At 62.7% G+C, this 57,671-nt stretch carries 43 protein-coding genes (2 of these 43 only partly in view); 25 read left to right on the forward strand and 18 right to left on the reverse strand.

Features of this window, described 5'->3' with window-relative positions; translation table 11 throughout:
• Positions 1 to 11,255, forward strand: the 3' portion of a protein-coding gene (locus tag HV675_RS02440; RefSeq protein WP_246270075.1) for a filamentous haemagglutinin family protein. The gene continues 1,315 nt to the left of window position 1, outside the view; only the last 11,255 of its 12,570 coding nucleotides appear in the window; the start codon falls outside the window, past its left edge; the stop codon is at positions 11,253 to 11,255.
• Between the two features lie 146 nt (positions 11,256 to 11,401).
• Here HV675_RS02440 and HV675_RS02445 read toward each other — a convergent pair whose 3' ends face one another.
• Positions 11,402 to 12,691, reverse strand: coding sequence for a substrate-binding domain-containing protein (locus HV675_RS02445; RefSeq protein ID WP_175109156.1), 1,290 nt, complete (start codon positions 12,689 to 12,691; stop codon positions 11,402 to 11,404).
• Between the two features lie 137 nt (positions 12,692 to 12,828).
• Positions 12,829 to 14,109, reverse strand: coding sequence for a substrate-binding domain-containing protein (locus HV675_RS02450; RefSeq protein ID WP_175109157.1), 1,281 nt, complete (start codon positions 14,107 to 14,109; stop codon positions 12,829 to 12,831).
• A 745-nt stretch (positions 14,110 to 14,854) separates the two neighbouring features.
• Here HV675_RS02450 and gspD point away from each other — a divergent pair.
• The 3 genes from gspD (at position 14,855) to gspF (ending at position 20,101) form a co-directional block, all read left to right on the forward strand.
• Positions 14,855 to 17,383, forward strand: coding sequence for a type II secretion system secretin GspD (gene gspD, locus HV675_RS02455; protein ID WP_175109158.1), 2,529 nt, complete (start codon positions 14,855 to 14,857; stop codon positions 17,381 to 17,383).
• Positions 17,384 to 17,445: 62 nt separating this feature from the next.
• Complete coding sequence (gene gspE / locus HV675_RS02460; protein WP_175109220.1) at positions 17,446 to 18,882, forward strand: type II secretion system ATPase GspE; 1,437 nt, start codon at positions 17,446 to 17,448, stop codon at positions 18,880 to 18,882.
• 1 nt (position 18,883) lies between these two features.
• Positions 18,884 to 20,101, forward strand: coding sequence for a type II secretion system inner membrane protein GspF (gspF, locus tag HV675_RS02465; RefSeq protein ID WP_175109159.1), 1,218 nt, complete (start codon positions 18,884 to 18,886; stop codon positions 20,099 to 20,101).
• A 47-nt stretch (positions 20,102 to 20,148) separates the two neighbouring features.
• Here the strand turns inward: gspF and HV675_RS02470 are convergent, their stop codons facing one another.
• On the reverse strand, positions 20,149 to 20,586 hold the full coding sequence (locus tag HV675_RS02470) for a general secretion pathway protein GspC (protein ID WP_175109160.1): 438 nt from the start codon (positions 20,584 to 20,586) through the stop codon (positions 20,149 to 20,151).
• Positions 20,587 to 20,730: 144 nt separating this feature from the next.
• Between HV675_RS02470 and gspG the strand changes: the two genes are divergently transcribed.
• The 7 genes from gspG (at position 20,731) to HV675_RS02505 (ending at position 26,435) form a co-directional block, all read left to right on the forward strand.
• Positions 20,731 to 21,201: a type II secretion system major pseudopilin GspG gene (gspG, locus tag HV675_RS02475; RefSeq protein ID WP_175109221.1), complete on the forward strand. Its 471-nt coding sequence runs from the start codon at positions 20,731 to 20,733 to the stop codon at positions 21,199 to 21,201.
• 76 nt (positions 21,202 to 21,277) lie between these two features.
• Entirely contained in the window at positions 21,278 to 21,784 is a 507-nt protein-coding gene (locus tag HV675_RS02480) for a GspH/FimT family pseudopilin (protein WP_175109161.1), read from the forward strand.
• A 160-nt stretch (positions 21,785 to 21,944) separates the two neighbouring features.
• On the forward strand, positions 21,945 to 23,423 hold the full coding sequence (gene gspL, locus HV675_RS02485) for a type II secretion system protein GspL (protein WP_175109162.1): 1,479 nt from the start codon (positions 21,945 to 21,947) through the stop codon (positions 23,421 to 23,423).
• Complete coding sequence (gspM, locus tag HV675_RS02490; protein ID WP_175109163.1) at positions 23,396 to 23,908, forward strand: type II secretion system protein GspM; 513 nt, start codon at positions 23,396 to 23,398, stop codon at positions 23,906 to 23,908. The genes gspL and gspM overlap by 28 nt, the downstream gene beginning before the upstream one ends.
• A gap of 199 nt (positions 23,909 to 24,107) precedes the next feature.
• Positions 24,108 to 24,860, forward strand: coding sequence for a secretin and TonB N-terminal domain-containing protein (locus HV675_RS02495; RefSeq protein WP_175109164.1), 753 nt, complete (start codon positions 24,108 to 24,110; stop codon positions 24,858 to 24,860).
• Positions 24,861 to 24,867: 7 nt separating this feature from the next.
• Positions 24,868 to 25,419 (forward strand): RNA polymerase sigma factor, encoded by a 552-nt coding sequence (locus tag HV675_RS02500; RefSeq protein WP_175109165.1) that lies wholly within the window; start codon positions 24,868 to 24,870, stop codon positions 25,417 to 25,419.
• An 11-nt stretch (positions 25,420 to 25,430) separates the two neighbouring features.
• Positions 25,431 to 26,435 carry a FecR family protein gene (locus HV675_RS02505; protein ID WP_175109166.1) on the forward strand — a complete coding sequence of 335 codons (1,005 nt, stop codon included), beginning with the start codon at positions 25,431 to 25,433 and terminating at the stop codon, positions 26,433 to 26,435.
• A 273-nt stretch (positions 26,436 to 26,708) separates the two neighbouring features.
• On the opposite strand, the gene HV675_RS02510 is transcribed toward HV675_RS02505, so the two are convergent.
• Complete coding sequence (locus HV675_RS02510) at positions 26,709 to 27,590, reverse strand: hypothetical protein (protein ID WP_246270065.1); 882 nt, start codon at positions 27,588 to 27,590, stop codon at positions 26,709 to 26,711.
• A gap of 231 nt (positions 27,591 to 27,821) precedes the next feature.
• On the opposite strand from HV675_RS02510, the gene HV675_RS02515 reads away from it, so the two are divergent.
• On the forward strand, positions 27,822 to 29,441 hold the full coding sequence (locus HV675_RS02515) for a type II toxin-antitoxin system Phd/YefM family antitoxin (RefSeq protein WP_175109167.1): 1,620 nt from the start codon (positions 27,822 to 27,824) through the stop codon (positions 29,439 to 29,441).
• A gap of 28 nt (positions 29,442 to 29,469) precedes the next feature.
• Here HV675_RS02515 and gspK read toward each other — a convergent pair whose 3' ends face one another.
• Complete coding sequence (gene gspK, locus HV675_RS02520) at positions 29,470 to 30,468, reverse strand: type II secretion system minor pseudopilin GspK (RefSeq protein ID WP_246270066.1); 999 nt, start codon at positions 30,466 to 30,468, stop codon at positions 29,470 to 29,472.
• Positions 30,469 to 30,730: 262 nt separating this feature from the next.
• Here gspK and HV675_RS02525 point away from each other — a divergent pair, with 262 nt between their 5' ends.
• A complete protein-coding gene (locus tag HV675_RS02525) occupies positions 30,731 to 31,489 on the forward strand; it encodes a hypothetical protein (protein WP_175109168.1) in 759 nt (252 codons plus the stop codon).
• A gap of 33 nt (positions 31,490 to 31,522) precedes the next feature.
• On the opposite strand, the gene HV675_RS02530 is transcribed toward HV675_RS02525, so the two are convergent.
• Positions 31,523 to 32,722: an L-dopachrome tautomerase-related protein gene (locus HV675_RS02530; protein ID WP_175109169.1), complete on the reverse strand. Its 1,200-nt coding sequence runs from the start codon at positions 32,720 to 32,722 to the stop codon at positions 31,523 to 31,525.
• 414 nt (positions 32,723 to 33,136) lie between these two features.
• On the opposite strand from HV675_RS02530, the gene HV675_RS02535 reads away from it, so the two are divergent.
• The 5 genes from HV675_RS02535 to HV675_RS02555 all read left to right on the forward strand — a co-directional run bounded on the left by HV675_RS02535 (position 33,137) and on the right by HV675_RS02555 (position 39,061).
• Entirely contained in the window at positions 33,137 to 33,454 is a 318-nt protein-coding gene (locus HV675_RS02535; RefSeq protein WP_175109170.1) for a hypothetical protein, read from the forward strand.
• 248 nt (positions 33,455 to 33,702) lie between these two features.
• Positions 33,703 to 34,695, forward strand: coding sequence for a Gfo/Idh/MocA family protein (locus HV675_RS02540; RefSeq protein WP_175109171.1), 993 nt, complete (start codon positions 33,703 to 33,705; stop codon positions 34,693 to 34,695).
• A 68-nt stretch (positions 34,696 to 34,763) separates the two neighbouring features.
• Positions 34,764 to 35,636, forward strand: coding sequence for a c-type cytochrome (locus tag HV675_RS02545; protein WP_175109172.1), 873 nt, complete (start codon positions 34,764 to 34,766; stop codon positions 35,634 to 35,636).
• A 532-nt stretch (positions 35,637 to 36,168) separates the two neighbouring features.
• Entirely contained in the window at positions 36,169 to 37,410 is a 1,242-nt protein-coding gene (locus HV675_RS02550; protein WP_175109173.1) for an MFS transporter, read from the forward strand.
• Positions 37,403 to 39,061: a thiamine pyrophosphate-binding protein gene (locus HV675_RS02555; protein ID WP_175109174.1), complete on the forward strand. Its 1,659-nt coding sequence runs from the start codon at positions 37,403 to 37,405 to the stop codon at positions 39,059 to 39,061. Before HV675_RS02550 ends, HV675_RS02555 begins: the two co-directional genes overlap by 8 nt.
• Here HV675_RS02555 and HV675_RS02560 read toward each other — a convergent pair.
• The 3 genes from HV675_RS02560 to HV675_RS02570 all read right to left on the reverse strand — a co-directional run bounded on the left by HV675_RS02560 (position 39,042) and on the right by HV675_RS02570 (position 42,309).
• On the reverse strand, positions 39,042 to 40,001 hold the full coding sequence (locus HV675_RS02560; RefSeq protein ID WP_175109175.1) for a LysR family transcriptional regulator: 960 nt from the start codon (positions 39,999 to 40,001) through the stop codon (positions 39,042 to 39,044). The two genes, HV675_RS02555 and HV675_RS02560, sit on opposite strands and share 20 nt — an antisense overlap.
• 162 nt (positions 40,002 to 40,163) lie before the next feature.
• Complete coding sequence (locus HV675_RS02565; protein WP_175109176.1) at positions 40,164 to 41,372, reverse strand: pyridoxal-phosphate-dependent aminotransferase family protein; 1,209 nt, start codon at positions 41,370 to 41,372, stop codon at positions 40,164 to 40,166.
• A gap of 139 nt (positions 41,373 to 41,511) precedes the next feature.
• Positions 41,512 to 42,309 carry an HpcH/HpaI aldolase family protein gene (locus HV675_RS02570; protein WP_175109177.1) on the reverse strand — a complete coding sequence of 266 codons (798 nt, stop codon included), beginning with the start codon at positions 42,307 to 42,309 and terminating at the stop codon, positions 41,512 to 41,514.
• 359 nt (positions 42,310 to 42,668) lie between these two features.
• Here HV675_RS02570 and HV675_RS02575 point away from each other — a divergent pair, with 359 nt between their 5' ends.
• On the forward strand, positions 42,669 to 43,379 hold the full coding sequence (locus tag HV675_RS02575) for an alpha/beta fold hydrolase (RefSeq protein ID WP_175109178.1): 711 nt from the start codon (positions 42,669 to 42,671) through the stop codon (positions 43,377 to 43,379).
• Between the two features lie 4 nt (positions 43,380 to 43,383).
• On the opposite strand, the gene HV675_RS02580 is transcribed toward HV675_RS02575, so the two are convergent.
• The 3 genes from HV675_RS02580 to HV675_RS02590 form a co-directional block, all read right to left on the reverse strand.
• On the reverse strand, positions 43,384 to 44,271 hold the full coding sequence (locus tag HV675_RS02580; protein WP_175109179.1) for an alpha/beta hydrolase: 888 nt from the start codon (positions 44,269 to 44,271) through the stop codon (positions 43,384 to 43,386).
• Between the two features lie 62 nt (positions 44,272 to 44,333).
• The gene (locus tag HV675_RS02585) at positions 44,334 to 45,248 is read right to left on the reverse strand and encodes a LysR family transcriptional regulator (RefSeq protein WP_175109180.1); all 915 of its coding nucleotides are present in this window, start codon (positions 45,246 to 45,248) and stop codon (positions 44,334 to 44,336) included.
• A 71-nt stretch (positions 45,249 to 45,319) separates the two neighbouring features.
• Positions 45,320 to 46,543 carry a tetratricopeptide repeat protein gene (locus tag HV675_RS02590; RefSeq protein WP_175109181.1) on the reverse strand — a complete coding sequence of 408 codons (1,224 nt, stop codon included), beginning with the start codon at positions 46,541 to 46,543 and terminating at the stop codon, positions 45,320 to 45,322.
• Between the two features lie 194 nt (positions 46,544 to 46,737).
• Here HV675_RS02590 and HV675_RS02595 point away from each other — a divergent pair, with 194 nt between their 5' ends.
• From HV675_RS02595 to HV675_RS02605, 3 genes are all read left to right on the forward strand, one after another.
• Positions 46,738 to 47,556 carry an AraC family transcriptional regulator gene (locus HV675_RS02595; RefSeq protein WP_175109182.1) on the forward strand — a complete coding sequence of 273 codons (819 nt, stop codon included), beginning with the start codon at positions 46,738 to 46,740 and terminating at the stop codon, positions 47,554 to 47,556.
• A gap of 129 nt (positions 47,557 to 47,685) precedes the next feature.
• Positions 47,686 to 48,648 (forward strand): quinone oxidoreductase family protein, encoded by a 963-nt coding sequence (locus HV675_RS02600; RefSeq protein ID WP_175109183.1) that lies wholly within the window; start codon positions 47,686 to 47,688, stop codon positions 48,646 to 48,648.
• Between the two features lie 38 nt (positions 48,649 to 48,686).
• Positions 48,687 to 48,863, forward strand: a complete 177-nt coding sequence (locus HV675_RS02605; RefSeq protein ID WP_175109184.1) for a DUF1427 family protein — start codon at positions 48,687 to 48,689, stop codon at positions 48,861 to 48,863.
• Between the two features lie 84 nt (positions 48,864 to 48,947).
• Here HV675_RS02605 and HV675_RS02610 read toward each other — a convergent pair whose 3' ends face one another.
• Both HV675_RS02610 and HV675_RS02615 read right to left on the reverse strand, forming a co-directional pair.
• Complete coding sequence (locus HV675_RS02610) at positions 48,948 to 49,778, reverse strand: alpha/beta fold hydrolase (protein ID WP_175109185.1); 831 nt, start codon at positions 49,776 to 49,778, stop codon at positions 48,948 to 48,950.
• A 42-nt stretch (positions 49,779 to 49,820) separates the two neighbouring features.
• Positions 49,821 to 50,156, reverse strand: coding sequence for a hypothetical protein (locus HV675_RS02615; protein WP_175109186.1), 336 nt, complete (start codon positions 50,154 to 50,156; stop codon positions 49,821 to 49,823).
• Positions 50,157 to 50,372: 216 nt separating this feature from the next.
• Here HV675_RS02615 and HV675_RS02620 point away from each other — a divergent pair, with 216 nt between their 5' ends.
• Both HV675_RS02620 and HV675_RS02625 read left to right on the forward strand, forming a co-directional pair.
• Positions 50,373 to 51,356: a YncE family protein gene (locus HV675_RS02620; protein WP_175109187.1), complete on the forward strand. Its 984-nt coding sequence runs from the start codon at positions 50,373 to 50,375 to the stop codon at positions 51,354 to 51,356.
• 46 nt (positions 51,357 to 51,402) lie between these two features.
• Positions 51,403 to 52,413: a sterol desaturase family protein gene (locus HV675_RS02625; RefSeq protein ID WP_175109188.1), complete on the forward strand. Its 1,011-nt coding sequence runs from the start codon at positions 51,403 to 51,405 to the stop codon at positions 52,411 to 52,413.
• A 210-nt stretch (positions 52,414 to 52,623) separates the two neighbouring features.
• Here the strand turns inward: HV675_RS02625 and HV675_RS02630 are convergent, their stop codons facing one another.
• The 4 genes from HV675_RS02630 to HV675_RS02645 all read right to left on the reverse strand — a co-directional run bounded on the left by HV675_RS02630 (position 52,624) and on the right by HV675_RS02645 (position 57,206).
• Positions 52,624 to 53,409: an alpha/beta hydrolase gene (locus HV675_RS02630; RefSeq protein ID WP_175109189.1), complete on the reverse strand. Its 786-nt coding sequence runs from the start codon at positions 53,407 to 53,409 to the stop codon at positions 52,624 to 52,626.
• A gap of 206 nt (positions 53,410 to 53,615) precedes the next feature.
• Positions 53,616 to 54,797: a porin gene (locus HV675_RS02635; protein ID WP_246270067.1), complete on the reverse strand. Its 1,182-nt coding sequence runs from the start codon at positions 54,795 to 54,797 to the stop codon at positions 53,616 to 53,618.
• A gap of 538 nt (positions 54,798 to 55,335) precedes the next feature.
• Positions 55,336 to 56,007 (reverse strand): hypothetical protein, encoded by a 672-nt coding sequence (locus tag HV675_RS02640; RefSeq protein WP_246270068.1) that lies wholly within the window; start codon positions 56,005 to 56,007, stop codon positions 55,336 to 55,338.
• 335 nt (positions 56,008 to 56,342) lie between these two features.
• Positions 56,343 to 57,206, reverse strand: coding sequence for a cytochrome c oxidase assembly protein (locus tag HV675_RS02645; RefSeq protein ID WP_175109190.1), 864 nt, complete (start codon positions 57,204 to 57,206; stop codon positions 56,343 to 56,345).
• A 422-nt stretch (positions 57,207 to 57,628) separates the two neighbouring features.
• Between HV675_RS02645 and HV675_RS02650 the strand changes: the two genes are divergently transcribed.
• Positions 57,629 to 57,671, forward strand: the 5' end (the start) of a protein-coding gene (locus tag HV675_RS02650) for a lysozyme inhibitor LprI family protein (protein WP_175109191.1). 437 nt of this gene lie beyond the right edge of the window; the window shows 43 of its 480 coding nt (coding positions 1-43); its start codon is at positions 57,629 to 57,631; the stop codon falls past the right edge of the window.

The raw sequence follows: 57,671 nt of genomic DNA on the forward strand, positions 1-57,671 counted from the left end.
ATACGCCGACAGGGACTTCATATAATGGTGGAACGGCGATCGGCGGACAAACCGACCCGGTGGCGATCGCCACACACCGCGCCGGTCTGCTCACCTTCGGTCCGGATTCCGTAACGACAGTCATGCCGGATACGGATGGCGTGACGGCCACTTCCGCGCCGGGCACGGTCTTCACGCCGGGCAGCATCACCGTGACCGCAGGGTCGGTGTGGTTCCAGTCAGGCTCGCTGATCGAGGCACCGGGTTCGACGGTGCAGGTGGCGGCGCTGACGCCGTCGGCGGCGCTGGACGCGACTCCGCCCGGCGACACAGCCGTACCCGGCCGCATTCTTCTCGACAACGGCGCGACGATCGACGTGTCGGGGCTGTCGAACGTCGAATTGCCGGTTGCCGATACGCTCGTGACGGTGCCGCTCATTGGCGGTAACGAACTGGCCGACTCGCCGCTGTTGCGCGACGGCTTTCTGTTCGGTCTGAAGGACGTGGTAGTTGACAGCACGTTGTCAGGCACGCGTAGCGACGGCGTCGAGTGGGTCGGCAGTCCGGTCCTGAACATTGCCGGTCTTGTCAGCCTGATTCCGCGCACGGTCGACCAGTTGCTGATGAATGGCGGCACGGTGATCCTGGCGGGCAATGAGGTGATGACGGCTTCCGGGTCGCTGATCAACCTGAACGGCGGGTATGTCCATTACCTCGGCGGCATGGTCAACACGACGCGTCTGATCGACGCGAGCGGTGCGGTTGTGCCGATCGGCCAGGCCGATCCGAACGACACCTACATCGCAGTGGCCGGCGAGTTCGTCGACAGTCATCCGCGCTGGGGCATCAACAATACGTACACGAACCCGCTGCTGTCGGGCAGTGCGTACGAAGGCGATTTCATTGTTGGCGGCAATGCCGGCACGCTGGATATTTTCGCGACCTCGTCGATGGTGCTGGACGGCAACATCACCGCCCAGGCGCTCAGCGGCTCCAAGCAGGTGCAGGACAACGATCAGGCGGTGGGCGGCACGTTCAATTTCGGCGCTGACCCAACGTTGAGCGCACATGCCGTCCCTGGCAACATTGCGGGTCTGACGCTGGGTACACTGACTTCGACCACTGGCGAAACCGGCACGGTGATCCTGCAGAACACTCCACCGCAACTGAGCAGTATCGCGCCGGATTTTTCAATCGGTACGCCGATCGATACGGCGGCAAACAATGCGTTACCTGCGACGGACCCGAACAACATTACCGCCAACATGGTGGTGCCCACCGCGATGCTCTCCGACGGCGGTTTCGCGAACGTGAACGTAACGGAAGACAAGGTTAACGGCAAGGGTTTTGTCGTGCCTGATGGAACTGTGTTGAGTTTGCAGCCTGGCGGTTCGTTGACGCTGAATGCTCCGAATACCGCAAATGCGCAGATAGACGGCCACTTGATCGTCCCGTCCGGTACGATTTCGATTTCGCTCTCGATCAATTCCGGTGTGACGGCTAGCCCGACGTCGGGCAACATCGTCGTGGGACCTGATGCGCTCCTGAGCACGGCCGGCGAGTGGGTGAACAACGATACGCAACTGGCGGCCGGAACGACGCCGGGCGATAGCGAGTTCATCAACGGCGGCTCCGTGACGCTGGCCGCAGGTTACGGCGTCGATTTGCAGCCGGGCAGCTCGATCGATGTGTCCAGCGGCGGCGAGATGCAGGCCAACGGTCAGATGCTGATGAATAACGGTATTGCCGAGGGCAAGGGCGGCAATGTTACGTTGCAGACGTTGGTCGATCAGGCCGGCTACCCCGCAGTGCTGCCCACGGACCCGCTGTTGCATATGGACGGCACGATTCGCGGCTTCGGCTTCTCGGGTGGCGGCACACTGACACTGGAGGTGCTGGATATCCAGGTTGGTGGCGATCCGACGTCGGCGCCTGCTTACACGACGGTGTTGCCGACCGACTTTTTCTTGCAGCAAGGCTTTGGCAACTATGTGCTGAATGCGTATCTCGACGCAACTGTCGCGCCCGGTGCGACGGTAGATGTGACCCAGCAGAACCTGATTCCCGACTTCTCCTCGCTGCAGCATGTGGCCAGCGGCGCCGACCTTTCGACGAGCGGTCTGACGACGCTCGGGACGACCGACGCGTTCGACCGGCAGCCGACGGATCTGGTGCTGACGGCCGGTGGTTATGCAGCGTGGCATGTCACGAACAACACGACAGGAACTGCACCGCCGGTCGTTCCCGACTACCCGGGCGTCACCGGCGCGGTGACAATCGGCGAGGGCGCGTCCGTTGTCGCAGACGCGGGTGCGAGTATTGGTTTGGGCTCGCCCGCACAGGTCACTGTGCTGGGTTCTCTGATTGCTCCGGGCGGTTCGATCACGTTGAGTGCCGATAGCGGTAGCAGCTCAACATTCGATGTGACCGGGCAATACAACGGCGCTGAGGGTGTTTTCACGGGCGCTGGTAAGTCGGTGTGGCTCGGACCCAATGCGTTGCTCGACGTCGCCGGCGTGGCACTGACCGATCCGTTTGCTGAGCCGGTCCGTAATGGTCTGAGCACGTTTATTCCGACCACGGGCACGGTACTGCCCGGTGGGTCGGTGACCATTTCCGACGACTCCGGCTACATCGTTGCACAGGCGGGTTCACGCATTGACGTGTCGGGCACCTCGGCAAACCTCGACCAGCCGCAAGCGAACGGTCGGTTTGCGTCGCAACCGGTGTGGAGCGATGCTGGCTCGATCACGCTGGCGGCGTCGAGCGGCCTGTTTTTCGACGGCACGCTCGACGCGCACGGCGGTGCGCCGCTGGCGCAAGGCGGTACGCTCTCTATCTTGCCGATTCCAATTGGCACGCCGACGACGCCTTTCGGGGTGCTTGGCAACCAGAATCCGTTGCCCGGCGCAACCGCGCTGGTCATCCAGCAGAGTGGAGACTTCGTGCCCGCGGGCCTCGAGCCCGGGGAAAGCTTTGCCTCGGCAATTGGCGCACCGACGGGCGTGCTGCAGTTTGCAGCAGATCGCCTTGATGGATCGGGTATCTCGACGCTCGTACTCGGCGCACCGGCTGGTACGCCGATGGCCACCCAAGGCGCTGTGCCGATTGTGTTTAGCGGCAACGTCAACCTGAATCTGGCGCAAGCGGTCATCATCAATGCGGAGACGATAGCGGCGCTGGACAGTAACGCCGTCAGCCAGCTGACGTCGACGACGACGCTCGCTTCGCTATTGAAGAACCAGGGAAGTGACGTTGCATCGACAGACACCACCGTCTCAATAACCGCGCCCTACGTTGCTCTCGTGGGGCCGACGTTCGGCAGTTTTGTCACTCAGGTCGATCCGGTTTTTGCCGCAGGCGACGGCACGCTGAACGTCAATGCGTCGTTCATCGATCTGGAAAACCAGTTCCAGCTGAATAACTTCGGGCAGGCAAATTTCACGAGCAGCGGGGATATCCGGCTGAGTTCGACAAACGCGAATCTCAACAGTACAAACGCGCTCGATCCCGGCGTGCTCTTCACACCCGGCAACCTGACCTTCAAGGCCGCGGACCTGTATCCGTCCACCGGCTCGACCTTCATCATCGACGCGGTTGGTCCGACCGGTTCGAGCGGCGCTCCTGCGCCGACCACGGTGACGTTCGAATCGAACGGCGCGTCGAGCGTGCCGCTGTCCGCCGGCGGCACGTTGCTGGTGGATGCGACCAATATCGTGCAGGGCGGCACCGTGCGCGCGCCTGCGGGCAGCCTGATCTTCGGTGTCGGCGATCCTAACGACACCGCGACGCAGGCCCAGTTCAACTGGGGCGCTAGCACGACACCGTTGGTCGCGACCGATTCGGTTACGTTCGCGGGCGGCAGCTTCACGTCGGTGTCGGAAGAGGGCGCGATTATTCCGTTCGGCACGACGGTCGACGGCGTCGAATGGCAGTTCAATCCGGTACCGAATGCGAATGCGGCGCCTGACCTGAGCGCTCCGCCCGCGAAATTCATCAGCGCGAACGGCAGCAATGTGGCGCTCAATGCAGGCGCAACGATCGATCTGTCGGGCGGCGGCGACCTTCAGGCTGCGGAGTTCGTAGCGGGCACCGGCGGCACGCGCAATGTGCTATCGCAGTTTAATGTGAGCTTTGCGTCGAACCCGAATGGCACCGCTGTGCCAACGAACGCGAACGCTTCGAACGTCTACGCGATCCTGCCTGGTAAGCAGTCGCCGGTGGCCGCGTACGACCCGATGTTCGCGCAGAACGTGCAACCGTCGACCAATGGGAGCGGTACAAGCACAACCACAAAGAGCGATGGTGTCGGCCAGGCTGCGCTGAACAGCGCAGTGGGCCAGTCCGTTTATCTGTCCGGCGTACCGGGCCTGCCGGCGGGCTTCTATACGCTGCTGCCGGCCATGTATGCGACGGTGCCGGGCGCGTTCCGCGTGACGGTCTCGTCGGCCACCGGCCCGGTCGCGCCGGGTTCGAGCCAGACGCTGCCGGACGGCACGATCCAGGTGGCCGGCTACTTCGGCAATTCGCTTTCGGGCTCCCGCAGCGCGACACCTACACTTTTCGACGTGCAGTCGGGCCAGGTGTGGCAGCAGTACTCGCAGTTCACATTGACCAGCGCCAACGCGTTCTTCCCGAACCTGGCGGCCAGTGCGGGCAACGTTACGCCGCCGCTGCCTGTCGACGCCGGGCAACTGGTGCTATCCGCGAAAACTTCGCTGTCGTTGGGCGCGAAGCTCGATACGGCGGCAGGCCCCGGCGGTGCGCCGGCGGAAGTCGATATCGCGTCGCAGGACATCCAGATTGTCGGCAATGGCGAAGCGGCATTGCCCGGTTACCTGCAGATCAGCGCGGACCAGCTCGACTCGCTCGATGCAGGCAGTCTGCTGATCGGCGGCACGCGCACGCAGACTTCGAGCGGCATCACGATCGATGCGATCGCCAATAGCGTCGTCGTGTCGAACGACGCATCCGATCCTTTGACCGGACCCGAGATTCTGCTCGTAACGAAGACGGACCCGACCGGCGCCGATGCAAATGCGCAGAACGGTCTGCGCATCGATCCGGGCAGTGTGATCGCGGCGCAAGGAACCTACCCCGCGGCGAAGGACCTGCCGATTACGATCGGTGTGGCGCCCGCCAGCGACGGCAGCGGCGGCGTATCGGGCGACGGAGCGCTCGTGCGTGTTTCGAACGGTGCGGACGTGACCGTGACACGCCTCGATACGACGGATGTGTCGACCAACCCCGGCTCGCTGACAATCGGCGCCGACGCGACCTTGTCGGGCGGCCAGTCGCTGACGCTCGATTCGTCGGGCAACCTGAAGTTCGACCCGACCGCGACGTTCTCGGGCAACACAATTGCGGTGGACGGTTCCGCCATCACGTTCACGGACCAGACGGGCGAAGCCGCGGCAGCACTGCCGGGCTTCGTGATCGGTGTTACGCAACTTGCACAACTGTCGAACACGCAGGAGTTGATTCTGCGCAGTTCGGGCGCGATGAACTTCGACGGCGACGTCGACGTGACGTTCGGCCCGAATGTCGATCTGAGCGCGGGCACGTTTACGAGCAACGGTGGCGCAGTCACGCTGAACGGCAAAGAGATCGAATTCACGAACGAGCTGGGCGGCTCGGCATCTGCCGGGACCAGCGGATCGGGCACGTTGACGGTCAACGCGAACGAAATCGACTTCGGCACGGGCGACAAGGCAACCTCGGGCTTCGGCTCGGCCACCTTCAATGCGACAGGCGGCATTGTCGGCCAGAACACGGGCTCATTCGATTTCGGTGCGTCGCAGGTGACAATGAGCGCACCGGTCTATCTGGCCGATACCAGTTCGAGCCAGACCATCACGACGACCGGCGTGCTGACGCTGAATTCCGCGCAAGGCACAGCGCTCGATCTGCAGCCGGTGGGCGGCGAAATCTCGTTCACGGGCGGCACGCTCAACGACAACGGCGCGACCATCGAAGCGCCGGCCGGCAATGTCAGCCTCGAAGCGACCACAGGGGACCTGACCGTCGGCGCGGGCTCGCTCGTCAGTTCAGCGGGTGTGGCAAAGCAATTCTTCGATACCACGCTCTTTGCCCCCGCCGGTTCGATCACGCTGACGGCTGACCAAGGCAGCGTGAATGTGCAGTCGGGCGCGACGCTCGATTTCTCGGGCACAAGCCAAGGGGGCGCGGCGGGCAGCGTGACGCTCTCGGCGCCGGACCAGGTGGTGAACCTGAATGGCACGCTCAACGGCAATGCGGTAGCGGGCTTCATGGGTGGTTCTTTCTCGCTGAATACGGGTGGCGCAGTCGATCTCGACAGCCTTGCGGCCACGCTTGCGTCCAGCGGTGTAAACAACGCGATCTCGGTGGAGACCCATACGGGCAATCTGACGCTGTCGTCCGGCAACACGATTACCGCGCATTCGGTATCGCTCACGGCCGACGGCGGCGCGGGCGGCGCGAATACGGGCGAGGGCAACGTCAATATCGACGGCACGATCAACGCGTCGGGCATTGTCGGTGGCGAGATCGACCTGTACGGCAAGAGCGGTGTTGATGTTGAAGGTTCGCTGATTGCAATAGCCTGCCTGCCGGGCGGCCCGTGCGACGACCAGCACCTGAATCCGAACCAGCGCGGCGGTACGGTCAACATCGGCACCGCCGGCAACGGCAGCACGACGAGCCTGAATTCGACCTACGGCTACGAGAATGTCACGCCGGACCAGTCGGGTCTTATCGTGCTCGGCGGCCAGTCGGTGATCGACGTATCCGGCGGAACGGCCGGCGGGCTGTCGGGTGGCACGGTGAATATCCGTGCACCGATCATGACGAATGGTCTCGTCAACGTGCAGGTGTCGCCTGGCGCGACCATTGTCGGCTCACGTGCAACGACGATCGAAGCGTATGCGGTGTGGAGCACCGACGATCAAAGCACGAACCCGCAGCAGCACTTCGACGGCATTGTCGACCCCGCGGGCTGGTATGACAGCAGCGGCAACCTTTTGTCGGGCACCTTCACGAGCCAGGATGGTTCGACGACGATTACCTACGACGCGACAAACGATACGCTGTCGAGCGATCCGGGTGCGTCGCCGCAGAAGATCGCGCAGGACTTGCAGACACTGCTTCAGAACGACTTTTTCTCGCCGGGTACGGCCGATGCTAATCACGTGGCCTTCTATGGCTTTGTCAACAACGACGGTAGTACGCCCGGCACGTTGATGAGTTTCGTGGAGAACGGTGCGAACAGCGTGGCGGCCCAGTTCGCTAACACGGCCTTTACTGTTGTGCCGGGCATCGAACTGGACAACCCGGACCCGAACATCAACAGCGGCAATATCTCTGTGCTGACGAACTGGAACCTCGGCGCGTTAAATTCGGCGGGGAATCCGGCGTTCCGTTTCCTTGCCAATGGGCAGGCGCCGATCATCACGTTTAAGGCCGAAAACAACGTCGACGTGAAGGCGAGCCTGTCGGACGGGTTCTTCCAGATTGCCAACCCGCTGGGTGGCGGCGGTTCGATTCCGATACCGGTCTACGAGAAATACGGAACGTATGCCGCTGCGCTTGCTGCGTATGACGCTACTCCCTATTATTTCGCTTATCTCGGTTTGCCCAATTACAACGTCAGTGTTTTTGGTCTTAATGTCCCGGCACCGCAAATCGTGCCGGGCGATAGCGACGAAAAGGACGAGTACTACGCACTCTATACGGCATATGTGCAGTTTTTGGATTCGCGAGTGCCGGCGTCAGTGGCGCAGGCCCTTGGTGTCAACCCGCATTTCGATTGGGGCGATACGTTTGATGTACTGCAAAATGAACCGAACCCGGTGACCCCTCCGGCGCCCCCAACCGGTGGTATGCAGACGAAGCAGCCATCAACGTATTTCGTGTATCTCGCGAATTACGCAGCCTTTGTGACAAACGCCGTCAACTCTTCGGGTGTCAACGTACCGCCGCCAGTCGCACCAGCCTTTCAGTCCGACACCGCGCTCCCAGGCCAAACATCAGTCAGCCTTCCGGCCGTTACTGACAATACGCCATCCCCGACTCATGCGGCGAACGACCCGTTGCCGCTGTTGTCCGCCACGCTCGCTGGTGGACCAAGTTCAAGCTTCCGCATCGTCGCGGGCGCGGATTTCACCAGCGCCAATCCCCTCGCGGTTCAAGCCGCATCGGTCGCGAAAGCGGCGGCGGACGGAAGCGTGACGCTTAGCGGACAGTTCCAGTATGTCGATTCGACGGGCCACATGGTGCTCGAGCCGACGATGATTCGTACGGGCGTGGGCTCAATCGAAATTGCGGCCGCCAACGACCTCTCTTTGTTCGACACGACTGCGCAACAAGACGACGGAAATGCCCCGGTCGTGCCGGGTGTTATTTATACCGCCGGCGCCCCGGCGGCGGACTCGCCGACGGTGAATCCGACCGCGCTGATCCTGAAGGGTGACACGACTCAAGGGCGGCCGGATCTTCTCGTGACTTCGGCTGTGAATTCGGATTCCGCGGGCGACATCACGATCGATGTACAAGGCAATATCAATGGCCTGGAGAACGTGGTCGACACGACGGGTGCGGTGACCGGCACCGCCGGCACGAACATCAGCCAGTTCTGGACGCCCTGGATGCAGACCGGCAACACCTTGGGGGCATCGAACCAGATCGTGCAGACGTCGATCAACTTCGGCGCGTTCGATCAGGGCGTGATGAGTGTGGGCGGCAATGTGTCGATCAGCGCGGGCGGAAATATCTCGGACCTCGCCGTGTCGCTGCCCACTACCTGGTATCTGACTAACGCGAACACCAGCAGCCCGACGGTCAACACGGTCGGCGGGGGCAATCTGACGGTGACCGCTGGTGGTGACCTGTTTAGCGGCGACTACTTTGTCGCGAAGGGTACGGGAACGATTTCGGCGGGTGGGCAGATCGGGTTTGATTTCACTGTACCTTCGGTTGTTGGGATACCGCCAGTTCCCGATCCGGTAGCTCCCATCTTCGCTGCGCAAGACGGGGTATTCAATATCAGTGCCCGGCAGGGAGTGAATATCGGCGCCACGGTTGATCCTTCGTATTTTGCGGGGGGCGACGGTCAGGGTTATTCGGCATCTTCAGCATTGAATGTCGAGTCCACGACGGGAGATATCCAGTTCGGTACGCTCGACGTGACAGCGTTGCCACTCAGCCATTTGATGAACACCGTGGCCAGTAACGTACTGCCCGCCACGGTGGATCTGACCGCGTTCACCGGCGGCATCAACATCGAGTCGGGGGGCTCTCTCTTCCCGTCTGCGACTGGAAATCTGAGTCTGATTGCGGATCAGACCATCAATCTGAACGCCACGGTCAGCGATAACTCCGGACGCAAGGAAGCAAGCCCGGTATTCGGCATGCTGGACATCGATCCTTCGGCGATGCCGTCTCCGACCAATCCGGACGCGCCGGTTCCGCTGCCGGTCGATATCAATTCTGCAGATCACGCACAGACGCCGCTGCATGCGGACGATACGGATCCGGTGCGTGTCTACAGTCTCGAGGGCAGCATTGTCGATGGCTTCCTGGAGCCGACCGGTCTGAACGCGGGCTTCTACGACCATCTGGTTGCGTTGGCAGTCGATAAACCAGCGCTGATCGAGGCGGGCCAAGATATCCTCAATCTGTCGTTCCAGGGGCAAAATCTGGGAGAGGATGACGTGACGCGAATACTCGCGGGACGTGATATTGCAGATACGCCGTTAGTGTCTAACGGCACCGTGGTACCAGGACTCGTGCTGGGTGGCCCAGGCACATTCGACGTCGAAGCAGGCCGCAATATCGGGCCGTTGACGAACGAGCAGCAACTGGTAGCGGCTCATGTGCTTGGTTTCCCCGGCGTACCAACCGTTCTTGGCATCGAGGCGGTCGGCAATGCAGACAATCCGAACCTGCCGCACGAAAGCGCAAACATTCAGGTGCTGTTCGGCATCAGTCCGGGCGTTGACTATAGCGACTTCATCTCGGCCTACATCGATCCATCCAACTCTGTGCAGGGCGTGCCGAGCTCGACCGATGCGCTGATCACCTTCATGGAGCAGTATGACGCCGGGCAGGGCGTCGATACGGGCCTTGCCAACGACAAGTCCACGGCGCTCAAGAATGTCGGCACCCTCACGGCCGCACAGGCGTGGTCGCAATTCCAGGCATTGCCGTCGTACGTGCAGCAAATCTTTGCGCAGCAGGTGCTGTTCAATGTGCTGACCGACGTCGGCAACGACTTCAACAATCCGACCAGCCCGTTCTTCCAGCAATATGAGCGTGGCTACCAGGCGATCAACGCGCTGTTCCCGGCATCGTTAGGCTATACGGCGAATAATCTGGATGGCGGCACGAACGGTGCGAACAAGCTGGTGGATACCGGCAACCTCGACATCCGCAGCACGACCATCCAGACGCAGCAGGGCGGTAATGTTTCGATTCTCGGCCCGGGTGGACAGGCGCTGGTGGGCAGCACGTCGGCGCCGCCGGAGATTGTCGATAGTTCCGGCAATGTTGTCGCCGGCCCCGGCACGATGGGCATTCTCACGCTCGAGCAGGGCGACATCAACATCTTCACCGACCAGAGCGTGTTGCTCGCGCAAAGCCGTATCTTTACCGAGCAGGGCGGCGACATGACGATCTGGAGCTCGAACGGCGACATCAATGCGGGCAAGGGCGCGACGACGTCGGCCGATGTTCCGACGCCGATCTACGCGTGCGATCTGAACCACTTCTGTACGGTCGATGCGCGCGGTGAGGTGACGGGCGCCGGTATCGCAACGCTGCAGAGTATTCCGGGCGCGCCGCGGGGCAACGTGGACCTGATTGCACCGCGCGGTACGGTCGATGCGGGCGATGCCGGTGTTCGTACGTCGGGCAATCTGAACGTCGCGGCGCTGCATGTAGCGAACGCGGATAACTTTCAGACGCAAGGCACGCAAACGGGTGTGCCGACCGCGGCGGTGGTGAATACGGGCGCGCTGACCTCAGCGAGCGCGGCGGCATCGGCGGTGACGCAGGCTGCGGCGAATCTCGCGCGAAGCCAGGTGGGCAATGGTCCTCAGCGTCACTGGGTCATCTCCGTGCAGGTACAAGGGTTCGGCGACGATGACGATAATGGCGATGACGATCAGAAGAAGCGGAAGCGTCAGCAGGTCGGCTACGATTCTTCGAGCGCGGTGTCCGTTATCGGATTCGGCGGAACCGGTGCGACCCAGCGGGCAGTGATGAGCAAGGCGGAGCAGGAGAAATTGGGCAAGATCTGATCGAAGGGCTGCGGACGGTCGACTAAGCCGCAGACCCTGGCCACGCGAGCGCTGTGTTGCTCGCATAAGGAAACGCCGCGCTTCCGAGTGTGCTCGGGAGCGCGGCGTTTGTTTTGGCTAGCTATAGCAAGCGCAAGTTATCTCGATTAGCGGCCAGCGATTGCTCCGCAAACCGTCGTGTTGCCGATGTTTAGCGTGTTCGTGCTGCCTCTAAGCGGGGCCGTCAGGAACGTGCTGGTGATCGCTGTCGCGAAAGCCGAAGGCACGGTAGCGAAGCCGTTGCCATTCAGGATGGCGCCGTTGCTTGCATAGTGCAGGTTCAGGAAGTCCACGACAGAAGCGGCGACCGTCGGCGAATTGCTGTGGTTCGCATAGCACTGGCTGACGATGATCTGGCTCGTGCCCGAGATCGGATAGCCAGTCGTCGGGTTGCTGGCATTCGGCACCCAATTGGCCGGATTGCGTGCCGTGATAGCCGTCGGTGGCAAGACGGTTCCAACAGCCGTTGCTGCGTTCACGAATGTCGGAACGACATCTATGCCCGTCGACGAGTTACGCAGACTGGCCACTGCCAACTGGTTGGCCGCAGCCGATGCGCTCGACGGCGCGAGGGACGTGTTTGTCCAGGCCGGGCTCAGATAGCCGATGGCCGGCGTACCAGCCCAACGGAGGCTAACCAGCAGATTGGAGATGCCGCCGCTGCCTGAAGCCGACCTGAAATTGCTGGGTACTGTCACAAACAGGCTCGCGAAGTTCTGCGTTTCGACGAACGTGACGGGGTTACCTCCTGCGCCCGACGGAATCGGACAGACCTTGGCCAGGTGCGCTGTCAATAGATCTGTCTCGCCACTGTTATCAGAGGAATAGACCACCGCAATTGCGCCAGCCGGATATTTCGAACCGGTGTCGGGGTTGGTTACTTGGTTCCAGTTGGTGAAAGTACCCGAGAAAATGCCGCACAGATCAGCGTCGTTGAGCGCAACCGTCGGCATCGTGCTGTTGGGCAGCGCCGGGCCCGTGCCCGCCGGAGCATTCACGAGCGGAATCGTGAGCGGCGTAACGACATACGGTATCTGGATCAGCGCGCCGTCGGTCTTCGCGCGGCCAGCCTGGTATGCCGAGATCTGAGCCGTCGTCAACGGTGCATCGCTGTTCGCGAAGTCAACCGCGCCCGTTGCGGTGATTGTGCCCGAAAGGAATTGCGTCGGGTCATTATTCAGGAACGCCACTTCACCAGCGCCCGAACCAACGCCGAAGTACGCGATGCTACCGTCGGCGGGCGGGAAAATTGCGGTCTCGACGTTGACCAGTGGCTGAACAAGCGTCGAACCACCGCCAAGCAGTACCGGAGGCGTTTGGGCCAGTGCAACCGGCACGCTCAAGCTCGAAAAAATGGCTGCAGCAGCAAGACCAATTGGTGTCTTCGTGATTTTCATTGTGTTCTCACTCGAATGTGATCAACGGGTTGTCGCACATCCTCGGTAACAGCATCAATGCACGACAAGACAAAAAACGCCGCATGCCCCGATTGCTCGGAACATGCGGCGTCTATTGCAGCAGGTGACTCAGCCGATTAACGGCCAGCGATCGCACCGCACTTCGTGGTATTGCCGATACCGAGCGCGTTGGTGGTCGTCAGGAAGTCGTTCGTGATTGCCGTCAGGAAGGTCGTCGGCACACTGTCAAAGCCATTGTTGTGCAGCAGCGTGGCGTTGGCTGCCGAATAGTGCTGGGTGAGGAAATCCACCACCGAACCAGCAACCGACGGCGTGTTGCCATGGTTTGCATAGCACTGGCTGACGATGATCTGGCTCGTACCCGAGATCGGATAGCCGGTCGTCGGGTTGCTGGCGCTCGGCACCCAGTTGGCCGGGTTGGCCGCAAGGGCGGCATTCGCCGGCGGGTTGATGGTACCAACAGCGGCCGTCGCGTTCGCGAACGTCGGGACGACGTCTACGGCCGGCGTCGCGTTCGAGTTCCGAAGGCTGGCCACTGCCAACTGGTCAGCCGCAGCCGATGCGCTCGACGGCGCGAGGGACGTATTCGTCCAGTCCGGGCTCAGATAACCGACGGCGGGTGTACCAGCCGCACGGAGGCTAACCAGCAGAGCGGAAACACCGCCGCTGCCCGAAGCCGACGTGAAGTTGCTCGGTACCGTCGTGAAGAGGCCCCCGAAGTTTTGCGTTTCGACGAACGTGACGGGGTTAGCCGCCGTGCCCGACGGAATCGGGCAAACCTTCGCCAGGTGGGCCGTCAACAGGTCGCTCGTGCCGCTGTTGTCCGAACGATAGACCACCTTGATTGCGCCAGCCGGATACGCCGCACCGGTGTCGGGGTTGGTGACCTGGTTCCAGTTCGTGAAAGCGCCCGAGAAGATGCCGCACAGATCAGCGTCGTTAAGCGCAACGGTCGGCGTCGTGCTGTTCGGCAGCGCCGGGCCCGTGCCCGTCGGAGCATTCACGAGCGGAATCGTGATCGGCGTGATGATGTACGGAATCTGGATCAGCGCGCCGTCGGTCTTCGCGCGGCCGGCCTGGTACGTCGAGATCTGAGCCGACGACAGCGGTGCATCGCTGTTCGCGAAGTTGACCGTGGCGCTGAGGCCCGCGCTGAATTGCGTCGAATCATTGTTCAGGAACGCCGATTGACCAGCGCCCGAGCCAACGCCGAAGTACGTGATGTGACCGTCAGCGGTCGGGAAAATCGCGCTTTCCGAACCGATCGTCGGTTGAACCAGCGTCGAGCCACCGCCGAGCAGCGACGGAGCCGATTGAGCCATCGCAGCCGATGCGATGCCAAAGCCGGAAATAACGAGTGCAACAGCCAGGCTAATCTTGCGCTTACTGGATTTCATGAAAATTCCTTCAGTGAAGATGACGGGGGAACCAGCTGTAACGCAGTGACGCTATCGCGTCGTACTGCCGGAAGAAATGTAGACGTTAATCAACCGGCCGAGCGTGAATTTTTAGTAACGAATGGTCCGTAACATTTTGTCAGTGCCGATCGGCTAATAAAAATTCGCATTGAATAGCTTTACGGGTTGGAAGCTAATCACGAACTTTGACAAAGCTGTCCGTGCCTGTGCGGTGGCGTGTGCAATGGCGTATGCGCCGTCAGCGAAGCGTCTTGCCTGACAAGGCCGCGAACCTTATACCGTAAGGTTCGCGGCCCACCTCGATGCCCATGCCAATGCGCAAAAACTTCGCCTGCGCCACAACTTGCCTTACCCGTTAAAACGAATAGAAAGCGCCATTCGACAATCGGACAACCAGGAAAACCGGTCGAAAACCCGCATAAAGCCTTCAATCGGTTTTAACTCGTCTAGACGATTGAACATTTAAATCACTCGTGGCTTTTTTAATCCAAAGCCCGAGTCATCCGTGCAAATGACCACAAATCTCCACAGCCGGCGCCGCTAAAACGGGGGCGTCAAAATGTTACGCAACACCTGTCACAAAATTGCTCTGGTGCGCTGCTTAGTCTTTGCCGGCGAATCCGCCTGCTTCGTATCGAATGCAAAGGGTTCGCGAATCACGCGCCGCATCGTGCCTGCGCGTCCGTTTCGGCCCGCGCCGGCTGTCGGCATCGAACCCTGGTCTATGACACGCACACGCTCCCGTTTCCGCCGTCACCCCGCCACCTGCGCGATGCTGGTGCTCAGCCTTCTGTCGACGCCGCTCGCGCAGGCTCAGCGGCAGGTCAACCTCAGCTTCGCGAATGTCGATATCAGCCAGGTCGCCAAGGCGATCGGCGCCGCGACCGATACGACCATCATCGTCGACCCGCGTGTGAAGGGGCAGCTCAATCTTGTCTCCGATAACCCCGTCAGCAAGGAGCTCGCGCTCAAGACGCTCGAGTCCGCGCTGCGCATGCAAGGCTTCGCGCTGGTGCGCGACAACGGCATCCTGAAGGTCGTGCCGGAAGCCGACGCCAAGCTGCAAGGCGTGCCCACGTACGTGGGCAACACGCCGCAGGCGCATGGCGACCACGTCATCACGCAGGTCTTCCGGCTGCGCAACGAATCGGCGAACAACCTGCTGCCCGCGCTGAAGCCGCTCGTCAGCCCGAACAACACGATTGCCGCGTATCCGGCCGACAACACGCTGATCGTCACCGACTACGCGGACAACGTGCGGCGCATCGCGGAGATCATTGCGGGCGTGGACGGCAGCACGTCGCAGAAAGTCGCCGTGGTGCCGCTCAATCACGAAAGCGCGGTCGATCTCGAGCCGGTCGTGCAGAAGATGCTGGACCCCAACAGCATCGGCAATACCGATGCGACACTGAAGGTCTCCGTCACCGCGGACCCGCGTATCAATGCGCTACTGCTGCGCGCAAGCGACCCGGGTCGCATTCGCGATGCGAAAGCGCTGATCGCGCAGCTCGATGCGCCGACGCGCACGCCGGGCAATATGCATGTCGTGCGGCTGCAGAACGCGAACGCCGCGGACCTCGCGAAGGTATTGCGCGGCATGCTCGGCTTGTCGGGCGGCGATAGCTCGTCCGATTCGGATAAGAGTTCGAAAAGCTTCAACGACAACAACGGCGGCTTCGGCAGCAAAAGCAGCAGCAGTTCAAGCGGCGGTTCGTCGTCGTCGACCGGCACGCCGGGCACCCCGCCGTTGCCCGGTTCATCGGACAGCAGCGGCGGGTCGAGCTACGGCAGCGGCGCATCGGGCGGTCCCGGCGGCCAGGGCGGCCTGATTGCCGGCGCGCGCGGCGGCGGCCCCGGCGAGAACGAATCGGGCGGCATGATCACGGCGGACCCGTCGACCAACTCGCTCGTCGTCACCGCGCCCGAGCCCGTTTATCAGAACGTGCGCAATGTGATCGACCAGCTCGACGTGCGCCGCTCGCAGGTGTACCTCGAAGCGATGATCGTCGAGATGAGCGCGACGTCGGCGGCGAATCTCGGCGTGCAATGGCAAGGCGCGTTGCAGTCGAATGGCGGCAACAACATTCTGTACGGCTCGACGAACTTCAATACGCCGAATAGCCAGGGCATTGTCAATCTGACCGTGCAGGGTCAGTCGGCTGGGCAGAATCTGTCGAACCTTGCGACCAACACGTTGCTGAATAACGGCGTGAATGTCGGCCTGATTCACAAGTTCGGCAATTTCTTCGGGCTCGGCGCGCTGGTACAGGCGCTGTCGACGGTCAGCGATGCGAGCATTCTTTCGTCGCCGAATCTGATCACGCTCGACAACGAAGAAGCGCGCATTGTGGTCGGCTCGAACGTGCCGGTGCAGACCGGTTCGATCTCGACGGCGACCGCGGTGTCGACGGGCGGCGTCAGCGCGTTCAATACGTTCGATCGCGAAGACGTCGGCATCGTGTTGCACGTGAGGCCGCAAATCACGCACGGCGGCACGATCAAGCTGCAAATCTATTCGGAAGACTCGTCGGTGGACCCGTCGTCGATTAACAATCCGGGTGGCGTGACGATTATCAAGCGTTCGGTGCAGTCGACCGTGCTTTCCGACGATGGCGAGATTGTCGTGCTCGGCGGGCTGATCCAGGACAACTACGCGGACGGCAACAACAAGGTGCCGCTGCTTGGCGATATTCCGGTGATCGGTTCGCTGTTCCGCGCGGAAACCAAGGCGCGCACGAAGACCAATGTGATGGTGTTTCTGCGGCCGGTGATCATTCGCGATAGTCAGACGCTGGCCGATGTTTCGAACAATCGCTACGACTACGTTCGCAAGCAGACCACGGACCTGCAAAGCGATAACCGCATTGAACGCGATCACGATATTCCCGTGCTGCCGCCGCCCGCGCCTTCGCCTTCGCAGGGCCTGCCGGCGCAGGACGGACTCTTCGATCTGAACCGCATGACGCGGCCGGCGCCGCCGGCGCAGTCGCCGGGTGGGCCAGCTGCGCCGGTTGAGCCGGTTGAGCCGGTTGGGCCAGTTGGGGCAGCGCCGGCCTCGGGTGCGCGATCGCATCTTTCGGTTTCCATTTCAGCGGTGCCGGCCGCGGATTCCGCGCAAGCCCAAGCGCAAGTCCAGGCTCAGCGACACGCACAAATGCCGGCTGTTCCGCTGACGCAGGTCGCGCCTGCAGCGCCGCTTGTGGACCCGTCGTCCACCTCCGGCGCTAACGCTGAAAGAACGGATCAGCCATGACCGATGCAACGGTGTTCTCTCCTGTCGCCTCGACTGCCGCGGCACCGCGCGAACCCGCGAGAATGGACCCGTCGCGCATGCTGCCCTATGGTTTCGCGCGCAACGGTCAGATTCTGATCGCGAACCAGCACGACGACACGATCGAAGTCTGGATCAGCGAACGCACGCCGATTTCGGCGATTGCCGAGGTGTCGCGCAATGTGTCGATGGTGTCGCTCGTTTGCGTGCCGGCCGACGAACTCGCGCAAGCGATCAACACCGCGTATGCGCGCCAGGACGGCAGCGCCGCGCAGGTAGTCGGCGAGGTGGAAGGCGAAGTCGATCTGTCGCGGCTGATGCAGGACATCCCCGAGGTCGAGGACCTGCTCGAGTCCGAAGACGATGCGCCGATCATCCGCATGATCAACGCGCTGCTCACGCAGGCCGCGCGCGAAGGCGCATCCGATATTCATATCGAGCCGTTCGAGAATGCGTCGGTGGTGCGCTTTCGCGTCGACGGCACGCTGCGCGACGTCGTGCGGCCGAAGAAAGCGCTGCATGGCGCGCTGATCTCGCGGATCAAGATCATGGCGCAGCTCGATATCGCGGAGAAGCGTCTGCCGCAGGACGGGCGCATCACGCTGCGCGTGGGCGGCCGTCCGGTCGACGTGCGGGTGTCGACGCTGCCGACCGGGCATGGCGAGCGCGCGGTGCTGCGTCTGCTGGAAAAGGACGCGGCGCGGCTGAACCTCGAAGCGCTCGGCATGGCGCAGGACACGCTTGCGCAGTTCGACAAGCTGATCGCGCGTCCGCACGGCATCGTGCTGGTGACGGGCCCGACCGGCTCGGGCAAGACGACGACGCTGTACGCATCGATGTCGCGCCTCGAGACGGCGACCACCAACATCATGACCGTCGAGGACCCGATCGAATACGACCTGTCCGGCATCGGCCAGACGCAGGTGAACGAGCGGATCGGCATGACGTTCGCGCGCGCGCTGCGTTCGATCCTGCGTCAGGATCCGGACGTGATCATGATCGGCGAAATCCGCGACCTTGAAACCGCGCAGATCGCGGTGCAGGCGTCGCTGACGGGCCACCTGGTGCTCGCCACGCTGCATACGAACGATGCGGCTTCCGCCGTCACGCGTTTGACGGATATGGGCGTCGAGCCGTATCTGTTGGCATCGTCGCTGCTCGGCGTGCTTGCGCAGCGGCTGGTGCGCAGGCTCTGCCCGGTGTGCAAGGAAGAGCGCGAAGAAGACGGACACAAGCAGTGGCACCCGGTCGGCTGCGACAAGTGCGGGCACTCGGGTTATGCGGGACGGCGCGGCGTCTATGAACTGCTGCTGGTGGACGACGCAATCACATCATTGGTTCACCGCAACGCATCGGATGCGGAGATTCTCGCGACCAGTCGCAAGCAGGGCATGCGCACGTTGCGCGAGGATGCAAACCGTTGGCTCGAGACGGGCTTTACGTCCCTTGAAGAAGTGTTGCGGGTGACAGGCGGAGATTGATATGTCGGCATTCCGTTATGAAGCGATCAATACGGCGGGAAAAACGCTAAAGGGTGTGCTCGATGCGGACAGTGCGCGAGCCGGGCGCAGCCAGTTGCGCGCGCAAGGGTTGACACCGCTCGTCATCGAACTCGCGGCGTCGCGTTCGCATGGCGAGCGCAGTCAGCGTTTGTCGCTGGGCCGCAAGCTGTCGCAGCGTGAACAGGCCATTCTCACGCGGCAAATGGCGAGCCTGCTGATTGCGGGCCTGCCGCTTAGCGAAACGCTGACCGTGCTCACCGAGCAGTCGGAGCGCGACTACATTCGCGAACTGATGGCGGCGATTCGCTCGGAAGTGATTGGCGGTCATTCGCTGGCGAATGCGCTGACGCAGCATCCGCGTGACTTCCCGGAAATCTACCGCGCGCTGGTCGCGGCCGGCGAGCATACCGGCAAGCTGGGGTTGGTGCTGTCGCGCCTTGCCGACTATATCGAGCAAAGCAATGCATTGAAGCAGAAGATCATGCTCGCGTTTACGTACCCGGCCGTGGTGACGCTGATCGCATTCGGCATCGTCACGTTCCTGTTGAGCTATGTCGTGCCGCAAGTGGCAAACGTCTTTACCAGCACGAAGCAGGCATTGCCGTTTCTGACCGTGGCGATGCTCGCGCTTTCCGGCTTTGTGCGCCACTGGTGGTGGGCCGCGCTGATCGGCATCGCGGTGACGGTGTGGGTTGTGCGCGGCATCCTCTCGCAAGCCGGGCCGCGGCTTGCGTTCGACCGATGGGTGTTGACCGCACCGCTGTTCGGCAAGCTCGTGCGCGGCTATAACACGGTGCGTTTCGCGAGCACGCTCGGCATTCTGACCGCCGCCGGCGTGCCGATCCTGCGCGCGTTGCAGGCAGCCGGCGAAACGCTCAGCAACCGCGCGATGCGCCTCAACATCGACGATGCAATCGTGCGCGTGCGCGAAGGCACGTCGCTGTCGCGCGCGCTAGGCAATACGAAGACGTTTCCGCCGGTGCTGGTGCATCTGATCCGTTCAGGCGAGGCGACCGGCGACGTGACGACGATGCTCGATCGCGCTTCAGAAGGTGAATCGCGCGAGCTCGAGCGGCGCACGATGTTTCTGACGAGCTTGCTGGAGCCGCTTTTGATTCTCGCGATGGGCGGCGTGGTGCTGGTGATCGTGCTCGCGGTGATGATGCCGATCATCGAGCTGAACAACCTGGTGCAGTGATGCGCGCCTCGATCGGTTCGCGCCGCGCTTCGATGCATCACGACACGTCAGCGCACGTATCCGTCCGCATTGTCGACGGCGGGCAGGGCGATTTCGCGCTGCAAACTGCCGCGCTTCACGACGATCGAGTGCGCGCGCACTTCGGCGAGCGTCGTCGAATCGTTGAGCTTGCCGCTCACGCGGACCACGCGCGCCGGTGCGCCGCCGATGCTGACGATCGCCGCGCCGTGATGCGCATCGAACGACAGGATGCCGAGCAGTTGCACCGCGTCGTGCGGTCCCTGATCGGGCTGCGAGCCGAACAGCGTGCCGCCGGCGGCCGTGTCGAGCGCGGCGGGCGCGGCGGGTTGCGCCGGCCCGGCCGGTGCGGACGCGGTGAAAACATGTGCCCACCACGCGATGACTGCGACGAACAGCGCGATGGCGGCAACGGAACCAAGCGTGGGCAAGGACGTGAACCGATGCGAGACGTTGATGCGAAGCATGGTGTGAATTCCCGCTGGTTGAACCGTATGAACGGCGTAAGTGAATGATCCGCGTGCAGCGCAATGTGACATGCATCGGTGCACGACGTATCGCGTAACCGTATTTTTGGACGAGAGGGTGAACTTGTGATGACTGGTTCGAATATGCGCGATTTACCTTTTGTGCGTACCCGCGTTCGCGCATCGCGTGCCGGTGCACGCGCGCAGCGCGGCTTTACGCTGATCGAAATCATGGTCGTGATCGCGATTCTCGGCATTCTCGCCGCGCTGATCGTGCCGAAGATCATGAGCCGCCCCGATGAAGCACGCCGCGTGGCCGCGAAGCAGGACATCGGCACGATGATGCAGGCGCTCAATCTGTACCGGCTCGATAACGGCCGTTATCCGAGCAACGAGCAGGGCCTGCGCGCGCTCGTCGAAAAGCCGACGACCGACCCGGTGCCGAACAACTGGAAGTCCGGCGGGTATCTCGAACGTCTGCCGAACGACCCGTGGGGCAATCAGTACCAGTTTCTGAACCCCGGCGTGCACGGCGATATCGACGTGTTCAGCTATGGCGCGGACGGCAAGGCAGGCGGGGAGGGTAACGATGCCGATATCGGCTCATGGCAGTAGCGACGCGCGTTGGATCGCGCCATGCCTATCCGACGCTGACAGCGCGCGGTGCGTACGGCCGCGCGTGCTGTCGCGCATGCGGCTTCGCGAAGGGCCGTTCATCACACCGTGCGCTACGGCGCGGCGCGCATCCAGCGGCTTTACGCTGCTGGAGATGCTCGTCGTGCTGATGATCGCGGGGCTGCTGATCGCGGTCGTGGCGCTCGCGCCGTCGCGCAATCGCCGCACGGATCTCAACGAAGAAGCGCAACGCCTCGCGACGCTGCTCGAATCCGCGGATGACGAAGCGCAAGTGCGTTCGACGTCGATTGCCTGGGAGCCGGTGAACGGTGGCTACCGCTTTTTTCAACGCACCGAAAACGGCAAGTGGCTGCCGCTCGCCGACGATGTGCTCGGCCCTCACAGCTGGGGCACCGATGTGACGGGCGTGTCGATCCGCTATACGGGCGGCGCCGGCATTCAACGTGTGGTGTTCGGCGAGGAGAGTATCGAAGTGCCGGTGACGATTACGCTGCAATCGGGAGCGGTGAGCCTGCGGGTGGTGGGCACCGGCATCGGCAATTTTGCGGTGCAGCGGCCATGACGAATGCCTATGGCCGTGCGCGGCATGAGTTTGGGTGTGAGTTTCGGCGTGACCTTCGGCATGGTGTTCAGCATGACGTGCGGCGCGGTTGTCCGCGCGAATTTAAGCGCAAGCTGGAGCGAAAGTTTGAGCATAAGTTTGAGCGCGAGGAGGCGTCCCCATGTCGAGCCTGATCGTGTTGTTGCCGTCCGCCGATGCGCAAAAGGTGGATACGCGCGGCCTCGATGCCATGCCGATGCTGTTCGCGCTGCTCGATCGCAGCGGCCAGACGATGCGCACCGGGCACGCGCCGCTCGCGGAGTTGCCGCGTGCGCTCACGACCGTGCTGGTCGTCGCGGCGCGCGACACGCTTTTGCTCAAGGTCAATCTGCCGCCCGTCACTGGCCCGCGGCTGAAGCGCGTGTTGCCGAACGTGGTCGAGGAGCATCTGATTCAGGATGCGCAGCAAAGCCATATTGCGGTCGGCCCCGACACCGATCCACAAGGCAAGCGGTGTGCGGCGATTGTCGAGCGCGAGTGGTTCGCGGGCTTGATCGACCGGTTTGCCGCGGCTGGGCATCGCAGGCTGCGCGCGGTGCCGTTGATTCACTGCATTCCGGTGCCCGATGCGCAGATCGCGCCGCAACCGGCTCACGAAAATGTGGAGCGCCGCGAGCAAACGACCGCCGTAGCCGGCGATGCCTCGTTCGGTCTGGAGGAAGACGAAGCAACGCCGGAGCCCAATAGCGCGGAAGCGAATACTGACTTAGCCGCGAGCGCACTGATTGTGCGGCATGGTGTGCGGTCATGCGGGCATGACGGCCGCAAGGTCGGCAACGACAGCCACATCGACGACACGCCGGGCGACCCGATGATCGACGCATCGAGGCCATCGATCGGCGATGGCGACGAGCCGATCGAAATCGCCGTCCGACAGGGCGTCACCGGCTTCGGCATGACGATCCGCGCCGCGCAGCTGGACACGACGATTGCGGAACTGGCGAAGCGTCAGCCGTTGGCGGTGTATTCGCTGGCGTTCGAAGCATCAGCCGAACACGGACACGGACACGTAAGCACGACCGCCTTCCCGCTCGCTGCCCTAACCCTGCCGTGGCCCACGCTGGCCCGCGACGCACTCGCGTGCCGCTTCGACCTCTGCCAGTTCGAGTTTGCCAACTCCGGCCGCTCGCGCGCCGGCGCCGGCGGTCTCAAACCATGGCGCATCGCAATCGGCTTCGTCGCGGCCACGCTTATCGTGTCGCTGGTCGCCGTGAACGTGCAGTGGTTCCAGCTGCGCCACCGCCGCGACGCACTGAACGCGCAAATGACCGAGCTCGTGAAAACCGCGTTCCCTGACGCGACCGTGATTCTCGACCCGCACGCGCAAATGGTCACCGGCCTCGCGCGCCTGCGCAGCGCGGCCGGCGAATTGAGCGCGAACGATTTCCCGGTGCTGGCCGCCGGCCTGTCGCGCGCGCTGGGCGCGATTCCATCCAGCGCAATCGCCGGCCTCGACTACAACGGCGGCAATGCGCTCGACGTCACCTTCAAACCCGGCACGACAGTCGACAACGACGGGCTGACCCGGCGTCTCGCCGCGCAGGGCCTGTCCGCACAGGAGGACAACGGCAAATGGTCAATCAGATCCGCACCGCGCTGATTCCGCTGAAAAGCTGGTTCGACGCGCGTCCGCCGCGCGAGCAGAAGCTGATGCTCGCGGGCGGCACGGTCGCCGTGGCCGCGATTATCTATAACGTGCTGTGGGAGCCGGCCTTCGAAGGCCGCGCGCAGATTGCCGCGAGCCTGCCGCAGCTTGAGGCGCAACTGGTCGACATGCGTGCGCAAGTCGAGCAGGCGCGCCATCTGAAAGCGGCCGCCGCGCAGCGCGCGCCGACCGGCGCCGCATTGCGCGATGCGCTTGACGCGTCCCTCGCGCAAACCGGCATCGCGAACGCGCAGTGGTCGGTGCTCGGCAAGGGCGTGCAACTCGATGCCAAAGCGGTGCCGTTCGCAACCTGGATGAGCTGGCTCGACCAGGTGCGCCGCGACGACCACGTGCGCGTGATCAGCGTGCGCGCAAGCGCGGAAGACAAGCCCGGCCTCGTCACGATTTCGGCGACGCTGCAACCGACACTGGAGCACTGAGACCATGCGGCCGACCCGACAATCGGCCCGCGCCGATGCTTCGTCCCACTATGCGAACCACGTCAGAACGACTGGTTCGTTGACTTCTGATTGTCACATTCAGTACATACGATACGACGTCCAGCGGCACTGTCGACATTTTTGTCGAGCGTGTCGCGACGGCGCCGCACGCCGTCCTCTCATATCCGGCTTCTCATTCATGACAGACTCCCGGGCGCCGACCAGTGTCGTCACACTGGTCGTATGTCTCATGCTGTGCGCGCTGATCATGCGAGGCGCGCGAGCGCAGGACGCGGGACCCGCCGGAAGTCAGTCCACACGAACCATGCATTTCGATCTTCCGGCTCAGCCGCTTGCGTTGACGCTTCAGGCCTTCGGTCGCATGACCGAGATGGCGCTGCTCGCGCCCGCACCGTTGCTCGAAGGAAGAACCAGTGCGCCGGTCAACGGCGACTTCGCACCGCACGACGCGCTGGTGCGCGTGCTCGACGGCACCGGCCTGCAAGCCGACTTCTCCGGCCCCGACGAAGCGATGATCGTCACGCAGGCCGCGCCTGCCGCGGCCAATGCCGCCACGGCAGGCCCCGTGCAGACGGAACCGCTGCCGATCGCGCTACCGGTCGACGGCCTGGCGGACGACGACGCGCAGCGCGCGTATGCCGCACTGATTCAGCAACGCATGACGGACGCATTGTGTGCACAGAACATGACGCGCCCCGGCAATTACCGGCTCGTCGCGCAGCTGCGCATCGACGACACCGGCGCGGTGACGGCCACGGACCTGATCGCATCGAGCGGTTCGCTGCCGCGCGACGCGGCGATCGAGCACGCGCTGCGCTCGCTGCGCCTCGATGCGCCGCCGCCCGGCTTGCCCGAACCGGTCACGATCCTGTTGCGGCCATCCGGCAATGGCGTGCATATCAATTGCCCGCCGACGGAAAAACGAGGTTAAAGGCCCTATGTCCGACACCAGTCGTGCGCAGGCACTCAGGAAGCTGCTCGTCTCGCGGTATGCGTATCTGGCCAAGCGGCTCGAACGCGTGACCGGGTCGAAGGACGGCGCGGCCGATGCGTTGCATGAAACCTGGCTGCGCCTCGAGAGCGCGAACATCGCGACGCCGGTCGCGAATGCCGACGCGTATCTGCTCGGCATGGCCAATAATGTCGTGATCGACCAGCATCGACGCGAGCGGCGCCATGAGCATGATGAAGATGTCGAGCTCTTGCTAGAACTGCCGGATGAACTTGCGGACCCGGAACGGATCGTAGCTGCACGCCGTAAGGTCGAAGCGCTGAAAGATATACTGCGTGGTCTGACGCCGCGGCGTCGCGCGATTCTGCTTGCCGCGCGCGTCGAAGGGCAATTGAATCGCGAAATCGCCGAACAGTTCGGCATTTCGCTGCGGCTCGTCGAAAGCGAATTGAGTGCGGCGATGAAGTATTGCCTCAAGCGCATGCAGGACATGAGCGATCCGTACGCCGGCTCGACAGCGGGGCCGAGGAAATTTTGAGTACCTTATCGATGAACAAAGCCGACGCCGATCAAGCGACCGACGAGCACGCGCAAGCCAGCGCGTGGCTCGTTCGTCTGCGCTCCGGCGACGCGAGCGCGGAAGAAAAGCAGGCCTTCGAGGCGTGGTGCGAAGGCAACCCGCAGACTGCGCATCTGTTGCGCGATACGTGGACGTCATTGCGCAGCGCGGCCGCCGAACTGGCCGAAGAAGAGCGCGCCAACGCGCACGCATGGCGCGGCGCGGCGAAGCGCCAGGCCGCGCATCCGCTGCGTCCCGGGCGTCGCGCGTTCGTCGGCTTTGCGCTGGCCGCGGGGGCGTCGTGGCTCGCGCTGAAGCCGCCGCTGCAGCTCTGGCCGGCGCTCGGCGACTTCGCGTCCGACTGGCGCACCGGCACCGGCGAGCAGCGCCGGGTCGTGCTGTCCGAGCGCGTGGCCATCGAAATGAATACGCAGACGCGCATGAACCGGTTGAGCATGCAGGGCGCGATGCATGGTGTCGAGGTGGTCGCGGGCGAAGCGGAGATTGTCGCCGCGGCGCCGTCCGCCGGGGCCGCCGGCCCGATGCGCACGGTCGCCGTGGTGGCCGGCAAGGGGCGGATGCAGGCGCAGGTCGCGCGTTTCGACATCAAGCGGGTCGGCGACCAGGTCTGCGTGACGTGCGTGTCCGGCACGGTTGCGTTCGAGCATCCGCGCCGGCGCATGACGTTGCAGTCGCAGCAGCAGATCATCTATGACGATCGCGACGTGCATGCGGCGACTAACGTCGATCCGTCCGTCATCACATCGTGGCGGCGCGGCGTGCTGGTGTTCAACGGCGTGCCGCTCGCGCAGGTGGTTGAGGAAATCAATCGCTATCGGCCGGGCAAGATCATCTTGCGCAACCTCGCGTTGGGCGACAACCGGATTCAGGCGCAATTCCCGATCGCGAAGCTCGACGATGTGGTCGATATGCTCGGCAAGCTGTATGGCGCGCATATCACGCAGTTGCCGGGCAATATCGTGCTGCTGAGCTAAAGCGCGGCGGCGTCTTGTGTTCTTGCGTTTTCGTTTTTGGCGAAGCCGCTTTGCGCTTCGACGCGGCAAACGCAGCCTCCTCTATTCATTGCGCAACGCGCGTGATGCGCGATACATGAGCGTTCGGGCTCTTCCCGGCTCTCCCGTCCTCCCGGTTCGCCTTTTTCGTCCCGCCTCTTCGTCTCTAATGAATCCCTTCACGGCGCCCGCTGAAAAGTTTGCGGGTTAGCCGCGCTTCCTTCGACCTTGTTAACGTAAGCCCTGTTGATGCGTTCACGATGACCGACGCGATGCGTGTTTGCTGTCCATAGCCGGCGGCAAGGACGGCGCGTCTTCGCTCGCCGCAGGTTGTGCCGCGCCCGGTGCGGCCTGCCACGCGGCGTCGAGCGGGTCGTCCACGCTTTCGTAGGGCTTGAGCAGGAACGGGAAACGGTCGGCCAGCGCGGCGCTTTTACGCAAAGCGACAATCTGGTCGATCATCCAGTGCAAAAGATCGCTGCCGTCATGAACCTGAGAGAGCGTCCAGGCGGGCATGGTGGAGAACAGTTCACAGAAGCTGCTCCAGCGCGACGCTCGGTCGCTCGCCGCAGGACGCAGGTAGGTCTTGAGATGGAAGTCGCCGTTATCGATGACGTCGCCGACGAACAGTCCGTTCGGCGTCGGCACCGCGGCCTGCTTCCATTGCTCGACCTTCGCGAGCGCACGCAGTGCGCGCGCGAATACGAATGCGACGCTGGTTTCTCGCCCGATGTCGTCAAGCGCCATCACGCCGTTGCGCTGCAGGCAGCGCGCGACCGCGTGAGGCCGGATCGCGGTCGACGAGAAGCTCGTCAGCACGAGGCCCGGCACGCTGACTTGCAACTGGAATTCGCGCAGCCCGTGTTCGGCGCTCATCGTCGCGAAGTTGACGAACAGGCCCTCGGTGCTGCCGAGCGGGCCGACATACGGTTCGAGGCCGAGCCGTTCGAGCTTCGGCGCGACCTGATGCGACAGCATGCGCATCAGCGCGCGACGGGTCGGCGCAGCGGTGAAGTCGTCGAGGCTTTTGGTGACGATCTCGATCAGTTTGCCGCGGCGTTCGTCGGCGAACAGGCGCGGCGAGCGGTTGAGTTCGAATTTCGCGCGGCCATGGGCCACGCGGGGGTCGACGAACATGCAGGTTTCTCCAGGACGATCCGCTCAGACCGGATGCTGAGTCGCTGAAAACGAATCGTCAATGGTGGTCATTCAGGATAGGGCCAGCAATGTAGGCGCAACGCAGGCAACGTGGCAATGTGAGCGGCAACTTGAGCAGGCAGTGTCAGTTTATTCGCATGCTTCACCAGACAGAGACGGGGCGATAACGTGATACGTGCAGTGATACAACGCTTTGTTGAGCATAGCCCGATGACATTGATGGCGCGCCTGATGCTGCAATGCGCGCTGGACGCACAATGGGTCGGCGATCTATTCGAACAGGTGGACGTGCGCGGCAGCCTGCTGCTGCGCGAGTCGCTGTTCAGCACCTCGGTCGAAGTGATGTCGACACTTGCCGCGCGCTTGCGGCGCCCGACAGGCGATGCGGCGCGCGTGCCGCGCGAATGGCCGGCGTCGATCACCGCGCTGCACGACCGCATCAGCCGCACACGGTCGGGCTGGGGCCGCGCGCTGGTGCGCGACAGTGCGCGACGGCTTTGCGCGCTCGCGCAACCGCCGCAGCGTGCGCTGCCGGCTACTGTGCAAGGTTACCGGCTGCGCGTGCTGCATGGCAGCCATTTGCCGGCGGGGACGAAATGCGCACCCGGCCCGGACGGCTGCGCGCCGATCGTGACGCCGCTTAACGCGCTGCGCGGCGCGGCGCTCGCGGCGCAATCGCTGATTGTCTACGACCCGGATCTCGCGATGATCGTCGACCTCGTGCCGTGCGAGCGCGACGACGCACACGAGCGCGCGCTGACCGGCTCGCTGCTCGATTCGGTTCAACCGGGCGAGCTCTGGATTGTCGATCGCCGCTTCAGCACGCGTGCGATTCTGAACGGCTGGCCACGCCGCGGCAGCGCGTTTATCGTGCAGGAACACGGCTGCACGCCCGAGCACCACGAGCTTGACAGTCCTGTCGAGAAAGGGCGCATCGAGACGGGTGTGGTGTATGAACAGCCGGTGAGCATCGCCGATGAACTGGGCGCGTCGATTGTGTTCCGGCGCATCGAATTGCGCCTCGATCGCAGCAATGAAGACGGCGAACGGATCATCCGCATTCTGACGAACGTGCCGGCCGCGCAACTCGATGCGCAAGAGGTGGCGCGCCTGTCGTGCCGCCACTGGAGCGCGACGCTGCCGGTGCCGCTCGAGCCGGTTTTCAATGACGAGATGCTGCAGGCGGGGCCGCCGCGCGCCGCATTGCTGACTTTCGGCGTGGCCGCGTTTGCGTATAACGTGCTGAGCGCGATCGCGCGCGTGGTGAGTGCGCAGCAGGAACTCAGCGAGCGCGAATTCGAGCGCTTGCCGTCGCATATCGCGGCCTGCGTCAGCGCGACCTATGCCGGCATGATGGTCGCGCTGCCTGATGACGAATGGCAGCGCTATGAACGGATGACGGTGAACCAGCTTGGCGAAGTCGTCGATGCGATTGCCACGCACGTCGACCCGCGCAGCATGCGCAAGCAGCAGCGCGAAGCGAAGGTGCCGCCGGTGACCGCGCAGATGATGTGCGCGGCGACCGTCGACCTGCTGTTGGGCTGTGAACGCAAAGTGGAGCTCGACACTGAACCGCTCGCGGAACAGCGCGCGGTCGCGATGGCGACGCGCGACTTCAGCAGCAATCCGTCGAAGGCCTTGCGCGACGCGGTCGAAGCACCGGTGATGGTCACCAAATACGGGCAGGCAATCGCCTTTCTGATTTCCGTCGAAGACTGGAACCGCATGAAAGCGGAGATTCGCGAAAGCAGTCTCGACCGGCTCGCGCTCGGTTATGCGGGCTCGGCCGGCGACTTGCACGAGACGCCGCGCAAGTCGTCGATGAACTGAATGACGGGGTTAGTGGAGTGAGGTGGAGTCAGGTCGTCACGCGGTGGACCCAGATCACCGAGGTCCATGAGAAATCGCCGATGCCGTAGCGCGCGATCAGCGTGTCGATGCGCGTGTTGATGCGTGCCGAATGGATCCGGCAATGGACGATGAAATAGCCGCTGTTCACATCGACCAGCGCGCCATCGGCGAGTGTGGCGGTGGCTTGTTGTGGAGGAGCCAGCAGCATCGCGATTTCCGCGGTGCTGACGAAGTAGGCGGTGTTGCGGCGCTCGATGATCGCGTGCGCCTGTTGCGCCGAAATACCGGGAATGGCCGCGACCAGCGTCTGTTCGGAAGCGGTATTGACGTTGACGCGCGTGATGTCGGGCAGCACCGTCACGTACGGCGTCAGCGCACGCACGGCCGCGGCGTCGTAGCCTGGAACGCGCCGCAGGTCCGCGGCGGAGACGAGTTGCAGCGGCCAGTTGGGCGTGCCGGTGCCGTCGCGCAGCGAACGCACCATGTAGTCGGCGGTGGTTTGCGCGAGCGCCGGGTCGAGCGACAGTTCGCCGAGCAGCCGGCGGTACGCGTCAAGGCCGCTGCCGTCGACGTGCCACGGCTGCGACGCTCCGGGCCGCGATACGAGGTTCGCGAGGTTGAACCGCGCTTGCGCGTCTTCGACCTGGCCGGAGATCCATGCGTTCGCGAGGTCGCCGTTGACTTCGATCGCATCGCGCGGCATCAGGTTCGACAACTGGATGTCGTTGACGGGCGCGGACCATTCCTGTCCTTCGAACGTGACGTTCGCCGTCGAGGCCTGCGCGCGCAGCGTCGCGCGCGCCCATTCGACGGCCGCGCGTTCGACCCACATCGTCTCCGTGGCGAGCCGCTGATTTTCGACGTCGCGTGTCGCCACGCGTTGCCGCCACAGCACGCTTGCGGCGAGCGTGGCCGCGAGCGCCACCACCAGCAGCACGGTGACGATCGCGATGCCTCGTTCGCGCTTGCGCGCCTGGGTGGGGATAAAGCGGGTCATGGAGTGCATCGACGGCTCCGTTGCATCGGATGCTGGGTGAATGGCGCCTGTTTCAGATCGCATCAAATGAAAAGGCTCGCTTTACAGATGATAGAGGCTGCTCGTTTGCTTTAGCGTGACAAATGCCGCTGACAAAATGCTACGGAACATTTCGCAAAAAATTGACACCTTCAATCGCTAAGATGTCACGATCGAACAAACCGCGAATGCCTGTCGATCGACAATCATTCCGGATAACTAGCCATCCCCCGTTCTCTTTCATCAGCGCGTGATGACCGTGGATAATGAGCCTCATCCGCTCGATGAACGCTATATCGAAGCCTACGGCCTTCGTGAAAGCACCGGCGGCGATTCCGATGCGGCGATGGTGCTGCGCTGCCCGCTGTGTGCGGGCGAACTGGCGCCGACGCATCATCAGCGGCGCGGCCATCGTTACTTCAAGCATCGGCACGAAGAAGACACGGCGCGCTGCCCGCTGACCACGCCGCACTATCAGCTCGATCGCTTCGAGATTGGTATGCGGGTACCCGACCCTCACGCCGCACGCGCGCACCGCGCGCAGTTTCTGTTCAACTGGAAGCGGCACTTCCGCATTGCGCGCCACACCGCGCCGACGCTTACGTTGGAACGCTTTACCGCGCTCGTCAAATATGCGGACGTAATGAACCTGTGGGGCTTCCCGCTGCTCGATCAACGCGACTTGCCGTATGTGCTGCTGGTGCTCGCGGGGTTTATCGCCGAGCATCGCAAGGGCGACGTCACGATGTGGACGCGCTTCTGGTTCGGCGGCCGTATTCGTTCCGCGAGCGACTTATGGCGCAATGGTGCGGCCGATGCGCAGTTGTATCGCGTGATCTATCGCGATGCGGTGCGCACGCCGTTTCCAACCGGCGCGGAAATCGTGCGTTGGGAAAGAGTCGAGCAGGTGGAGCGCGTGGCGGATCTCAAATCGCGCGGTGTCGGCCGCGCCGAGATGCGGATGTTCGACCAGTTTCTCGAAAGCGATACGGTAAGTGAAGAAGAAGATTGAGCGCTGCCGTTCGGCGCTTCGTTCAATGCGTTTTCAAGGCTTGAGTTCGAGAGGCTGCGCATTGACCTTGATGCGAAACAGCGTATAAGGCTTTTTGCGCAGATCGCTGCCGTGATTGAACTGCGCCTGACGGTTCAACTGATTCGCGGTGAAGTACAAATAGCCGTCGGTGCCGATCGACAGCGCATCGGGCCAAAGGATGCGCGGGTCGTGTGCGATCGTCACCCATGTGCCGTCGGGCAGCATCTTGCGGATGCTGTTGCGTTCGTAGTCGCCGGCGTAGACCGCGCCGCTCGCGTCGGACGTGAGCCCGTCCGATGCGCCTTTTTCGCCGAGGTCGCGCACGGTCGCTTCCACTTCGCCGTCGTCCGCATTGCGGTCGCGCAGAAACCGCGTCGCCACCGAATACAAATGCCGGCTCGACAGCGGCGAGAAGTAGAGGATATTGCCGTCCGGCGACAATGCCAGACCGTCGGCCGCGAGATGCACCGGTTGCGGCCTGCCGTCGGGTCCGTCTTCGGTCATCTCGACGCCTTCCACGACGGCAATGAACGACGGGTCGCCTTGCGTGGCCGGATGCGCTTCCAGCGTGCGCCACGCGTCGCCGCTGGCGAGATCGACGACGATAATGCAGCCCGGGCCGGCGGGCGACGAATCGGACAGATACGCGAAGCCTTCGTTGCCGTAGCGGAAATCGAAGCGCACGTCGTCGATATACGACTGCGGCAGCAATACGTTCGGCTTGAACACGATGGTCTTCACGACCTTGCTCGTCGCCAGATCGACGGCGACCAGCTTCGCGCCGCCTGGCAGCGGCGGCGCAAATTTCGGCGCGCCGGTATCGAGAATCCACAAACGGTTGCGATAGTCCGCGACGATGTTCTGCACGCTCAGCAGGCTTGCCGCCGGATGCGCCGGGTCCGGCCGATTGATCTGCGCATTCGGATACGGCACCACACGGCCGTCGACAATTTCACCAACCGTGAACGGCACGTCATCGCCCCAGCGCGGATAGTTGACGAAGAGCCGCCCATTGGGCGCTTTGGCGACACCGGTCGGCATCGCGCCATAGAATTCGTGGACCGCTTCGATATGCCCGATCGAGCGCTCCTCCGGCAGAGACGACACGACATCGTGCGCGGTCTGCGCGCAGGCGGAACCGGGTGATGCGGCAAGTGAGGCCGCGAGCAGCACCGCGACGACGGTCGCGGCTGCATACCTGTCGAAGGTCATGCTGCACTCCTCGGTGCGGGTTCGTCCGGGGTCACGCGCAGTCAATCGGTTGCGCATGCGCGCGTGGATCACCACACCCGATTGAAGCAGTTCGCCGCTCGCCGATTTGTCGCAGATGCATGTCGTTCATCGCAACGCGAACGCCGGTGAAACTGGACAGCAGCGCGGCGCGGTGCGGTCTAACATCAATGGTCTCCGGTGTACGCCGTGCGCCAACACCCGGCAATGAACTGTTGCTCGACACAAGACGGTTCGCGGTGGCTGTTACGTCTGCCGAAATCCCCCACGTGGCCGCTCACGCCCGCCGCGCAACGCGCGGGTTGAAATCGATCGGGCTTCGCCCGTTTTTTGCAAATGCATGGCCACGGGCACGTCGCCCGTCAGTCAATTGCGTTGCAGTGGAGTCGGGAAATGTTGATCGATCGAATCAGTCCGGTTTGGCGTCAGAAGGGCAAAGCGTGGCTTCAGCGTGCGCTTGGTTGGTGTGCGGCCGGTGCAGTCGTGCTCGCCGTCGCAGGCGGCGCGGCGCTGTGGCATGAACAGCACGCGGCGCATATTGAGGCCATGGCCACCGTGTCGTTGCGCGACCAGGTGTGGGATGGCCGCATCGACACGGGCGTCCAGGTGGGCGGCATCTATGCGGTCGTCAATGCGCTGAGCGGCAGTGAGGCAGCAATCGTCACCGCCGTGCGCGACTGCAACGACGGTGTCGTTTCAAACAGGCTACCGTGACCGCTTGCATCGGAGCCGCGGCGCGCGAAGCATCGTGGAGCGCGCCGAACTGCAAAGCGTTGTATTCCGGCCGTATCTGTACGATGTTCTCCCCCGACCCTTTGCGCGCCTCGGAATAAACATCAGCATCAGGCGTTTAAAAAAAAGTTGGACAAAGAAACGACGTCGGTGCCTGTGATGCGCGGTTGGCGCGCGAGCGGTGCGCAGCGTCCAGTGTCCGAAAAGAACGCGACGCAGGGGAGGCGCCGATGGCGGTTCGCGCAGCAATCGTAGGGATGGGGCGGTGGGGACAGCGGCTGACGTTGTCGATTCACGGAAGCAGCAAAATTCAATTCGTCGCGGGTGTGACGCGGCGCGTCGAGCGGGCCCAGGAATTTGCGGACCGGTACAACATTCCGCTCACGTCTCATTTCGACGATGTGATCTCGAACCGCGCAATCGATGCGGTTGTGCTCGCGACACCGCATAGCCAGCACGCCGAACAGGCGCTCGCGGCCATTGCCGCCGGCAAGCACGTGCTGTGCGAAAAGCCGCTCGCGCTCGATGCCGTTTCGGCCGAGCGTTGCATCGAAGCCGCGCAGGCGGCCGGCGTCGTGCTGGCGGTCGGCATGAACCGGCGCTTTCTGCCGGCGGTTCGCGACCTGATGACGCGTGCCCGCACCGGCGACCTCGGCACGCTGCTGCATGTCGAGGCGAACTATTCAGCGAACGCGATCGGCTTTTATCCCGCCGGATCATGGCGGCTCGATCCGTCGGAAATGCCGTGCGGCGGCTTGACGGGCCTCGGCATCAATATGATCGACGCGATGATCGAGATGCTTGGGCCGGTGCATAGCGTGGTCACCGTATCGTCGAGCCGGATGCTGCACGACATCGACGATGTCACCGCGGTGCTGATCGAATTCGCGTGCGGTGCGAGTGCTTCGCTGACCACGTCGCTCGCCACGCCGATGTGCTGGCGCTTGCAGGTGTTCGGTTCCGCCGCGCAGGCCGAATTGCGCGGTATCGCGCGGCTTGAGATCACACGGCGCAACGACTCGCCCGCGCAGGTGTTCGACTTCGCGCCGGTGGATATCGAACGCGTGGAACTCGAAGCGTTTGCCGATGCGGTGAAAGGCGTCGCGCCTTTTCCGGTTCCACTGGACGATGCGTACCATTGCGTGGCCGTATGTGAAGCGATCGTGAAGTCCGCGTCATCCGGCAGACGCGTCGTGCTTGATCCGGTGCTCGTGGCCAGCTAAGTTACTGCTGCGCGCGCGCGTGTCTGCGCACGCTCCCTGCAACCCTCGCGATCCATGCTTCGAATGCCATGAAAAACCTGTTGAAAGTTGCCGCTGTCGTGTTGTGTTGTGTCGGCGCGAGCGCGCGGGTCTATGCGGATGCGCCGGCGCTGGCCGTCAAGAACGGCGATAGCGAACACAGCTTTACCGCGGCTGAGTTGCTCGCGCGGCCGGATAATAAAAGCGTGAGCCTGACCGGAACCGCGAGCGGCGACATCTACCGTCATAAGGTTGAATATCGCGCGGTGCCGTTGCTTGCGTTGCTCGGCAATCATCTGGATGCGCACTTCGATACTGTCGAGGTGCAAGCCACCGATGGTTTTGTCAGCGAGATTCCGCTTTCACTGGTCGAACGAGGCGTGCATAACGGTGCGGTCGCCTGGGTGGCGGTTGAAGACCCCGCGCACCCTTGGCCCGCGTTGCCGAATGAAAGCGCGTCGGCCGGGCCGTTCTATCTGGTCTGGCAGTTCCCGGAGCGCTCCGGCGTGAGCCGCGAGCAATGGCCGTACAAGGTCGCGCGCATTGCGCTGGTTGAAAGCCCTGACCATCGGTGGCCGCAGCTGGCGGTGCCGGCGACGTTTGCGCACGATGCGGGCGTCAAGCGCGGCCATGATGTGTTCACGGTGCAATGCATCGCGTGTCACAAGATGAACGGCGGCGGCGCGGGCGCGGTCGGCCCGGACCTCGGGCAGCCGATGAACGTTACGCAATACTTCAAGGACGCCGGCTTGCGCGCGCTGATCCGCGATCCGCACCAGGTTCGCACGTGGCCCGAACAGCGGATGATCGGGTTCGGCCCGAACGTGATATCGGATGCCGATATCGATGCGCTGCTGAAGTATCTGCACGCGATGGCAAGCGTGAGTGCGGGCGGCGCGCGGCAGAGTTCGAGCGAGCAGTAAGCGGCGCGGGCCGTTTAGATAGACTGCCGTGCGCGGGGGCGAGTGCGAAAGCGTCGAGCGCGCGGTGAGCGGTGTGCGCTGTTGGAATAGCCGTACGCGGCCGTGAGCGCGAGTGGCGCGCGGGAAGCGTCGAACGCGCGGTGAGCCGTGTGCGCCGTTGAAATAGCCATACGCGATGACGAGTACGAGCGCCGTGCGCGGTGTGAGCCATTGAAGTACCGCACGCCGGTGACTCGGCGCAGAATCCGCCGTTTCTTACCTCCTGCCCCTTTCAAGATCTGAACGATGCGCAGCCCGGCATGGTCCGGCCGCGCTCCGCCCCGCACGCGCTGGCTGCACACGCGCCGGCAACGCCTTCCCGCGCTCAATGCATGGAACTCAAAGCTGGTATGCGCGGCACGCCATGAGCCGGCACGCCTTTAGCGGGCATACTTTCGAGCGCCTTAAAGCGTTCGGCGCACCCGATTCCCGGCGCGCGACGTCTGGAGTCCAGACATAACAACAAGCAACCAGTTTGCAACGGAGATACTTGATGCAGCCGTGGTACAGCACGATGGCGCCTGCCCAGCGCCGCACTTTCTGGGCGTGTTTTCTCGGCTGGGTGCTCGACGCAATGGACGTCCAGCTGTTCGCCTTCGTGATTCCGACGCTGCTCGGCGTGTGGGGCATGACCAAGGCGCAAGCGGGGGTGATCGGCACATCGGCGCTGGTCGCATCGGCGGTCGGCGGCGTGATCGCGGGCGTGCTGGCAGACCGGATCGGCCGCGTGCGCGTGCTGAAGCTCGCGATTCTCTGGTTCTCGCTGTTCACCGGGCTGTCGGCCTTCACGAACGGCTTCCACCAGCTGTTGCTGACACGCAGCCTGCAAGGCATCGGCTTCGGCGGCGAATGGGCGGCCGGCGCGATCCTGATCGGCGAAGTGGTCGACAAGCGCATTCGCGGCCGCGCGGTCGGCTCGGTGCAAAGCGGCTGGCCGGTCGGTTACGCGCTAGCCGCACTGGCGTACTGGGTGCTCTATAGCCTGCTGCCGGAACATCTCGCGTGGCGTGCGCTGTTTCTGCTCGGTCTCGCGCCCGGTCTGCTCGTGCTGTGGATGCGCCGCAATATCAACGAATCGGAAGCGTTCGAGGCGACCGCCCACTACCGCGAAAAGAGCGGCACGCTGCACACGTTCGGGCTGATCTTCGCGCAAGGCATGTTTGTGCGCACCGCGCTCGCATCATTGATGGCGGCCGGCGCGCTCGGCGGCAACTATACGATTCTCACGTGGCTCGTCACCTATCTGCGCGAAACGCAAAGCCTCACGGTGAACCTGACCACGATGTATCTCGCGGTCAACATCTTCGGGTCGTTCTGCGGCTACATCGGCATGGCGTACCTGAGCGACGGCATCGGGCGGCGCGCGACCTTCGCGTTGTCCGCCGCGGGCGCGACGCTGACCGTGCTCGCGTACACGCGCCTGCATCTGCCGATGTCCGCGCTGCTCGTGCTCGGCTTTCCGCTCGGGTTGTTCCAGTCCGGCATCGTGTCCGGCATGGGCGCGTGCTTTACCGAACTCTTTCCGACGCATATCCGCGCGACCGCCGGCGGCTTCTCGTACAACTTCGGCCGCGGCATCGGCTCGCTGGTGCCGGCCGCGGTCGGCATGACGAGCGTATCGCTCGGACTCGCGCCGTCGATCGGCGCGTGGGCCGCCGCATCGTACGTGGTGGTGTTTATCGTCGCGATCTTCCTTCCGGAAACCCGTAACCAGGAGCTTGAAGTTCATGTCTGACACAGCAGTCTCGCGCAACGGCGGCCGGATTCTCGTCGACGCGCTCGTTCGCAATGCCGTGGATACCGTCTATTGCGTGCCCGGCGAGAGCTACCTTCCGGTGCTCGACGCGCTGCACGATGCGCAGGGCGTGCGCACGATCGTCACGCGTCATGAAGGCGCCGCGTCGAATATGGCCGATGCGTACGGCAAGCTGACCGGCCGTCCCGGCATCTGCTTCGTCACGCGCGGGCCGGGTGCGACGCACGCGAGCAATGGCGTGCATACCGCACGCGAAGATTCGACGCCGATGATTCTGTTCGTCGGCCAGGTCGAGAGCGGTTTTGTCGGGCGGGGCGGGTTTCAGGAAGTCGATTACCGGCAGATGTTCGGCGGGCTCGCGAAGTGGGTTACCGAGATCGACAGTCTCGAGCGGATTCCGGAGATCGTTGCAAAAGCGTTCAGCGTGGCGCTGGCGGGACGGCCCGGTCCGGTGGTGATCGCGTTGCCGGAAAATGTGCTGTTCGGGTCGGGCGCCGTCGCCGATGCACCCGCTGTGCGCGTGACGCAGGCGGCGCCCGCGGCCGACACGATGGACGAATTGCGCGCGCTGCTCGCGGCGGCGCAGCGACCGCTGGTCGTGGTCGGCGGCACGGGCTGGGATGCGCACGCGAGTGCGGCGTTCAAGCGCTTTATTGTCGCGAACAATTTGCCGGTGGCCGCGTCGTTCCGCCGCCAGGATCTGTTCGACAATCGCGATCCGCATTATGTCGGCCAGCTCGGGCTCGGTGTGTCGCCGAAGCTTGCCGAGCGTGCGCGCGAAGCGGACCTGTTGCTCGTGGTCGGCTCGCGGCTCGCGGAAACGACGTCGTCGGGCTACACCATCGTGCAAAGCCCGGCGCCGCGGCAAACGCTGGTTCATGTTCATCCGGATCCGCAGGAACTGGGGCGCACGTATCAGGCGCGCTTGCCGATCAACGCGGGCATGCGTGAGTTCGCGCATGCGCTCGACAAGCTCGAACCGGTCATCTCGCCGTGGCGCGCGTGGACCGAAGCGGCGCGCGCCGACTATGTCGTGCATTCGACGCCGCCGCAGCCGAGTGCGGAAATCAAAGGGGTCGATCTCGCGCAAGTGGTCGCGCATCTGAACGACGTGCTGCCCGACGATGCGGTGATTGCGAACGGCGCGGGTAACTACACGGTCTGGGTGCATCGCTTCTACCGTTATCGCCGGCCGGCCACCGAGCTTGCGCCGACCAATGGCGCGATGGGCTACGGCTTTCCCGCGGCGATTGCGGCGAAGCTCCAGGACCCGGCGCGCACAGTCGTCTGTTTTGCCGGCGACGGCTGCTTCATGATGTACCCGCAGGAACTCGCGACGGCCGTGCAGTTCGGCGCGCCGCTGGTTGTGATTGTCGTGAACAACGGCATGCTCGGTACGATTCGCATGCACCAGGAGCGCGAGTATCCGGGGCGTGTGTCGGCCACCGATCTGGTCAATCCGGATTTCGTTGCGTTCGCAAAGGCTTTCGGCGCGCATGCGGAGCGTGTCGAGCGCACCGAAGATTTTCCGGCTGCATTTGAACGCGCACAGCGGGCGGGCGTTGCTGCGTTGATCGAATTGCGTATGGATCCGCGGCAGATTACGCCGGTTAGCCGCCTGAACGGTTGAGCGCGCCGGCCGCCGAATGCAAGGTCGTGCCGGGCCATGCGCCGCGGCCGATCAATTCGGCGGCCTGCGCACGGATCAGGTGCGCAACATCCCACAGTCCTTCCGGCATCACACGGTTCTGCGGCCACGCCAGCGCGACATCGCGTTTGATCACCGGGTTGTGCAGCGGGTAGCACTTCAGACGCTGCGCCGCGACCTCTTCGATCACCGATGCCCACGGCAAGACCGTGCATCCGCAGTTTTCGAGCACGAGGCGCTTGGTAATCGAAATCGAGCCGTCGCATTCGAGCGCGATATCCGGCGTAAAGCCGTGCTTTGCGGCTAGCGTCTCGACCAGCACGCGCAAGCCGTGATGCGTGCTCGGCAGGATCAGCGGCACCTTGCCGAGCGTGCGCACGTCGACCGGGCCTTCGGGTTGCGTGAAGCTCGCCGGCGTGACGAGGCAGACCTGCTCCGACAGCAGCAGGTCGAACTGCGTCGCGCCCGGATGCTCAGGCACGTACATGATTGCCAGATCCACTTCGCCGTCGGCGAGCCAGCCGAGAATATGGCTCGCGAGGCCTTCGATAAAACGCACGCGGGTGTTCGGATAGCGCGCTTTCAGTGTATGGCCGAGGCTGCCGAACATGATCCGCGCGACGGTCGGCTGCGCGGCGATGCACAGGCGCGCGGGGCCGAGGCCGACGGTGCTGCGCATCGCGTCGCGTGCTTCGTGCAGCGTGCGCTCAAGTGTGCTTGCGTAGCCGAGCAGCTGTTCGCCGTGTTCGGTCAGCCACACGCCGCGGCCGCTGCGCCGGAAGAGCCGGACGCCGAGCTCCGTTTCGAGCATGCCGATGCGCCGGCTGATGGTCGACTGGTTGGCGCCCAATTCCATCGCCGCGCGCGAAATGCTGCCCGCCTTGGCGACGCGCGCGAACAGTTCGAGGTCGTCTGAGTTCATGGACGGCTTTCGTTGTGTGGCCCGCTCGCTCGTGTAGCGGCTGGCTCGGGCGCCGCGCGACGCCGGTCCGCTGATCCACGGACCTGCATGGCCACGCGCCGCCGAGGGGCGTCGAAAGCTGGATGATAGAGCAGATTGCGCGACGGGACGCCCGCCGCGCCGTTAGCGCACGGGCGGCATCCTGTCGTTGAGCGCGGCGATGGCGCGCTCCATCGCGCCGTCGCCGATCGGTATGTTCAGCAGACGAAGTGTCGCTTCGACGCCCGCGAGGCAGCCGAGAATCATCGCTTCGTTGATGCTGCCCAAGTGCCCGATGCGGAACACCTTGCCGTTGTGCGGCCCGAGGCCGCCTGCCAACGCGACGTGGAAGCGCTCGCGCGCAAGGGTGTAAATCTGCGCCGGGTCGATGCCTTCGCGCACACCGATCGCGGTAATCGACGCCGAGCGCGCCGACGGTTCCTGCACCATCAGCCAGAGCGCGCCATGCTCGCCCCAGCATTCGACCGCGGCGTGGACCGCACGCGCAATGCGCGCGTGCCGCGCGAATACCGCGTCGTAGCCTTCGCGCTCGATCATGCCGAGCGACACTTCGAGTCCCATCAGGTGACTCTCGGGCGGCGTGCCGCAGAACTTGCGATAGCCGATCGGGCTTTTGCGGGCATTCCAGTCCCAGTACACGCGCGGCGTGCGATTGTCGCGCGCGGCGTTCATCGCCCTGGCATCGACGGCGGTAAACGACATGCCCGGCGGCAGCATCAGTGCCTTTTGCGACGCGCCGATCGCGACGTTGACGCCCCATGCGTCCATCTGGAAAGGCGTTGCCCCGAGCGACGCGACCACGTCCACGACGAGCAGCGCCGGATGCTGCGCGCGGTCGATGGCCTGCCGCACTTGCTGGATATCGCTGGTGACGCCGGTCGACGTATCCGTTTGCACGGCAAACACGGCGACGATCTCGTGCGCGTTATCCGCACGCAGCGCCGCTTCGATCAGCGCCGGGTCGATCGGTGAACCGGCGCGCGCCGCGGTGCGAATCGCTTTCGCGCCGCAGCCTTCGGCGGCTTGCGCCCACGTCTCGCCGAAGTGTCCGCTGCCGGCGACGAGCACCTTGCCGCCGGGCGGCAGCAGGTTGACGATGGCCGCTTCCCATGCACCGTGGCCGTTCGCCGTGTACATCATCACGTCGGCGTGCGCGGTGTTGAGCAGTCGCTGCAGCCCGCGCTCGCAGTTCTCGACGACCGCGGCAAGGCGCGGGTCGTTCAGATCGAACGGTTGCGCGCTCATCGCGTTGCGTACGAGGTCCGGCACATGCGTCGGGCCGGGCGTATGGAGAAGTTTGATGCCAGCCGTCGCGGGAAGATTCGGGTTCATGGCGCTGATCTGTTCTGTCGTTGCAAAGTTAGCGCGCCCGTGAGTCATGTGTTTGCAGAGCGGCGTTTGCACAGCGCTGTTTGCAAAGCGGTGTCGCACAGCGAACCCCGCGGCGCGGCGCGGTGGTTCGCTGCCGGGTTCAGGCCTCGGTGCGCAGTTTTGCGAGCGACGCCATAAACAATTGTACCGATGCCTGAACAAACATCGGATCGAAGCCGAGGAACAGGTCGTTCACGCCGAGGCGCATCGCTTCGGCCGCCTGTTCGGGCGTGATCGCAAACGACGCGAGCCGCGGGCGTTTCGCCTTGATCTTGCGCATCACTTCTTCGATGGTCTTGCGCACTTCCGGATGGTTCGGGCCGTCGCTGTAACCCATATTCACCGACAGATCGAACGGCGCCGGAATCGCGCCCGTCACGCCTTCGAGATCGAGGATCGCGTCGAGGTCGCGCACCGCGCCCGGATGTTCGATCAGCACATACACATTGGTTTCCGCGTTGGCCCGCTTTGCATAGTCGAGCATATTGGTTTGCCACTGATACTGCGTGCGGAACGGTCCCCAGCCGCGGATGCCTTTGGGCGGATATTTCGCGTAAGAGACCGCGTCTTCCGCGTCTTTCAGGCATGTGACCATCGGCACGATGATGCTTTTCGCGCCGGTGTCGAGCGCAAGCTTGATTTGCGCGGCGTCGTTGTGCGTGACGCGAATCCATGCTTCGGCGGGCGTGCCGATGGTCGCTGTGACCATTCTGTAAGCCGTTTCGATCGAGATCGGACCGTGCTCCATATCGATCAGCACATAGTCGAAGCCCGCGTGGGCAAACATCTGCACGAGTTCCGGGGACGGCGACGTGACACCGATTCCGAGCGTCACGCCCTCCGGTTTTTGCAGCGCGTTGGCGAGGTAGGCCGACGGATTGGCAGGACTCTTTTGCATCAGATGACTCCTCTACGTGAACGGGGCGACCGTGGTCGGGTGGACGGGGCTCTATCCCGATAACACGTAGCGGGGCTGAATTAGTCCAGGCAATTTGTACACAGTGAGCGCTTACGGGCTGCTATCGGTGAGGTAACCTTCGGATGTGCGCTCACTTTCCTTTTCGCACAGCATCCGCGCGCTTCGTGCACGTGTGTGTGGATCTTTGTCGTGTGTGCCAAGATTCGACAGGTAGCGTGTTCCGATCTGCCAAAGCGGTTCGCGCGGTGTATCTATCTGTCGATCCGCAAAATCGTGCAATCGTGCAATCGTGCCCGGTGGTTCTTGTGGCCGCTCCTTAACCGGTTTGAATGGAAAGTATGAGCAATAGCGAGCGTCATACATTTGTTCTCGTGCCCGGCGGCTGGGTCGGCGGGTGGGCGTGGCGACACGTCCTTGCGGCGCTGCGCAAGCGCGGCCACGAGGCATCGGCGCCGACGTTGACGGGCCTTGGCGAGCGAAGCCACGTAGGCAACGACGTGGCGGGCCTCGGCACACATATCGAAGACGTCGTCGCGCACCTGGAAATGGAAGACCTGCAAAACGTGACGCTGGTCGGATGGAGCTATAGCGGCGTGGTCGTCACCGGCGCGTTGGGCCGCTTGTTGACGAGAGTCGCATCGGTCATCTATCTGGACGCGTTTGTGCCGGAGCACGGCAAGGCGTTTGTCGATTATATGAACGCCAATGTGCGCCAGATAATGGAAGGGTTCAGGCAGCAGAACAAGGCTGTTCCGCCGCTGCCGCTCGAGTATTTCAAGCTGACGGATCCGTCGGTTGTTCAGTTCATCACGCCCCGATTCAGACATCACCCATGGCGAGCGCTTTTCGAGCCTGCCATGGTGTCGCCCGAGGCGTCGAGCATTCCGAAAGCGTATATCCGCTGTGTCAGGCACACACAGCCCGCGCTAGATGAAGCATTCGAGCGCGCCGCAGCGGCGGGTGCACGCACCGCGACTATCGACGCGGATCATTTTGCCCCGCTCACCGCCGCGGAGCTGACGGTCGATACGCTGATCAGATTCGCTTGAGCCGCTAGCGTTCGAACTGCGCCTGAACAAACGCCCCCATCGACTCAAGCGATTGCTGCCCCGCATCGAGCTGCTGATAAAACAGGCTCCACGCGTGAATCATGTCGGGCCAGACATCGAGCACCACGCGCACGTCCGCCTGTGCCGCGCGGCGTGCGAGCCGCGTCGAATCGTCGAGTAGCGTTTCCGCGGTGCCGACCTGGATCAGCATCGGCGGCAGGCCGTTCAGGTCCGCGTAGAGCGGCGACGCGAGCGGCGTGCGCGGGTCCGCGCCGCTCAGATAAGCGGCGGCCGCTTCGAGCAGATACGGTTTCTGGATCAACGGGTCCACGTCCGCTTTCGATTCGATCGATTCGCCGGTCATGCCCAGATCGGTCCACGGCGAACTCAACCATGCGCAGGCGGGAAGCGCGACGCCCATCTGGCGCAGCGACACGAGCATGGCCAGCACCAGTCCGCCGCCCGCGCTTTCGCCGGCGAGAACAATGCGCGAGGGCGCGTAGCCTTGCGTCAGCAGAAAACGATAGGCGGTGAGCGCATCTTCCAGCGCTGCGGGAAACGGGTGCTCCGGTGCGAGCCGGTAGGCGAGTGCAAGCGTGCGGACTCGCGCGACGCGCCCGATTTGCGCGACCATATGTCGATGCGTGGCAATGCTGCCGGAAATATAAGCGCCGCCATGCAGGAACAGCACCACGCGTGCCGGATCGGCGGTGGGGGTGATCGTCCATTCGGCCGGCACGCCGTCGGCGTCGACGGTTTCGATCTGAACGTCGGGCGGAATCGTGTAGCGGCCGACCAGGTTCAGCAGGCGCGCGCGTCGCTCGGCGAGTCCAACCGGACGTGGCTGCGAGACCAGCATATCGCGAACGGCATTGATCTGCGGATTAGCCATCTTCGCTCTCCTGACGGGCGCACGCCGGCAGTATGCCACGCTGCATGCATGGCGCGAGCCGCTCAGTCCGCGCCCGTCAGCGACACGATAAAGTCGAGAAATACGCGGGTTTTGGCGGGCACATGATGCCGCGACGGATGGTACGCATAGAGCGGAAAGCGTTCATCCGTCCAGTCCGGAAACAGATTGACGAGCCGGCCCTCGCGAATCAGCGGCTCGGCAACAAAGAGGAGCATCTGCGCAATGCCAAAGCCTCCGAGACATGCATCGAGCAATGCGCTCGGTTCGTTGACCGTGAGCCGGCCGTTGGTCGGCACGATCGTCTTTTTGCGCTTGCGGTGGAATTCCCACGCGTAGGGCTTGCCGGTTTCAGGGTTGCGAAACTCGAGGCATCGATGGGTGCTCTGACTCAACGCTTGCGGCTCCGCCGGGCGTCCGTGGCGTGCGATATACGCGGGCGCCGCGACGGTGACGACCGGCGTGTCCAGCAACTTTCGCGCGACCAGGCTCGAACTGCGCGGTTCGCCGAATCGCACGGCCAGATCGAAGCCGTCCGTGATCAGATCGCCCAGGTGGTCGCGTGCGATGAACTCGAGATCGAGGTCGGGGTGCGCTTCCATAAACGCATCGAGCTGCGGGCCCAGCACGATTCGCGACACGACAGGGTCGAGATTGACGCGCAGCTTGCCTCTTACCGTGACCGCGCCGCCGGCCGCGGCGGCCGCGGCTTCTTCCATGCCGCGCAAGTGCGGCATCACCTGTTCGTAGAAGCGCCGGCCTTCCTCGGTGAGCGACACGGAGCGCGTCGTGCGATGAAAGAGCCGTATTTTCAGCCTCTTTTCGAGGCGGGCAATCGCGCGGCTCACGCCGGGCGGCGTCATCTCCAGCAGTTCGGAGGCCGCCGCGAACGTGCCGGTGTCGACGACGGCGGCAAATACGCCAATGCCGCTCGATAGATTCTCGCTGCTCGATCTCATGTGCGCGGTGCTCCGGTCGGCTTGTGTGTCATCTGGCCAAGGATGCGGCCAAGGCTAACATGACGCGGGGCTTAGCCTCGCGCCTGCACGATCTCGTCGAGTGCGCTTCTGATCGACGCAATCAGTTCAGGCCATCCGGCCGGCCCCTGTCGAAACAGGTACATGTCCTTCGGATACCACGGCGATTGAGCGCCCGCGCGGCGCCAGCGCCAGTCCACGCCGGTCTTCGGCAACATCAGCCAGCATGCGACGCCCAGCGCGCCGGTCAGGTGAACGATCGCGGTGTCGACCGCGATAACGAGGTTCAGTTGGGCGATGATTGCCGCGGTGTCGGCGAAATCGCGGATGTCCTTGCCGAGACACACAACGTGTTCGCGCAAGCCGCTTGCTGCTACTTCGAGTTCAGCGTCGCCGGTTTGCAGGCTCACGAACGAAACGCCGTCGATCGATAACAACGGTGCGAGTTCGGCGAAGTGCGGCAACGAGCGTGCGGCATCGTTGTTGTGCCCGGGGTTGCCCTTCCAGACGAGACCGACACGCAGCTTTCCTTCGGGAAGCCGCGCTTTCCATTGTTCCATCCGTTGCGCGTATACGCCGAGATACGGAATGCGCGCGGGAATCGATTGGATGGTTGTGCCGAAAAGACGCGGCAGGCTCATCAGCGATTCCCAATAGTCGTGCACACGCAATTCGCGCGGATCGGTCACGACGGAATCGATGCCTTCCACCGTTCGCAGCAACGCGCCGAGTTCCGGTTTGCAGGCAACCGTCAATTGCGTTGCGCCTAAGGCTTTCAACAGCGGCGCATAGCGGACAAACTGGATCGTGTCGCCATAGCCCTGTTCCGGCATTAACAGCACCGACTTGCCGTTCAACGGCTCGCCGGCCCATTTGGGGAAGGGCAGTGTGCCGTGCTCCTGAAACAGCGGGCCGCGTGCTTCATATAGCGGCCAGGCCTCCGCATAACGGCCGTCGGCGAGCAGTAGCAGCGCGAGATTGAAGCGGGCTTCGTGCAGCTCGGGATTGAATTCGATGGCTTTACGATAGGCCGCTGCCGCTTCGTCGAAGCGGCCGAGCGTGTCTAGCGTATCGGCGAGATTGGCGTGAATCTCGCCGCAGTCGGCCCAATATTGCAGTGCGATCCGGTAGTGCTGTTCGGCTTCGTGAAGCTGACCGGCGCGACGCAGGTCGTTGGCTGTGTCGTTATGCGTGACCGCTTTGTCCTGGTCGCTTTCGGACGGTTGACGGTTGCGAGTCGGGGTGCGCAGGGCGATGCGGAAAAGTTGGGTGATCATGTCGGGCCGCGTTGTCAGCGCTGCCGACGCATTCGGCAAGCTGGGGTCGATGCCGCTTGCAGGCGGTGGTCAACGGCCGTTTATTAAACCACACCGCGCGCAGCGCCAGACATGGCGTCGAAAGTTTGCTGCTGGCCGGCTTCGGCGGCCATCCGGTATCCTTCGATTATTCATTCCGTTCCATGCTGACCGCTATGCCACAAGCCGTTCCTCCCGACCTTTCCGACGACGCGGGACGTGGCAAGTCGCTGGCAAGACGTTACCCGCGCGGAACACGGATCGACCCGCATGCGCATGCCTGGGCCCAGGTGCTTTATGCGGTCAACGGCGTGATGTGGGTCGAGGTCGGGCAGGAAGCGCTCGTCGTACCGCCGCAGCGCGCGGTCTGGCTGCCTCCGCAGACGCTGCATTCGATCCGGATGATGAGCGCGGTCGAAATGCGCAATGTGTACCTGCGGGGAGCCGACGTGCAACACCTGAGCCGATCGGCCGAGGTGTTCGAGGTGAACGGTCTGCTGCGTGAACTGATCACGACGCTTGCGGAGCGTGAGGCCGAGCGCGACCAGCACTACCTCGACATCGGGTATCAGCTCGTCGCGCTGGAGCTTGCGCATGCGGCGCGCTATTCGCTGCGTATTCCGCTGCCCGATGCGTCGGATCGGCGGCTCGATGCGCTTTGCCGCGCGGTCATCGAGAATCCGTCCGTCGACATCAGCTTTGAGCAGCATGCCGAAACGGTGGGCGCGAGTGTCAGGACGCTCGCGCGGCTCTTTTCGCGCGCGCTTGGGCTTGGCTTTGCCGAATGGCGGCGCCAGATTCAACTGGCGATCGCGTTGTCCCGGCTCGCGGAAGGACAGTCGGTCGGTGCGGTTGCGCATGCGCTCGGCTATCGTCTGAGCAGCTTCAGCGATATGTTCCGCCGCGAACTCGGCGTGCCGCCAAGCGAATTCGCCGGGCATGAAACGCTTGCCGGCGCGGCCGGCGGAACCGCCGAACTCGAACCCGAACCCTAAGCACCGGGCCGCTTGTCAGAAACTCGAAACTTCTTGTCCTGATGAGCCGCGATCTCCACCCTAAACTTTCTCCTGTAGCTGCTCGCAACCCAATGCACATGCAGCGTCCACTGATCAAGGAGCAAGGTTATGAAGGCCGTTCAATTCAAATCGTTTGGTGAACCGGACGTGCTGGAATACGTCGAGCTCGACACGCCGCATGCCGATGCTGCGAACGCGGTCGTGCGTGTGAAGGCCGCGTCAGTCAACCCGAGCGATGTCAAGAATGTGTCCGGGCATTTTTCGCATACCGTGCCGCCTCGCGTGCCGGGCCGCGATTTTAGCGGCGTGGTGGTCGACGGTCCGGCGCAATGGATAGGCGCGGAAGTGTGGGGCACCGGCGGCGATATCGGTTTTACGCGTGACGGCACGCATGCGGAATTCATTCGGGTTCCCGTTGCGTCGCTTGTGCGTAAGCCGGCGAATCTGAGCCACGAACAGGCCGCATCCATCGGTGTGAATTTCATCGTCGCGTGGCTCGGCACGGTCGAATACGCGAAGCTCGCCGCGGGCGAGACCGTCGCGGTAGTCGGCGCGTCGGGCGGGGTGGGCGGCGCGGTCACGCAAATCGCGAAGGCGCGCGGGGCTCGCGTGATTGCGGTGGATCGCCACGAGCCGGATCCGACGTCGCCCGCGGGCCGTCTGATTGACGGCTACGTGCAGATCGGCGACGACACCGCCGCGCGCGTCAAGGCGCTGACGGATGGTGGCGCTGACGTGGTGTTCGATGCGGTGGGCGGCGTCGCATTCGAGCTTGCGCTCGGTCTGGCGAAACGGCGTGGACGGCTCGTCGAAATCAGTGCGACCGGCAAGCGGCGCGTTGAATTCGATCTGATCGATTTCTATCACAACGAGACGCAACTGTTCGGCGCGGATAGCGCGAAACTGGGCGTCGCGGAATCGGCGCCGATGCTGCAAGCGCTGGTCGACGGTTTCGAGCAACGGCGCTTCGAGCCGCCGGTGATTGCGCAATCGTTCGCGCTGGCCGATGCGAAGCTGGCGTACGCAGCCGTTGCCGCCGGAACGCGCGGACGCGTGGTTCTGCAGATGTAAGCGGGCGATGGCTCTTCCCACACCCGTTGGAGCACGACATGAAAGCCTATATCGTTTCGCTCGCCGTCGGCGTACTGGTCGGATTGATTTACAGCGCGATCAACGTCAAGTCGCCGGCGCCACCGACAATCGCGCTGGTGGGTTTGCTCGGCATGCTGGCGGGTGAACACGTGATTCCGTTCGCCCGGCAACTGATGACGTACTTCGCGGGCTGAGCGGCGTGCGGCGCCCTCCGGCTATCGGGAAGCCGGTTGTGTTTCGGCTTCCCGCCCCGCGCTCATGTTTGACAGCGTTGTGCGCTATGCGTGCGCTTTTGCGCCGACATGCTGGTCAAGCCACGCAAGCAGTTCGCGATTCACGAACGACGGGTTTTCAAGGCACGAAATATGGCCGGCATCAGGCACCAGCACGTGCCGGCAGCCAATGGTCTCGGCCATGTGGATTGCTTCCGCCGGCGGACGCGGAATGTCCAGCTCGCCGCACATCACGAGCGTGGTGGCCGGATCGAGCGCGGCAAGCTTCGCCGTCTCGTCGGCGCGGTTAAAGATGAGCCGGCCGAGCGGCACGATCGACTGTCTGAGCTGATCGGCCGAGAACGACGCCAGCGCGCGTTTGAACGACACGATCAGCTCGCCGTCGGGCGGCGCGCCGCGGCGGAAAAACAATGGCGCAACCACGTCGATCATCGGTGCCGGCAACTGCCCGAGTGACTCGATCGTGTTGAACATCTGGGTGTATTGCGCGAGCGTCGCGGCAGGTTCCGTACCGCGGTCCGAGTCCATGATGACAAGCGCCTTGACGCGCTTCGGTTCTCGCAACGCAAGTTCGGATCCCCACATCCCGCCGACCGACAGGCCGATCACCGCGCACGCTTCGATCTTGAGCGCGTCCAGGAGCTCGCTGGCTTGTGCGGCGAGATCGCCGAAGTGACGGGTGGCGGCGGGCATCGGCCCGGATTGGCCGTGGCCCCACAGGTCCGGCACGATGACCTGATACCGCTGTGTCAGCGCTTCGATTTGCGGCTGCCACATGGCCGAATCCCACAAATAACTGTGTCCGAGCAGCACCGGAAACCCGCTGCCGTGGACCTGATAGTGCAACTGCTGCCCTGCGATGTGAATGAATGGCATGCTGATAGGCGCGCGCTTGCGCGAAATGAAAATACGGAGGTGTCACCGCTTGATGCCGCTTGATCCGGCTTTATCCCGCTTGATCCGCAGGTCGCTTTGAACGGTGTGGTTCGGTGGGCGGAACCCGGTCTGCGTCTGGCAAAGCAAAGAAGCGCTTCGATTTGCAAGCATACAATAGAAGACGATTTTGCTTTCGGAAGCCGACAGCACGCAGTCGCACAGCGCGCGGTTGACGCCGCAAGGGGCGTCAGGATTGGACACTTCACACAAGGCGGATCCGGCCGATATCCGATGCGATGCACGGTTGGCGCCGCCATGTGCGCGATACTTGAAACGCGCGATCAAACCGCGTGTTAAAGCTTTCAACGAAGCTGGCAATAGACATTCGATAACGAATTCTATGCGCTGCGTTCAACAGGGCATACGCAGAATGCATTAGACCGCGCGCATTTTGACCTGTAGATTGCCGCTGTGCCGCGCGTCGTGCGAGGCGCTCGGCAACGGGTATCAAGAGACTTGGCCTGCGCACATCGCGGCAGTGATTTCTCGACAATACTTCGCTAATCATTCCGCAGTGCTTGAAGCATAAAAGAAATGAAAGTCTGGTTTCGAAGTTGGCTGTTTTCCGTGGCAGTGGTGGTTTCGCCGGTTGCACATGCTGATAACGTGGTCGTTCTCGACTCGGGCGAAGCCCGATTGAATCTGATCGATGAAAATAGCCGCAAGGTGGTCGAGACATTGCCCGCGGGCAAGGAACCCCATCACCTGATGATCACGCCCGATGGCAAAACGTTGATCGTCGCAAACTCCATTTCCGACAACCTGATGTTTCTGGACCCCGTGTCGGGTCATGTAAAAGGCTGGCTGCAGGACATCGAAGATCCATACCAGCTTGGCTTCTCACCTGATAGTCGCTGGTTCGTGACCAACGCCCTGAGACTCGACCGGGTGGACATCTATCATTACGACGGGCAGCACTTCACATTGGCTGGGCGTATCCCGCTTGAAAAAATGCCAAGCCACATGACGTTCTCGACGGATAACCGCACGGTATTCGTCACGCTGCAGGAATCGGGAGAAGTGGCCGCCATCGATCTCCCCACTCAGACAGTCAAATGGAAACTCCATGTGGGTGAAGATCCAGCCGGACTCTGGATGACTCCGGGGGACCGCTATCTGCTCATCGGTATGACTGGCGAAGACGATGTCGCCGTAGTGGACTGGCGCAACCCGCGCGTGGTCAAGAAGATTCATACCGGCCGGGGCGCACATAACTTTCGGAATCTCGACGACGGCCGTCATGTGGCGGTGACCAACCGGGTCGACAGCACCATCAGCCTGATCGACTACACGACGCTGACGAATGATGGCGATATCACGCACCTGATGCCGGGTCCCGACGACATGGAGCTTTCGCATGACAAGCGCTTTCTGTGGGTGACGTTCCGATTCTCGAGGCATGTCGGAATTATCGACCTGACACAGCGCAAGCTTGTCGACACCATCGCTGTCGGACGATCGCCGCATGGGATTTTCATGGCCGACCGGGCGCCTGTGTACGCGCCGAACCCTGATTAGGCGATGTTCTGTTCAACCGCCTCATGTGTTGCTCACTGCCTGCGCAATGGTTACTGAGATCCTTTCCCAGCTGGATGGACTGATCGCTTCGATCCAGACCAACCTGTACGTTGACGTGGTTCAGCCCGTTCTCTTCCATACGCATCTGATGGACTATGACGAGGACATCTATGATGCGCTCTACTGGGTCATCGTCGCTGTATTTGAAATCGTCGTCACCTATGCGGTCCTGCGTCCACTGGAAGCGCTAAGACCGATCGAGAGGTGGTCCGATCGAAAGTCCGTGCGAGCGGACGTCTGGTACACCTGGATAGCAAAACTCGGCATCGTGAACATGCTGTTTTTTGTTTTCCTTCAGCCGTTCTTCAATCATCTCGAGACGTGGATGCAGGTCCACAATGTCTGGAACGTCAACCTCGACGAGATGTGGCCGGGCGTGACCGATCAACCGGTTGTTTCGTTTCTCCTCTATCTCGTCGCGTTGGACTTTGCAGGGTACTGGTACCACCGTTGGCAACATCGCTTTGGTGTCTGGTGGGAATTGCATGCCGTCCATCACAGTCAGCGGCAGATGTCGCTCTGGAATGACGATCGCAACCATTTTGTCGATGATGTCATCCAGGCCGCGTTCCTGGCAGCACTTGCGTTGCTGATCGGCGTGCAGCCCGGGCAATTCGTGGTGCTGGTCGCGATCAGCAATGGCTTGCAGAGCGTTCAGCACGTCAATGCACGCCTTCGCTATGGCTGGATGCTGGAACGGTTGATTGTCAGTCCGACCTTTCATCGACGCCATCATGCGATGGAGTATGGACACACCGGCACCGCGTATGGATGCAACTTTGGGGTGCTGCTCCCGTGGTGGGATATGCTGTTCAAAACCGCGTCCTGGGACAGGAGCGTCGAGCCCACCGGAATTACCGATCAACTGGCCGGCGCCGCAGGACCGGGTCGCGCTTATGGAGAGGGTGTGTGGGCACAGCAATGGCTGGCGCTCGAGCGTATCTATGTTCGAGTTCGCCGCGCAGTGCGGCGCGCGCCCGCGACCGAAGCAGCATAAGAAATGACAATGGAGAAAATCCAGGCGCGATCGGCAGCGGCGGCACCTGCCATTCTGCAAGGCATCAAGCGCTACTTCGCGGCCAATCCGTCTCTAGCTCGCCGGTCCACGGTCTGAACGGCTCTGCCCGGCCCACCATGCTTTGCACATTCCACCACGCGCGCGCGCGCGTGGTGGGAACCCTATCCAACAGGGTCTCGTGCCTGACGATTACTGCGACTGTTGCCCGGCAGCCTGCAGAATCAGATTCGCCACTTCTTGAGGATGCGACACCAACGACAGGTGGCTCGATTTGATTTCAATGGTGTGCGCCTTCATACGGTGCGCCATGAAACGCTCGAGATCCGGATTGATGGTGCGATCTTCCGTGGATACCGCGTACCAGGTGGGCTTGTCGTGCCAGGCCGCAACGGTGGTTTTGGCGGTTGTAATGGCTTTACCCATCGGCTGCTGTACGGCATAGAGCACTTCCGCTTCCGATTTCGGCAAATCGCCGCCGAAGTCTTTGACGAACGCCTCTTCGGACAACTTGCCGTAGCCGTCCGATGACCATTTCAAACCGGCCGAAGCGGGAGCAGCCGGAAACTTGTGCGCCAATGCGGGATAGTCTTCGCCGGCGTCGGGTGCGCGTGCCGCGATGTACACGAGACCCGTGACTTTGGGATCATCGCCCGCTTGACTCATCACCATGCCGCCGTACGAGTGCGCGACCAGCAGCGTGGGTCCATCCTGCTCAGCCAACGCGCGTTTGACGGCGTCGACGTCCGCATCCAATGACGTTGTCGGGTTCTGCACGGCCGTCACATGAAAACCTTTTGCCTGCAGTAGCGGGATCACCTTTGCCCAACTGGATCCATCGGCATAAAGACCGTGTATGAGCACGATGTTATGCACAGGAGTCGGAGCGGTTGCCGCATCGCTTTGAGCCCAGGCGGTATTGCCGGTCAGCGCGGCGGACGCGAGGGTCAAGGCTGCGCCTAGCAGACGAAGTTTCATTTCAGTTTCCTTGGATGACTATGGAGGTGGTGTTGCATCCCCGCAAACGGCATTGCTGACGGGATATTCCGTTTCGCTGATTGATTGTGCCTATCATGCATATAGGAGATTGAGGCCTTAAAGCTTGCAAGTGCGAAAGAATCTGGATGTGCTGTCGTTTGGCGCTTGCAAGTGTGGCCCGCGTGTCGGGCAGATCGTAACGATGCCTAGAACCGATGCCGCATACCCAACACGATCAGCAACTGACGGTTGTTCGATGACGCGGGTACGTTGAACATCGATGCATTGAACACCGCCATGCCGCCGCCGCCGGTAACGACCTGATAGAAGCTCTCGAGATACACATCCGTTCTGACGCTGAACGAGTAGTCCGCCTGCACGATGGCCTCGTGCCATGTCGGGTCGAGATGCGCAGTCGCCGAACCGAAATGCCCATCGGTCAATGTGTATGCCGCGGCGAGACTCAACGCGGGCGTCACATAGTATCGGCCGTTGATTTCAAAGTTGTCGAACCGGAGATCGTTGCCTATGAGGGGCGCGAGACTGCCGCTTTGCCACACGCTGGTGACATTGTCGGTCGACGAATGCGTCCAGACGAAGCCGACGGATGAGCGCCCGAAATTGTATTTCGCGCCGACGCCCCAGATTTGTTCACGCCCGCCGGTGATAACCGCATCGCCGTCGGCAGAGGTGATGGCGCCACTCGCGTTCAGATCGGCAGCAGGAGTCGCGGACCGGTCGATCTGCTCGAAAGCCGCTGCGAAGGAGACCGGCCCATTCGCATAGCGGGCGCCGAAACTGTAAGCCCGATTGTTGGAAAACTCGCCCGCTTCGTTCGAGAAACCATACATACCGCCAGCCTGCAGGCCGCGGTAGTTGAGGCTGTCGAATCTGATCGAGTTCTGGATGCTCGTATGACGGATCATGTCGTCATTGTCGAACGGGTGGTCCGCAAGGTTGCCGCCCCATCCAATCCCTTCGGCACTAAGCGGCGATACGTACTCGGACATGAAAGAGTAACGCCGCCCGAGGGTGACCGTGCCATAGCTCTTCGAGCTCAAGCCGACAAAGGATTGCCGGCCGAAGAGTGCGCCTGTATTGCTGAGCTTGCCGTTGGCACTGGAAAAGCCGTCTTCAAGATCGAAGATGGCGCTAAGACCATTGCCGAGATCCTCTTTTCCGCGAAAGCCGACGCGCGAACCGCTGATGCCGCCGCTGTTCATTTCGATGCCGCTATGCCCTCCCTGCGCGGTGTTCTCGTTATTTCCGTAAATCAACGCTGTATCGATGATGCCGTAGAGTGTCACGCTGCTTTGTGCATGGGCGGTTCCCGCCGATATTGACAACACCGCAGCCACAACTGCCGTTCTGGTTAGTTTCTCTTTCACTTTCGAATTACAGGATGCTGCTGACAAGCCAGCTACATTGATGTGTGGCGATGCCGGCAGACAGATGCTGTGCCGTTCTCATCGCCCCCCGAAGATGCAAAGCGCATCGACTGTAGCAAGTGGCGAATTTATCAACAAGCACAGTTAGCCGAACATTTGAGGGTGACAGCGAATTGCGTTCGAATAGCGCGTCAATTTCTTTCATTGAGAAATACTAAATAGCGTGAATTGCAGGCGATAAAGCGGCTTGATGAAACATTGCTTGTAATTCGCTATTGTCTGCAGGTCGGTCAGGCGTTTGACAATTTGCCTGCTGCTATATGAACTGCACCGCTTGCTGATCCACGTCGTGATTGTCAGCGACACAAACGATATGTAGTGATCTTGATAGTGTGAGGTACCACTACTGTAAGCGTCGGGTCGACACTCGCAACTTTCGTTGGATTATTTTTCGCGAGATTTTTGTCGGATGGCGCCGCGGTAGCGGCGCTGTCCTGGCGATCAGTGCAAGGATAAGTCGGGATTCGGTGACGCGGGGTTAGAAGCGGTAAGTCGCAGCGACCTTGACGATCGGATAGAAGCGGAAATCGTCGGCCTTGTCCTGCAGGTTGCGCTCTTCGGCAGCGACGTTCTCTTGCCCTGCCTGCGCTGCGATGTCGGCGGGTACGTCGAAAGAGACGCGCGGCCTGCCGAAGGCGACGCCGGCGTCGAAGGCAACCGAAAAGCCTTTGGCGCCAAGGTGATGGCCGAATCCAAAACCGAGGTAAGGTCGCACCGTCGGATATTTGGCGCTTGCGTGAATCGATTCGCCATTGGCCGAAACGGTTTGCCCGTTGATCGTATAGGTGCCGCCGACCGGCGTCGCATCGCCGTCAAGTTCGTCGCCGCCGATGATCAGGCCGGCGGTCAGATGCATCGGTACGACTGTCGGAATCGGAAAGAAGTCGGCATACAGCGCGCCGTGAATCAGCTTGACGGTCGCGTCGTAGTTAAGATCGCCAGCGGAAAAAGAATGCGAGAAGCTAAAGCCGCTGACTTCGCCGCGTACCGTCACGTAGGTGTTCGGCGAGAAGCCGTAACCGGCGCCGATGCCGTCGCTGCCGATGCCGCCATAAATTTCATTGGACTGCGCGTAAGCGTGCTGGACAGCAAGCAGTGTCGCGCACGATACGGCTAGCGTGGTGAGCGTGCGGTAAAACTTTTTGTGCATGTAAACCCCGTGTGATGTTTTTGTAGGCGACGGCCGGGTATGCCCGATGCGTCGGAGCGACAGGGTATCGTGAGCGAAATGCGCAGCCGGTTCTATTTTTCGGAGGCTGTTGTATGGATGTCACTGCGCGAAGGTTTTCTATGGCTGCGCAGGTTATTTGCCACGGTCGCCTGATAAAGCGACATGGCGGCAGGCATAGGCTCTGCATGCAGATCTGGGCGGAAATCCGGCGGCTGTTCTTCGCTCGCAAGAACGTGGCACACGGCATTGCGTGGCCGCGCGTTTAGAGCGCGCAATGCATGACCACCGCTAAGGTGTAAGGGACTTTGCGCTTATCAACGCTGCAGCATCGGCTTAGCGGGCCGTCCGGCTACCTTGGGCCGCGGTGACGCATGCCGGGGCGACGCGGACAAACGCATCAGGTTGCGCAATGCCATCATTGCGCCGATTGCTTCGAGCACGCCTGCGGGCACCCACATGATGAGACCGCCAAGGCTCTGGTCGAGCGTAACGGGAAGTGACGTGAAGGCGCGGCCGCACAGCGTGAAGACCGGATAGAGGTCTTGAGATGAAAACGTGATGATCGCGCCGACCAGAATTTGAGGCGTCATCGTGATGACGGGCGACAACACACGCAACCCGGGGCGCGTGCGACTCGGCGGCGACGGACGATGGTCGAGCAGCATCCACCAGTACAACAGGCCGCTGACGGCAACTGACCAGTTCATGAACCGGTAGATACGCCAGTCGAGCATGGCAACGAACTGTACGGATGGAATCAGCCAGAAGACAACCGACACGACGAAGGCCACCGAAATAAAGGCCGGATTCAACAGGATGGCCGCAGCAACGCGCACAGTCCGCCGGCGCTGCCAGCGTCGCAGCAGACGGCGCCAGCGCAGCGGCAGCCCGGCGCGAAGTACGCTGCCGGGATAAGAGGCCATGATGATCAGTGGCGCGAGGTGATGCAGCACCAGATGCTGAAGTCGATGCACAAAGAACTGGTGCTCAGCGTAATAGTCGAGTCGCGTGTGCAGCGCGACATAGAACAACGCGAGGCCGACCCAGAATGCGATGCGGCGGGGAATGCTCACACGGATACGGCGCGAGCCGCGCGCATACAGGAGCGCGGCCACCACGAAAATAGCGACCAGGCCGAGCGAAGGCTCCCATGGATCAAGCAGGCTCAGCAAAGACATGGCAAGCGTATAGAAAGAAGAGGCGTTGCTGGATACGCGGGCTTGTATGGTAGCAGGAGGTGCGTCTGACCGTCGGGCATGAGCCTCGTCTCAACAGGTGAGTGCACCGGCGACGCTGCAGGGGAGGGGTGCCGAATAACCTGCATCCTGCCTGTTCAATCTCCACGTGTAGCAGCGCATTTCCCGGTGAATATTCCAGTGCTGCCGTCCCTCGGCGCGACTTCGCGGGCAGCGACGAGCGCTTCGCGTCCTCAGGCGAAATCGAATCCGCATCGCCTACAGTGGGTTCCGATCAGGCCGCTTCAAGCGCTCCGACCGAGGCATCTGTAGCGGCGGACGCTACTGCCCCAGTTGCAACCATCATCACTCGTCAAACCGGCTTCTTCGATTGCACGAAGCCTCATTCGGTTGCCGATCTTCACATGGCGAAGATCATCTGCAGGCCGCAGCCGGCGATATCGCTTC

The organism is Paraburkholderia solisilvae, from assembly GCF_902859875.1.
In the GTDB taxonomy this organism is placed as follows: Bacteria; Pseudomonadota; Gammaproteobacteria; order Burkholderiales; family Burkholderiaceae; genus Paraburkholderia; species Paraburkholderia solisilvae.

Bases quoted from the DNA above. Each gene is read 5' to 3' on its own strand.
- HV675_RS02605 (WP_175109184.1), top strand. From the start codon at position 48,687: ATGAAAGCCTATATCGTTTCGCTCGCCGTCGGCGTACTGGTCGGATTG.
- gspK (WP_246270066.1), bottom strand. From the start codon at position 30,468: ATGCACTCCATGACCCGCTTTATCCCCACCCAGGCGCGCAAGCGCGAA.
- gspE (WP_175109220.1), top strand. From the start codon at position 17,446: ATGGACCCGTCGCGCATGCTGCCCTATGGTTTCGCGCGCAACGGTCAG.
- HV675_RS02640 (WP_246270068.1), bottom strand. From the start codon at position 56,007: ATGCACAAAAAGTTTTACCGCACGCTCACCACGCTAGCCGTATCGTGC.
- HV675_RS02445 (WP_175109156.1), bottom strand. From the start codon at position 12,691: ATGAAAATCACGAAGACACCAATTGGTCTTGCTGCTGCAGCCATTTTT.
- HV675_RS02545 (WP_175109172.1), top strand. From the start codon at position 34,764: ATGAAAAACCTGTTGAAAGTTGCCGCTGTCGTGTTGTGTTGTGTCGGC.
- HV675_RS02550 (WP_175109173.1), top strand. From the start codon at position 36,169: ATGCAGCCGTGGTACAGCACGATGGCGCCTGCCCAGCGCCGCACTTTC.
- HV675_RS02595 (WP_175109182.1), top strand. From the start codon at position 46,738: ATGCCACAAGCCGTTCCTCCCGACCTTTCCGACGACGCGGGACGTGGC.
- HV675_RS02600 (WP_175109183.1), top strand. From the start codon at position 47,686: ATGAAGGCCGTTCAATTCAAATCGTTTGGTGAACCGGACGTGCTGGAA.
- HV675_RS02610 (WP_175109185.1), bottom strand. From the start codon at position 49,778: ATGCCATTCATTCACATCGCAGGGCAGCAGTTGCACTATCAGGTCCAC.
- HV675_RS02625 (WP_175109188.1), top strand. From the start codon at position 51,403: ATGGTTACTGAGATCCTTTCCCAGCTGGATGGACTGATCGCTTCGATC.
- HV675_RS02510 (WP_246270065.1), bottom strand. From the start codon at position 27,590: ATGTTCGTCGACCCCCGCGTGGCCCATGGCCGCGCGAAATTCGAACTC.
- HV675_RS02565 (WP_175109176.1), bottom strand. From the start codon at position 41,372: ATGAACCCGAATCTTCCCGCGACGGCTGGCATCAAACTTCTCCATACG.
- HV675_RS02560 (WP_175109175.1), bottom strand. From the start codon at position 40,001: ATGAACTCAGACGACCTCGAACTGTTCGCGCGCGTCGCCAAGGCGGGC.
- gspM (WP_175109163.1), top strand. From the start codon at position 23,396: ATGGTCAATCAGATCCGCACCGCGCTGATTCCGCTGAAAAGCTGGTTC.
- HV675_RS02525 (WP_175109168.1), top strand. From the start codon at position 30,731: ATGACCGTGGATAATGAGCCTCATCCGCTCGATGAACGCTATATCGAA.
- HV675_RS02470 (WP_175109160.1), bottom strand. From the start codon at position 20,586: ATGCTTCGCATCAACGTCTCGCATCGGTTCACGTCCTTGCCCACGCTT.
- HV675_RS02620 (WP_175109187.1), top strand. From the start codon at position 50,373: ATGAAAGTCTGGTTTCGAAGTTGGCTGTTTTCCGTGGCAGTGGTGGTT.
- gspF (WP_175109159.1), top strand. From the start codon at position 18,884: ATGTCGGCATTCCGTTATGAAGCGATCAATACGGCGGGAAAAACGCTA.
- HV675_RS02575 (WP_175109178.1), top strand. From the start codon at position 42,669: ATGAGCAATAGCGAGCGTCATACATTTGTTCTCGTGCCCGGCGGCTGG.
- gspL (WP_175109162.1), top strand. From the start codon at position 21,945: ATGTCGAGCCTGATCGTGTTGTTGCCGTCCGCCGATGCGCAAAAGGTG.
- HV675_RS02585 (WP_175109180.1), bottom strand. From the start codon at position 45,248: ATGAGATCGAGCAGCGAGAATCTATCGAGCGGCATTGGCGTATTTGCC.
- HV675_RS02570 (WP_175109177.1), bottom strand. From the start codon at position 42,309: ATGCAAAAGAGTCCTGCCAATCCGTCGGCCTACCTCGCCAACGCGCTG.
- HV675_RS02580 (WP_175109179.1), bottom strand. From the start codon at position 44,271: ATGGCTAATCCGCAGATCAATGCCGTTCGCGATATGCTGGTCTCGCAG.
- HV675_RS02540 (WP_175109171.1), top strand. From the start codon at position 33,703: ATGGCGGTTCGCGCAGCAATCGTAGGGATGGGGCGGTGGGGACAGCGG.
- HV675_RS02480 (WP_175109161.1), top strand. From the start codon at position 21,278: ATGCGGCTTCGCGAAGGGCCGTTCATCACACCGTGCGCTACGGCGCGG.
- gspG (WP_175109221.1), top strand. From the start codon at position 20,731: ATGCGCGATTTACCTTTTGTGCGTACCCGCGTTCGCGCATCGCGTGCC.
- HV675_RS02515 (WP_175109167.1), top strand. From the start codon at position 27,822: ATGACATTGATGGCGCGCCTGATGCTGCAATGCGCGCTGGACGCACAA.
- HV675_RS02590 (WP_175109181.1), bottom strand. From the start codon at position 46,543: ATGATCACCCAACTTTTCCGCATCGCCCTGCGCACCCCGACTCGCAAC.
- HV675_RS02555 (WP_175109174.1), top strand. From the start codon at position 37,403: ATGTCTGACACAGCAGTCTCGCGCAACGGCGGCCGGATTCTCGTCGAC.
- HV675_RS02530 (WP_175109169.1), bottom strand. From the start codon at position 32,722: ATGACCTTCGACAGGTATGCAGCCGCGACCGTCGTCGCGGTGCTGCTC.
- HV675_RS02500 (WP_175109165.1), top strand. From the start codon at position 24,868: ATGTCCGACACCAGTCGTGCGCAGGCACTCAGGAAGCTGCTCGTCTCG.
- HV675_RS02645 (WP_175109190.1), bottom strand. From the start codon at position 57,206: ATGTCTTTGCTGAGCCTGCTTGATCCATGGGAGCCTTCGCTCGGCCTG.
- gspD (WP_175109158.1), top strand. From the start codon at position 14,855: ATGACACGCACACGCTCCCGTTTCCGCCGTCACCCCGCCACCTGCGCG.
- HV675_RS02505 (WP_175109166.1), top strand. From the start codon at position 25,431: ATGAACAAAGCCGACGCCGATCAAGCGACCGACGAGCACGCGCAAGCC.
- HV675_RS02495 (WP_175109164.1), top strand. From the start codon at position 24,108: ATGACAGACTCCCGGGCGCCGACCAGTGTCGTCACACTGGTCGTATGT.
- HV675_RS02450 (WP_175109157.1), bottom strand. From the start codon at position 14,109: ATGAAATCCAGTAAGCGCAAGATTAGCCTGGCTGTTGCACTCGTTATT.
- HV675_RS02630 (WP_175109189.1), bottom strand. From the start codon at position 53,409: ATGAAACTTCGTCTGCTAGGCGCAGCCTTGACCCTCGCGTCCGCCGCG.